At 30.5% G+C, this 57,671-nt stretch carries 5 protein-coding genes (2 of these 5 cut by a window edge); 1 reads left to right on the top strand and 4 read right to left on the bottom strand.

Going from position 1 to position 57,671, the window contains the following annotated elements; genetic code table 11:
- On the bottom strand, window positions 1–92 hold the beginning of the coding sequence (locus AAGD29_RS00300; protein WP_341757405.1) for an IS4 family transposase. The gene continues 1,009 nt to the left of window position 1, outside the view; the window shows 92 of its 1,101 coding nt (coding positions 1–92); it begins with the start codon at window positions 90–92; the stop codon falls past the left edge of the window.
- A gap of 86 nt (window positions 93–178) precedes the next feature.
- Between AAGD29_RS00300 and AAGD29_RS00295 the strand changes: the two genes are divergently transcribed.
- The gene (locus tag AAGD29_RS00295; RefSeq protein ID WP_341758084.1) at window positions 179–1,120 is read left to right on the top strand and encodes a hypothetical protein; all 942 of its coding nucleotides are present in this window, start codon (window positions 179–181) and stop codon (window positions 1,118–1,120) included.
- A gap of 596 nt (window positions 1,121–1,716) precedes the next feature.
- Here the strand turns inward: AAGD29_RS00295 and AAGD29_RS00290 are convergent.
- From AAGD29_RS00290 to AAGD29_RS00280, 3 genes are all read right to left on the bottom strand, one after another.
- Window positions 1,717–1,944 (bottom strand): MbtH family protein, encoded by a 228-nt coding sequence (locus AAGD29_RS00290; RefSeq protein WP_341758083.1) that lies wholly within the window; start codon window positions 1,942–1,944, stop codon window positions 1,717–1,719.
- Between the two features lie 554 nt (window positions 1,945–2,498).
- Window positions 2,499–24,635 (bottom strand): non-ribosomal peptide synthase/polyketide synthase, encoded by a 22,137-nt coding sequence (locus AAGD29_RS00285; RefSeq protein ID WP_341758082.1) that lies wholly within the window; start codon window positions 24,633–24,635, stop codon window positions 2,499–2,501.
- A protein-coding gene (locus AAGD29_RS00280) for a non-ribosomal peptide synthase/polyketide synthase (protein ID WP_341758081.1) crosses the window boundary here: on the bottom strand, window positions 24,625–57,671 show its 3' portion. 6,949 nt of this gene lie beyond the right edge of the window; the window shows 33,047 of its 39,996 coding nt (coding positions 6,950–39,996); its start codon lies off the right edge, out of view — the gene reads right to left on this strand; the stop codon is at window positions 24,625–24,627. Before AAGD29_RS00280 ends, AAGD29_RS00285 begins: the two co-directional genes overlap by 11 nt.

The raw sequence follows: 57,671 nt of genomic DNA, 5'->3' as shown, positions 1-57,671 counted from the left end.
AATAATCCTAATATTATTTGTTCTATTAATTTTATGCTTGCAAAACTATTAAAAAAGTAGTCTCCTATTAATTGTGATAACGCTGTAATCATTCTCTTGCCTCTTAAGTCTTCAATAACCTAAGTAATAGAGCTTTGGCTACGCGTTATCTACTTATTTTCTTCTCTCCTTAATCTCTTTGTCCTGTACTGAGCAAATATACAATACGTGTAATGCCATAAAGGAAAAGTTTTTAAGTGCTTATCAAACCATAATTGATATATGTCACTATCATCTGTTATCAAAAGATCCTGCAACAACTTCAACCTCAAACTCAGAAGATGAAATTAAAAACGTTATTAATAAAATCGCTGAAGATGATGAAGTTACTTTTTCTTTAGAAATTATAAATCAAACTATTAGTGAAGAACAACAGATGTTGATTCCTGCGAACAGTCATATTGATAGCTCTAATCGTGATTTAGAAAAATATAGCTCTGAAGGTAAGTCTCAAGAAGATTCCTTATACAAAGAAAATTTTGTTACAAAATGTTTAAACCACTGGGCAATTATACATCAATATTATCAAAATCTTAAAAAAAGTACTCGATTTTCTCATGATAAGACTTCTGATCATCCTCAAGAAAATCATCAAGTTTGGCACATTTCTAATGATGTATCATATACAACAAAGAATGAAAATATTGTCAATATTGGTAAGGAACACCATAATATTTATGCTATTATTGCCCCTGATCTGTTCAATTCATTAGAGAAGTCTGAGCAAAAGGCGTTTAGCACTGCTTTAGAGAAAGGTATAGTAAAAAATTATAATGGGGTTAAAAGGGTAGGCAAATCTTTTGAACTTAAAATAGATGGAGATGCTAGGTTATGGCCAAGCACAATTTATAAAAACGATAATGGTGCTGTTTTAATAGACTTTAATCACAAAACTAATCATGCTGGTATAAGAAAGGCACTTAAGAATAAGATTAATGTTATAAAAGTTTTTGGTGCTACAGAACATCATCCACAGGAAGAAGATTATACTTTAAAGTACAATGTTGCTCAAGTATATGATCTTAACATATATCATGAAGTAGATTGCTTGGGGGAAGAAATCATAACTGTCGAAAGTTAGAAGAGGAAGAGGCTTTAAAGATAATCATGGCAGTTTAAAGGTTGTGGAAAAATAACCGACGTCATTGCGAGAAGGCGTGAAGCCCGAACGAAGCAATCCACTTATGGTTACTTTTATGGATTGCTTCGTCGACCTTCGGTCTTCCCAACTTCCGCAGTTTTTGATAAGGTCAAAGGTTGGAAGAGGCATGGATATAAGGGTTACAGATTTTTAGGCACAACATTGGTTAGATTTTTTTAGGATAACTATAGTAATTACTTCACTCAAGTCCCTTGACTTTTCCTGTTTTTTTTCAATAAAAGCTTAAGGCTAATTGTTAGATTTGCTTTCGGCTCGGATGTTTCGCTGTCTACGCTTTACTACTGTCGTTACCTTCAGCCGCACAAGACTCGGTATATGGTGGAGCTAGTTACTCCTTCCATAACAGGACTTTCACCCGTAAGATTAATGCACCTTATCTTGACGCACACACAATCAATTGGACAGAGCCATTAAATCTCGACTACTTCAACTGAACCATACAGCATATGCTTCTCATTCTATATAGGAAGTCCATTGTATAATAATAAATGAACTCAATTGATGCCACACCCTAGTTAGTTTAAAGCTTTAATACTCTTTGCTGCTAACTTATCCATTTGTTCACGAAGACTTTTTGGTCTCATATCTATCCATACTTCTTTTACATATTTTAAAACTTCTTCCTTATTGCCTCTAGGTCCAACCTGTTTCCAACCTGACGGTATCTCCTTCCAAACAAACCATATCGAATATTGCTCTTCCTCATTAATTAAACATATATATTCTTCATTATCTTCTGACATATATTTCCTCTTCTCCTATTGTTATTTCTAATATCTTAGTTATCATTATTTCTTCTTTTATAACTTGTAAATAATCCTCTCCTTTTTTGTAGCAAGGTCAATATCAGTTATACATCTAACTAAATTATAATTTAATTTTGTAGTGTCTTCAACATGAAGTAGCCCTTCTTCCTTATTAAAATCTAGTTCTTTTACATTCGTATTATTTAAATCAACATTAATACCTAAATCTGTATCAGTACCTCTAGTTTAGGTTTTAATATGAAGTAGCCATTCTTAATCATCTGCTTTATTTCCTCGTGTGGTTCATTTCTATAACCTATCATCACCTTATGTTTACCTTCACTTAACCTTTTCACTAACTCATTATATCATATTCACCTACACAGTTTTTATTAACTATTTTTACTAAAGTTTACATTAAAAATATAATCAATATTTAAAATTTTCATTATAATAACTTAAGTATTAATATTTTTATTAATACTTGTGGTATTTTTGCCATTTATTCTTTAATCTCCTATAATTTCTTGATATTTTGTCTAATAAAAGTATTATAGTCCAGCAGCCCACTCACCTAAAACTAGATTATACTTACTAATTTCAAAGGCTAGAAACTCCTTTTGATTTAATATATTTCCATGATGAGCATTATTTATTTTAATCAATTTAATATTAGATTTTTTTTCAACAATTGTATCTATATTATTATATTCAAGAGTAAGTGAGTATTCTTTAGAGTTCTCCGACACATCGTCTACTTGAAGTCTTGTATCTTTAAGCATTGCTTTAAATAGAAGTATACGAGTATCAATCAATGTTGAAGATATTTTTTGCATTCCAAGTTTCATTTCAATCTCCATATTAGATACAGTTTTTTCTATATAGACTTTATCATATCCTTGAGAAAGCATATAATTCTCATATTCGCTCTTTAGTTTTTCAATATTCATTTGAGTAGTTAAAGATAATAGATAATCATCGTTAAGCATAGTGTCTAATAAATACACTCTACTATTACTCATACCCCTTTGTTCTAAAATACTAGCTATCTCTAATGATATTTTTCCACCAAGTGACCAACCAAGTAAGTGAAATGTTTTTTGCTGAGTTTTTAACATTACGTTATCAATGTACGATAAATAATATTGGGCTAATTTATATAAATTATCTATCTTATTCTTCTGATACAGATTATAGTGATCTATCCCATAACAACTGAAATTATTAGCTAATGTATTAGCTAATGAAATATAAACTTCGCATCCTCCTATTCCTGGATGTATCATAAAGATATTTGGTTTATCAGAAGTCTTGTTTAATTTAATAATAGTTTGATAACTATTTTTAGTTTGCATTATTCTAGGTAAAAGTAATTCAATATTTTTATATATAAATATATCAGAAATCTTTAAATGTGATTGATAATAGTTATTTAGTCTACTTACCAACCTTATTGCTAAAATGCTATTACCTCCCAATCTAAAAAAATCATCATGGATACTTACTTTTTCTTCAGGTAATCCTAACACTTCTGCCCAAATTTTACAAACTTGACTCTCCAATTCATTTCTAGGGGCTACATATGTTTCAATATTAGTAAACTCAGGATCAGGCAATGATTTTCTATCCAACTTACCATTAATGGTTAATGGCAATCTCTCCAAATGCACTAATGCAGGTATCATATATTCCGGTAATCTTGCCCGTAGATAATTTAATATAGCCTCTTCATTTAACTTAGATTCTGATACATAATAACCTGCTAAATATTTACTGCCTAATTCTCCTGCTTCTTGTTGTTCTTTAGCTAGTACTACACTTTGTGTTATTCCTTCATAACTTGATAAAACACTCTCTATCTCTTCTAGTTCTATCCTGTAGCCTCTGATCTTAACCTGCAAATCATTACGTCCTATATATTCTACATATCCATTCCGATGCCATTTCCCTAAATCTCCTGTTTTATATAATCGACCAAACTTACTATGTTCTATAAAGCTAGCATTAGTTTTTTCTGGATCTCTCCAGTAATTTAATGCAACCCCTATACCACCAATATGAATTTCACCAATCACACCTACTGGACAATGCTCATAATTATAATTCAATACATATATCTTTTGATTTGGCATAGCTGTACCATAGGGGATACTGTGCCACTCTTGCTTAATTTCTGTTATCTCATACCATATAGACCAAATACTACCTTCTGTTGCCCCTCCTAAACTCATGATAATTGATTGATTACAATGTTTTTTGATTCTGTTTGGTAAACTAATAGGTATCCAATCACCACTTAATAAAAATAATTTTAAAGAAGCAATAGATAAATAACTATTCTCAACTGCATCTATTAGTAAGCTAGCTAACTGTGGTACTGTATTCCATATTGTAATTTGATATTTATTAATTAATTCCATCCAGTGATTAGGATCTTGTGTTTTCTCTTGTTTTGGAAGCACTATCTCACCACCTACAGTTAAGATACCAAATATATCATATACAGATAAATCAAAACTTAATTCTGATAATGATAATACTTTGTCTTTTGAAGAGATATTAAACCTCGAATTTATTGCAGCAATTGTATTTAATACTCCTCTATGAGTTATGGTAACTCCTTTAGGTTCTCCTGTTGAACCAGAAGTAAATATCACATATGCTATATCTTCTAGCATTACTATTGGTAAATTAATATTAGTCAGCTGTAATTCTAATTTCTTATTATTCTTGATTTTTGATAAAACATCTTCTATTACTAATAATTGATATTTTGTTGATAAAATTTCTCTAATTTCTTTTTTATTGTATTGTACTCTAGAAATTAGCAATATAGATACATTACCATGTGCTAATACTTTTTCCAGTCTTTCCACCGGCCAGTCTATATTCAGAGGTAAATAACCATGACTAGATGCCATTATAGACAGTGTTGATACTACTTGGTTATAACTTTTTTCGCTTAAAATCCCTATTAGTTTGTTATACGGCTGTACAATAGGATTAATATTATTTAAATGTAATATATATCTTGATAATAAATTACTCTCTTGTAATAATTGTTTGTATTTATACTCTTTTTCTATATCTATTACTGCTATATTATTTGGAGTTTTTTTTGCTTGTTCTTCAAACAATTCATGGATTGTTTTAGTATCTTGATACTCTCTATCAGTTCGATTCCATATATCTATTATTTGTTGGTATTGTTCTTGATCTAAATAGCTTAAATCAGCTATTTTAGTATGTTCTTGTCTTTGGCTATTATTAAGCAATGTCGCCAATTGTTTTAATATCTCAGTATATGTTTTTATAAAGCCATTAACTGTTTCTTTGCTATATAAACTTGTTGCATAATTAAAACTTCCTTTTAAACAAACTTCACTATCATCTATAACAGTACTAATATCAAACTTAGCTACATTATATAAACTAGCTCCTATTGTATGTGTTTGTAATATATTAGCTAAATAAGTTTCTTGTTGTTCCCCTACTTGATTATACAATTCACTCCCAAAATTTTGTACTGCAAACATTACTTGGAATATTGCATGCCTACTAGTATCTTTGAGTACATTTAGTTCCTCTACTAATTTTTCAAATGGTAAATCCTGATGTAGTTGTGCTTGTACTATTTCATCTCCTACTTGCTTAATAAATTCTTTAATTGAAACTTTTGCATCTATTTGCATTCTCAGGGCTAACGAATTGACAAAGAAACCAATTAAATTTTCTATCTGATTATATTGCCTATTAGCTATTGGAGTTCCTACCACTATATCATCTTGATTACTATAACTTCTCAACATTAAATAATAACCACTAAGTAATACGCTGTATAAGCTTACCTTTAATTTCTTAGCTAATTCCCTTAAAGATCTTGAGGTATCTTTATCTAACTCAAAATAGATATTGCTACCTTCATAATCTATCTGACTTGCTCTTGGTTTATCGGTTATTAAGTTTAATGTCTCATAACCACTTAGTTTATTTTTCCAGTAATTTAATTGTTTATCTAATCTTTCCCCACTTAAATAGTTTCTTTGCCATAATGCAAAATCTTTATATTGAATAGTTAATTTTGGTAAGTTTAGTTTACTTACTAAACCTTGTGATTGTTTTAGATAGTAACTATAATATGCTTGTAGTTCTTTCAAAAATATATCAGTAGACCAACCATCAAAGGCTATGTGATGAATTACTATGCTTAGGTAATATTTTGGAGTATCTTTTGCATTGCTACTAATTAATTCATACAAGCAAATTCTTATCGGATATTCATTACCTAAATCATAAATATGATTTACTGACTTTTCTAGTTCCTCCTCTAATTGTAATTGATCAATGATGTTTATCTTTATAATCTCTAAGGGAAACTCTTTATCATCTAGTATTAATTGATAACCGTTACCTCTATTATCTTCTTTGATTAAGGTCCGTAGTATCTCGTGTCTAGCTACTATACTTTTTATACTACTTTCTAATATATCTATACTAGCATTACTAGATATACTAAATACCATCGGTATATTATAAGCATTAGTTCCTTCTTCATATTTCTCAATAAACCATAACCTCTCTTGAGCAAAAGATAACGATTGTTCTTCTACTTTAGTAAAGGCAGCTTTATCTATTACTATGTTATTTTCGTTATTATGTTCTATATATTGAACCAACCTTTTTACTGTATTGTGCTTAAAGATAGCTGGTATACTAATTGCATTATTTAATTCTTTACTTAATTTACTTACCAACCTTATTGCTAAAATGCTATTACCTCCCAATCTAAAAAAATCATCATGGATACTTACTTTTTCTTCAGGTAATCCTAACACTTCTGCCCAAATCTTACAAACTTGACTTTCCAATTCATTTCTAGGAGCGACATAGGTTTCAATATTAGTAAACTCAGGATCAGGTAATGATTTTCTATCCAACTTACCATTAATGGTTAATGGCAATCTCTCCAAATGCACTAATGCAGGTATCATATATTCCGGTAATCTTGCCCGTAGATAATTTAATATAGCCTCTTCATCTAACTTAGATTCTGATACATAATAACCTGCTAAATATTTACTGCCTAATTCTCCTGCTTCTTGTTGTTCTTTAGCTAGTACTACACTTTGTGTTATTCCTTCATAACTTGATAAAACACTCTCTATCTCTTCTAGTTCTATCCTGTAGCCTCTGATCTTAACTTGAAAGTCATTACGTCCTATATATTCTAAGTTACCATTTGCTAACCATCTTACCAAGTCTCCAGTCTTATATAACCTTGCATTCTTTGCTAATTTCTTTTCCTTTATACTTTGAAATGGATTAACTATAAACTTCTCTGCTGTTAAGTCAGGGCGATTTAAATAACCTCTAGCTAATCCTGCTCCCCCTATATATAATTCTCCTATCGCTCCTATTGGTAGCGGGGTTAAGTTTATATCTAGTACATAAGCCTTTCTATTTGTAAAAGCTATACCAATTGGTATAGTCTTTACGCTTGTTATGTTATTTTTACTAATATTTAATGTACAACTAAATGTAGTATTCTCCGTAGGACCATAACCATTAATAATATTCTGAGGTGCATCATGTGAGTTTATTAATTTGGATATTAGTTTAGGATTTAATGCTTCTCCACCAACAAGTAAATATTTAATATTTTTAAAAATACTTTGATCAATTAAAAACAATTGATCAAATAAAGTCCTTGTTAACCATAATACTGAAATTTTATTTGTTATTAATGTCTTTTGCAGTAAATTAATATCAGCTAATAAATCTATTTTATTAGCTGGAATAAATAATTTAGCTCCATTTAACAACGAGGTCCAAATCTCAAAAGTTGCAGCATCAAATGTTATATCGGCAAATTGAATAAATGAATCACTAGAATTAATAGACACATAATCAACATTCTTTACAAGAGATACTACTCCTTTATGTTCAATTATTACCCCCTTAGGATTACCTGTAGTACCTGAAGTATATATAACATAAGCAAGGTTATTGCTGGTGGTAGAAGTTGCAGGATTAGATGTCGGGTAGGATGCTAGTAAAGTTTGTAGTTGCTGATCATCAATTGCTAAGATCGTTACTTGACTAATTGTGCTAATAGCTAAACTATCTAATCTTTGTTTATGTCCTTCATTAGTCAGTACTAACTTACTATTTGTATCTTCTAATATATAGCTTATTCTTTCATCAGGATAATTTGAATCGATTGGTACATATGCTCCTCCTGCTTTTAATACAGCAAGGATCGCTATTAGCATATGTTCACTCCTGTCTAAACATAAGGCTATCAACGTATCGGGGCTAATCTGATATGTCTCTCTTAAGTAATTGGCTAACTGATTCGCCCTTTCATTAAGTTGCCTGTATGTTAGCTTAGTTTCCTCATATACTATTGCTATGTTATTTGGCGTTCTTGCTACTTGTTCTTCGAATAAAGCTTGTATCGTCTTATCGCTTGGATAAGTTTTATCTGTATCATTCCAGTTATTAATAATTTGTTGGTATTGTTGTTGATCTAAATAGTTTAAATCAGCTATTTTACTATGTGCTTGTCTTTGGCTATTATTAAGCAATGTCGCCAATTGTTTTAATATCTCAGTATATGTTTTTATAAAACCATTAATTGTTTCTTCGCTATATAAACTTGTTGCATAATTAAAACTTCCTTTTAAACAAACTTCACTATCATCTATAAAAGTACTAATATCAAACTTAGCTACATTATATAAACTAGTTCCTGTTGTATGTGTTTGTAATATATTAGCTAAATAAGTTTCTTGTTGTTCGTCCTCTTGACTATATAGCTCATTCCCAAAACTCTGCACTACAAACATTACTTGGAATATTGCATGCCTACTAGTATCTTTGATTACATTTAGTTCCTCTACTAATTTTTCAAATGGTAAATCCTGATGTAGTTGTGCTTGTACTATTTCATCTCCTACTTGCTTAATAAATTCTTTAATTGAAACTTTTGCATCTATTTGCATTCTCAGGGCTAACGAATTGACAAAGAAACCAATTAAATTTTCTATCTGATTATATTGCCTATTAGCTATTGGAGTTCCTACCACTATATCATCTTGATTACTATAACTTCTCAACATTAAATAATAACCACTAAGTAATACGCTGTATAAGCTTACCTTTAATTTCTTAGCTAATTCCCTTAAATATCTTGAGGTATCTTTATCTAACTCAAAATAGATATTGCTACCTTCATAATCTATCTGACTTGCTCTTGGTTTATCGGTTATTAAGTTTAATGTCTCATAACCACTTAGTTTATTTTTCCAGTAATTTAATTGTTTATCTAATCTTTCCCCACTTAAATAGTTTCTTTGCCATAATGCAAAATCTTTATATTGAATAGTTAATTTTGGTAAGTTTAGTTTACTTACTAAACCTTGTGATTGTTTTAGATAGTAACTATAATATGCTTGTAGTTCTTTCAAAAATATATCAGTAGACCAACCATCAAAGGCTATGTGATGAATTACTATGCTTAGGTAATATTTTGCTTTTGCATTGCTACTAATTAATTCATACAAGCAAATTCTTATCGGATATTCATTACCTAAATCATAAATATGATTTACTGACTTTTCTAGTTCCTCCTCTAATTGTAATTGATCAATGATGTTTATCTTTATAATCTCTAAGGGAAACTCTTTATCATCTAGTATTAATTGATAACCGTTACCTCTATTATCTTCTTTGATTAAGGTCCGTAGTATCTCGTGTCTAGCTACTATACTTTTTATACTACTTTCTAATATATCTATGCTAGCATTACTAGATATACTAAATACCATCGGTATATTATAAGCATTAGTTCCTTCTTCATATTTCTCAATAAACCATAACCTCTCTTGGGCAAAAGATAACGATTGTTCTTCTACTTTAGTAAAGGCAGCTTTATCTATTACTATGTTATTTTCGTTATTATGTTCTATATATTGAACCAACCTTTTTACTGTATTGTGCTTAAAGATAGCTGGTATACTAATTGCATTATTTAATTCTTTACTTAATTTACTTACCAACCTTATTGCTAAAATGCTATTACCTCCCAATCTAAAAAAATCATCATGGATACTTACTTTTTCTTCAGGTAATCCTAACACTTCTGCCCAAATCTTACAAACTTGACTCTCCAATTCATTCCTAGGGGCTACATATGTTTCAATATTAGTAAACTCAGGATCAGGTAATGATTTTCTATCCAACTTACCATTAATGGTTAATGGCAATCTCTCCAAATGCACTAATATAGCAGGTATCATATATTCCGCTAATCTTGCCCGTAGGTAATTTAATATAGCCTCTTCATCTAACTTACATTCTGATACATAATAACCTGCTAAATACTTACTGCCTGATTCTCCTAGTCCTTGTTGTTCTTTAGCTAACACTACACTCTGTGTTATTCCTTCATAACTTGATAAAACACTCTCTATTTCTTCTAACTCTATCCTGTAGCCTCTGATCTTAACCTGAAAATCATTACGTCCTATATATTCTAAGTTACCATTTGCTAACCATCTTACCAAGTCTCCAGTCTTATATAACCTTGCATTCTTTGCTAATTTCTTTTCCTTTATACTTTGAAATGGATTAACTATAAACTTCTCTGCTGTTAAGTTAGGGCGATTTAAATAACCTCTAGCTAATCCTGCTCCCCCTATATATAATTCTCCTATCGCTCCTATTGGTAACGGAGTTAAGTTAGTGTCTAATACATAAGCTTTTAAATCAGCTATTACCTTACCTATATATTCTCCTAAATCTTCTTCTGTTATTGCTTTATATGTAACATGTACTGTAGTTTCTGTAATACCATACATATTTATTAGTTTAGGTTGATTATAACCATAATAATTAAACCAAGGTTTTAATTGAGATAAATTTAATGCTTCTCCACCAAATATAACTAATCTCAGATTAGTTAGTTTATCTTGTATGTCCTTATTAATAGCTATATCCGTAAACTGATAGAAAATACTAGGGGTTTGATTTAGTATTGTTATTTGCTCTTGTTTACACAATTCATAAAATATATTTAAATCTCTAATGTATTCATACGATGGTATTACTAACTTGCCACCATACATTAATGCTCCCCATATCTCCCATATACTAAAATCAAACACATACGAATGAAATAGTGTCCAAACATCATTATTATTAAACTTATACCAACAATCTGTTGCTATAAATAATCTCATTACATTACTATGAAGTTGTAATATTCCCTTAGGATTACCTGTAGTACCTGAGGTATATATAACATAAGCAAGGTTATTGCTGGTGGTAGAAGTTGCAGGATTAGATGTCGGGTAGGATGCTAGTAAAGTTTGTAGTTGCTGATCATCAATTGCTAAGATCGTTACTTGACTAATTGTGCTAATAGCTAAACTATCTAATCTTTGTTTATGTCCTTCATTAGTCAGTACTAACTTACTATTTGTATCTTCTAATATATAACTTATTCTTTCATCAGGATAATTTGAATCCATTGGTACATATGCTCCTCCTGCCTTTAATACAGCAAGTATCGCTATTAGCATATGTTCACTCCTGTCTAAACATAAGGCTATCAACGTATCGGGGCTAATCTGATATGTCTCTCTTAAGTAATTGGCTAACTGATTGGCTCTCTCATTAAGTTGCCTGTATGTTAGCTTAGTTTCCTCATAGACTATTGCTATGTTATTTGGTGTCCTTGCTGCTTGTTCTTCGAATAAAGCTTGTATTGTCTTATCGCTTGGATAAGTTTTATCTGTATCATTCCAATTATTAATGATTTGTTGGTATTGTTTTTGATCTAAATAGCTTAAATTCTGTACTTCCTGGTAAGGATTGCTTACTATTTGTTCAAGTAAGCTTTTAGCTATCAATAATAATTGCTCTATACTATCATTACTGAATAACTCCCCAGCATATTTGATCATAAATGTTAATTGATTATTTACTTCATATGCTATTACTGCTAATGGATAATCTAGTTTCTCTACTGATCCTGTAAACCTTATCTTAATTCTACTTTGCTGTTCTTCATTGGCTGGATTAGGATAGTTCTCATAAACAAATAAACTATCAAATAACCGCTCACCTCCTTTTTGTAATTTAACTAAGCTGATATCACTTCTACTATTGATCTCATTAATATCACTTTGAATAGCCTTTATTGACTCTATTACACTTGTTATTGTTTTATTTTGATGCTCTACTATCAATGGTAAAGTATTTATATACAACCCTACTGAACTCTCTATGTCATCTATTGGAAGATTCCTACCTGATACGGTAGTTCCTACTACCGTTTGATTACTATTACCATAAATACTTAATACTTTGTGCCATACATATTGTAATATTGCATTTAATGTTACACCTTCTTCTTGACTGAACTTTTTTAAATTGTCATATAAGTTGCCTGTAATTGTTAATACTTGTTCTGCTGGATTTGTTATATGTTTATGTTCACTTATTCTTAACTGTTTCTGTTTATTGTTACTTAATAACAAGCCACTGAAGTCACTTCGCTCTTCTATTTGAGATATATATTTATTCCAATATTCCTTGTTATCTTCTTGATGCTTTTGTATATATTTCTGTGCTTCTTTATAACTTTGATCTTCCTTTAACAATATTATTTCTTTATCTTGCAATTTTAAGTAAGTATCATGAATATATTCTAATAATATTGGATTACTCCAACCATCTAATATTGCATGGTGATTACTAAAAATACATGTATATAAATCTTCCCTCTGTTTAATTAAATATACTCTAAATAAGTTACCTTGTTGTAAGTCATATATTTCCAGCCGATCTTCTTCTTGAATTTGTTTAATCTCGAATTCTTGAATTGTAAAATCTTGTTCTTTACTTAAGTCAATATATCTCCAATCTAAATTACCTTCTTTATCTATTACTTGGATTAATTCTTCCTCCCAGTTTAACCTCAGCCTTAGGCTACTGAATCTTGCTTGAGCATAACCCCAAGCTTCTTTTAATTTATTAAGTGCTAACTGATTATTATATTGCCAAATAATTTGTACTCTGTATGCATCATCAATATCACCTTGATTTAAAGTATGATAAATAAAACCTTGTTGTAAGCTATTTGCTAAATATACTCCTTCTATCTCTCGATGTTCTTGTAACCTATCTAAGTATTCCTGACTTATTACATTATCTATATCGCTCACTGTTAAGTAGCTTCTAGTCTGCTTGACTGTGTAGCTGATTATATCTTCTAACTTCTGTTGAAATAAATCAGCTAGTTTATTGGTTATATTTGCACCTAACTTACTTGCTATACTAAATTTAAGTTTACCATCTACAACTAAACCATTGATATTAACTATATTGTTGTCTTGGTTAGCGGGATGCATTGATATACCGCTATTCTCACTAATAATATTCCATAAATCTTTATCTGTTGTCGCACCTTGCTTGTCAAACTGTCCTAGATAGTTAAAGCTTATTCTTGGTAAATCACTCTGATATCCTATTACTGTCCCGTAACCTATTCCTTTATTTGGTACTTGTCTTAAATTCTCTTTGACAGTCTTAAGACTATTACCTAACTCCTCACTTATCTCTAATCGTATTGGATAGATAGTAGTAAACCAACCAACTGTTCTTGTTATATCAATATTACTATCTATCTCCTCTCTACCGTGACCTTCTAATACTATATAGTTAATTTTATTGTCTGTTATCTCAGCTAAACTATAACCAAGAGCAGTAAGCAAGATATCATTCACTTGCGTATTATAAGCTCTATTACTGTCTTGTAATAACTTACCAGTCTGTTCTTTGTTTAATTGTAAGCTAGCATAACTATAAGTATCTTCACTTGCTATTAACTTATTTAGATGATTATTATTACTATCATAGTCAGATAAGATATTTGACCAGTAAGTTTTTTCACTCTCATGAGTAGTTGCATATTCTCTTACTGCATTTACCCATTGTCTGTAACTACCTCCTTTACTACCTAAATCTTTAGCATGGTAAAGATTTCTTAAATCTTCAGCAATTATCCTCCAACTTACCGCATCTACTATTAAATGATGCAGAGCAAAATAGATCCTACTACTCCCATCTTCATAACCAAAAATATAGCCAATACTATAGGTTGGTCCATGCTCTAAATCAAAATTACTCTGCCAACTAGTTAATATCTCCTGTAGTTTAAACTCAAATTCTTTACTACCTTTTTTAACATCCAATTTGTTTATGTCTAATATCTTTAATTCTTCTACCTTGGCATCATTATTATAATATTGGCAATAACTCTGTACCAAATCTGTAGCTTTCCTGTATCTTAGTCTAAAACTATCATGATGTTGAACTAATTTAGTTATGCTTAGCTGTAGCCTATTTATATCTAAGGTCTCGGTTCTTAACAGAAATGACTGATTCCAATGATTAGGAATTATAAAATTATGCTTAAAGAACCACTGTTGCACTGGTAATAATGGTACTTCTCCACTTAATATACCTTGTTCACTTCTTAAATCTCCTTGAGTACTGCCTTGTCCTTTGCTTAAAACATTATCATAGAGTCTTTCAATAGTTTTATAACCAAAGATATCCTTAACAGTAACATTTAACCCTAGCCTTTGTCTTAACCTACTTACCAACTGGATACTTATTATACTATCCCCTCCTAGTCTAAAGAAATCATCATGGATACTTACTTTATCTTCAGGCAATCCTAACACTTCTGCCCAAATCCTACAAACTTGACTTTCCAATTCATTTCTAGGAGCGACATAGGTTTCAATATTAGTAAACTCAGGATCAGGTAATGATTTTCTATCCAACTTACCATTAATGGTTAATGGCAAACTCTCCAAATGCATTAACACAGCAGGTATCATATATTCCGGTAATCTTGCCTGTAGGTAATTTAATATGCCTTCTTCATCTAACTTAGATTCTGATACATAATAACCTACTAAGTATTTACTAGCATTAGAGTCTATATGATCTCTTGCTACTACAACTGATTGTTTCACAGCTAGATACTGACTAAGTGCATTCTCTATCTCACCAAGTTCTATCCTATATCCTCTAATCTTAACCTGAAAATCATTACGTCCTATATATTCTAGATTACCATCAGGCAACCAACGTACTAGATCACCCGTTTTATAAACCCTTGCATTCTTTCCATTTGTTCCATAACTTTTATCAGCTTTCTCTTCCTTAGTTTGAAATGGATTTGAAATAAACTTTTCAGCAGTTAACTCAGGTCTATTTAAATATCCCCTAGCAAGACCCACCCCTCCTACATACAACTCTCCAATAGCACCAATTGGTACAGGGTTAAATGCTGTATCCAATACATATACAGTAGTATTATCTATGGGCTTTCCTATATAAACTTCTTTTATATCTTTATCACTACAATCATAATATAAAACATCTACAGTAGTCTCAGTTGGTCCATATAGATTATGTAGCTTTATATTAGCTAATAACTGATGGTACTGACTTACTTGATTTATACCAAGAGGTTCTCCACTACAAAAGATATACCTTAAACTTGCTACAAAATTATCTTTCTTATAATCTACACCTTTATTTTCCTTATTTAGGTTAGTATCTACACTTAATTGTTCCATATTAACTAGGGTATCTTCAAATACACTAAGCATTGAAGGTACAAAATGAGCAATCGTTATAGATTCTTGCCTCATTAGTTCTATAAGATAATTCGGATATTTATGACCTGTGGGGTTAGCAAATACAACACTTGCCCCATACCAATTAGCCCATAATAATTCCCATACTGATACATCAAATATATAAGGTGTTTTTTGTAATATCTTATCTATTTCATTGAGGGGATATTTATCATTCATCCACTTAATTCTATTCACTACACTCTTATGCTCAATCATAACCCCTTTATGATTACCAGTAGTACCTGAAGTATAAATTACGTAAGCTAGATTATTGCTTTGTGTCTCTGTTCGTGGGTTCTGCATAGATTGAGATGATAGTTGCTTTTCGAATAAAACATTATCTATCGTTACTACTTGTAAAGTTAAGTCGGACTTATTAGCTAAACTCTTTAACCTATTCTCATAAATTTCATTAGTCAATACTATATGAGAATTTGTATCTTCTAATATATAGCTTATTCTTTCATCAGGATAATTTGAATCGATTGGTACATATGCTCCTCCTGCCTTTAATACAGCAAGTATCGCTATTAGCATATGTTCACTCCTGTCTAAACATAAGGCTATCAACGTATCGGGGCTAATCTGATATGTCTCTCTTAAGTAATTGGCTAACTGATTCGCCCTTTCATTAAGTTGCCTGTATGTTAGCTTAGTTTCCTCATATACTATTGCTATGTTATTTGGCGTTCTTGCTACTTGTTCTTCGAATAAAGCTTGTATCGTCTTATCGCTTGGATAAGTTTTATCTGTATCATTCCAGTTATTAATAATTTGTTGGTATTGTTGTTGATCTAAATAGTTTAAATCAGCTATTTTACTATATGCTTGTTTTTGGCTATTATTAAGCAATGTCACCAATTGTTTTAATATCTCAGTATATGTTTTTATAAAACCATTAATTGTTTCTTCGCTATATAAACTTGTTGCATAATTAAAACTTCCTTTTAAACAAACTTCACTATCATCTATAAAAGTACTAATATCAAACTTAGCTACATTATATAAACTAGCTCCTGTTGTATGTGTTTGTAATATATTAGCTAAATAAGTTTCTTGTTGTTCGTCCTCTTGACTATATAGCTCATTCCCAAAACTCTGCACTGCAAACATTACTTGGAATATTGCATGCCTACTAGTATCTTTGATTACATTTAGTTCCTCTACTAATTTTTCAAATGGTAAATCCTGATGTAGTTGTGCTTGTACTATTTCATCTCCTACTTGCTTGATAAATTCGTTAATTGAAACTTTTGCATCTATTTGCATTCTCAGGGCTAACGAATTGACAAAGAAACCAATTAAATTTTCTATCTGATCATATTGCCTATTAGCTATTGGAGTTCCTACCACTATATCATCTTGATTACTATAACTTCTCAACATTAAATAATAACCACTAAGTAATACGCTGTATAAGCTTACCTTTAATTTCTTAGCTAATTCCCTTAAATATCTTGAGGTATCTTTATCTAACTCAAAATAGATATTGCTACCTTCATAATCTATCTGACTTGCTCTTGGTTTATCGGTTATTAAGTTTAATGTCTCATAACCACTTAGTTTATTTTTCCAGTAATTTAATTGTTTATCTAACCTTTCCCCACTTAAATAGTTTCTTTGCCATAATGCAAAATCTTTATATTGAATAGTTAATTTTGGTAAGTTTAGTTTACTTACTAAACCTTGTGATTGTTTTAGATAGTAACTATAATATGCTTGTAGTTCTCTCAACAATATATCGGTAGACCAACCATCAAAGGCTATGTGATGAATTACTATGCTTAGGTAGTATTTTGGAGTATCTTTTGCATTGCTACTAATTAATTCATATAAGCAAACTCTTATCGGATATTCATTACTTAAATCATAAATATGATTTACTGCCTTTTCTAACTCTTCTTCTAATTGTAATTGATCAATGATGTTTATCTTTATAATCTCTAAGGGAAACTCTTTATCATCTAGTATTAATTGATAACCATTACCTCTATTATCTTCTTTGATTAAGGTCCGTAGTATCTCGTGTCTAGCTACTATACTTTTTATACTACTTTCTAATATATCTATACTAGCATTACTAGATATACTAAATACCATCGGTATATTATAAGCATTAGTTCCTTCTTCATATTTCTCAATAAACCATAACCTCTCTTGAGCAAAAGATAACGATTGTTCTTCTACTTTAGTAAAGGCAGCTTTATCTATTACTATGTTATTTTCGTTATTATGTTCTATATATTGAACCAACCTTTTTACTGTATTGTGCTTAAAGATAGCTGGTATACTAATTGCATTATTTAATTCTTTACTTAATTTACTTACCAACCTTATTGCTAAAATGCTATTACCTCCCAATCTAAAAAAATCATCATGGATACTTACTTTTTCTTCAGGTAATCCTAACACTTCTGCCCAAATCTTACAAACTTGACTCTCCAATTCATTTCTAGGGGCTACATATGTTTCAATATTAGTAAACTCAGGATCAGGCAATGATTTTCTATCCAACTTACCACTAATGGTTAATGGCAATCTCTCCAAATGCACTAATGCAGGTATCATATATTCCGGTAATCTTGCCCGTAGATAATTTAATATAGCCTCTTCATCTAACTTAGATTCTGATACATAATAACCTGCTAAATATTTACTACCTAATTCTCCTGCTTCTTGTTGTTCTTTAGCTAGTACTACACTTTGTGTTATTCCTTCATAACTTGATAAAACACTCTCTATCTCTTCTAACTCTATTCTGTAGCCTCTGATCTTAACTTGAAAGTCATTACGTCCTATATATTCTAAGTTACCATTTGCTAACCATCTTACCAAGTCTCCAGTCTTATATAACCTTGCATTCTTTGCTAATTTCTTTTCCTTTATACTTTGAAATGGATTAACTATAAACTTCTCTGCTGTTAAGTCAGGGCGATTTAAATAACCTCTAGCTAATCCTGCTCCCCCTATATATAATTCTCCTATCGCTCCTATTGGTAGCGGAGTTAAGTTAGTGTCTAATACATAACACCTTACGTTAGAAATTGCAGATCCTATATTTGTAGCACCATTATTATTATAGTGATTTAAGCTTGCACATACTGTTACCTCACTTGGACCATATGCATTTATTACTTTTACGTTACTATTTTGATAGTAATTTAATACTTCCTTATTTGCCTTCTCACCTGCTACTATTAATGTTTTTAATTCAAGTAGATTTTTACTATTTAATAAGGCTGGAGGTATTGTAGCTATAACTATATCGTTTTTTTGTATGTAAAGGCTTAGTAGCCTTATATCTTGCCTTATATCATTATCTATGATATATATAGCACGACCATTTAAGATAGTTGTATAAATTTCCCATACATGTGCGTCAAATACATAATTACCATACCATAAGCAATTTTTAATGTTTTTTTCTTTAGGTAATTCAAACTCTTTTTCTTGTATTTTTGCTAAATTTATAATTCCTCTATGCTCAATCATTACTCCCTTAGGATTACCTGTAGTACCTGAAGTATATATAACATAAGCAAGGTTATTGCTGGTGGTAAAAGTTGTAGGGTTAGATATTAGATGGGATGCTAGTAAAGTTTGTACTTGCTGATCATCAATTGCTAAGATTGTTGCTTGACTGGTTGTGCTAATAGCTAAGCTATCTAATCTTTTTTTATGTTCTTTATTAGTCAGTACTAACTTACTACTTGTATCTTCTAATATATAGCTTATTCTTTCATCAGGATAACTTGAATCCATTGGCACATATGCTCCTCCTGCTTTTAATACACCAAGTATCGCTATTAGCATATGTTCACTCCTGTCTAAACATAAGGCTATCAAGGTATCTGGCTTAATCTCATACGTCTCTCTTAAGTAATTGCCTAACTGATTGCCTCTTTTATTAAGTTGTCTGTATGTTAGCTTAGTTTCTTCATATACTATTGCTATGTTATTTGGTGTCCTTACTACTTGTTCTTCGAATAAAGCTTGTATCGTCTTATCACTTGGATAAGTTTTATCTGTATCATTCCAATTATTAATGATTTGTTGGTATTGTTGTTGATCTAAATAGTTTAAATCAGCTATTTTACTATGTGCTTGTCTTTGGCTATTATTAAGCAATGTAGCCAATTGTTTTAATATCTCAGTATATGTTTTTATAAAGCCATTAATTGTTTCTTCGCTATATAAACTTATGGCGTAATTAAAACTTCCTTTTAAGCAAACTTCACTATCATCTATAACAGTACTAATATCAAACTTAGCTACATTATATAAACTAGCTCCTGTTGTATGTGTTTGTAATATATTAGCTAAATAAGTTTCTTGTTGTTCCCCCACTTGATTATACAATTCACTCCCAAAATTTTGCACTGCAAACATTACTTGAAATATTGCATGCCTACTAGTATCTTTGAGTACATTTAGTTCCTCTACTAATTTCTCAAATGGTAAATCCTGATGAAGTTGTGCTTGTACTACTTCATCTCCTACTTGCTTAATAAATTCTTTAATTGAGATTTTTGCATCTATTTGTATCCTCAGGGCTAACGAATTGACAAAAAAACCAATTAAATTTTCTATCTGATTATATTGCCTATTAGCTATTGGAGTTCCTACCACTATATCATCTTGATTACTATAACTTCTCAACATTAAATAATAACCACTAAGTAATACGCTGTATAAGCTTACCTTTAATTTCTTAGCTAATTCCCTTAAAGATCTTGAGGTATCTTTATCTAACTCAAAATAGATATTGCTACCTTCATAATCTATCTGACTTGCTCTTGGTTTATCGGTTATTAAGTTTAATGTCTCATAACCACTTAGTTTATTCTTCCAGTAATTTAATTGTTTATCTAATCTTTCCCCACTTAAATAGTTTCTTTGCCATAATGCAAAATCTTTATATTGAATAGTTAATTTTGGTAAGTTTAGTTTACTTACTAAACCTTGTGATTGTTTTAGATAATAACTATAATATGCTTGTAGTTCTTTCAAAAATATATCGGTAGACCAACCATCAAAGGCTATGTGATGAATTACTATGCTTAGGTAGTATTTTGGAGTATCTTTTGCATTGCTACTAATTAATTCATATAAGCAAACTCTTATCGGATATTCATTACTTAAATCATAAATATGATTTACTGCCTTTTCTAACTCTTCTTCTAATTGTAATTGATCAATGATGTTTATCTTTATAATCTCTAAGGGAAACTCTTTATCATCTAGTATTAATTGATAACCATTGCCTCTATTGTCTTCTTTGATTAAGGTCCTTAGTATAGCGTGTCTAGCTACTATACTTTTTATACTACTTTCTAATATATCTATACTAGCATTACTAGATATACTAAATACCATCGGTATATTATATGCATTAGTTCCTTCCTCATATTTCTCAATAAACCATAACCTCTCTTGGGCAAAAGATAATGATTGTTCTTCTACTTTAGTAATGCTAGCTTTATCTATTACTATGCTATTTTCGTTATTATGTTCTATGTATTGAACCAACCTTTTTACTGTATTGTGCTTAAAGATAGCTGGTATACTAATTGCACTATTTAATTCTTTACTTAATTTACTTACCAACCTTATTGCTAAAATGCTATTACCTCCCAATCTAAAAAAATCATCATGGATACTTACTTTTTCTTCAGGTAATCCTAACACTTCTGCCCAAATTTTACAAACTTGACTCTCCAATTCATTTCTAGGGGCTACATATGTTTCAATATTAGTAAACTCAGGATCAGGCAATGATTTTCTATCCAACTTACCATTAATCGTTAATGGCAATCTTTCCAAATGCATTAATACAGCAGGTATCATATATTCCGGTAATCTTGCCTGTAGGTAATTTAGTATAGCTTCTTCATCTAACTTATATTCTGATACATAATAACCCGCTAAATACTTACTTCCTGATTCTCCTAGTCCTTGTTGTTCTTGAGCTAACACTACACTCTGTGTTATTCCTTTATAACTTGATAAAACACTCTCTATTTCTTCTAACTCTATCCTGTATCCTCTGATCTTAACCTGAAAATCATTACGTCCTATATATTCTAAATTACCATCTGCTAACCATCTTACCAAGTCTCCAGTCTTATATAATCTTGTATTCTTTACTAACTTCTTTTCCTCTGTACTTTGAAATGGATTAACTATGAACTTCTCTGCTGTTAACTCAGGTCTATTTAAATACCCTCTAGCTAATCCCACTCCCCCTATATATAATTCTCCTATCGCTCTTATTGGTAGCGGAGTTAAGTTAGTGTCTAATACATAACACCTTGCATTAGAAATTGCAGATCCTATATTTGTAGCACCATTATTATTATAGTGATTTAAGCTTGCACATACTGTTACCTCACTTGGTCCATATGAATTTATTACTTTTACGTTACTATTCTGATAGTAATTTAGTACTTCTTTATTTGCTTTATCTCCTCCTACCACTAAGATATTTAATTTCAGTATATATTCATTATTTAATAATGTAGGTGGTAGTAACGCTATATCTATATTGTTTTTTTGTATGTAAATACTTAGTTGCCTTATATCTTGCCTTATATCATTATCTATGATATATATAGTATGACCATTTAAGATAGTTGTATAAGCTTCCCATACATGTGCATCAAATACATAATTAGCATACCATAAGCAATTTTTGATATTTTTTTCTTTAGGTAATTCAAACTCTTTTTCTTGTACTATTGCTAAATTTATAATTCCTCGATGTTCAATCATTACCCCCTTAGGATTACCTGTAGTACCTGAGGTATATATAACATAAGCAAGGTTATTGCTGGTGGTAGAAGTTGCAGGATTAGATGTCGGGTAGGATGCTAGTAAAGTTTGTAGTTGCTGATCATCAATTGCTAAGATCGTTACTTGACTAATTATGCTAATAGCTAAGCTATCTAATCTTTGTTTATGTCCTTCATTAGTCAGTACTAACTTACTATTTGTATCTTCTAATATATAACTTATTCTTTCATCAGGATAATTTGAATCGATTGGTACATATGCTCCTCCTGCCTTTAATACAGCAAGGATCGCTATTAGCATATGTTCACTCCTGTCTAAACATAAGGCTATCAACGTATCGGGGCTAATCTGATATGTCTCTCTTAAGTAATTGGCTAACTGATTGGCTCTCTCATTAAGTTGCCTGTATGTTAGCTTAGTTTCTTCATATACTATTGCTATGTTATTTGGTGTCCTTGCTGCTTGTTCTTCGAATAAAGCTTGTATTGTCTTATCGCTTGGATAAGTTTTATCTGTATCATTCCAGTTATTAATAATTTGTTGGTATTGTTGTTGATCTAAATAGTTTAAATCAGCTATTTTACTATGTGCTTGTTTTTGGCTATTATTAAGCAATGTCGCCAATTGTTTTAATATCTCAGTATATGTTTTTATAAAACCATTAATTGTTTCTTCGCTATATAAACTTGTTGCATAATTAAAACTTCCTTTTAAACAAACTTCACTATCATCTATAAAAGTACTAATATCAAACTTAGCTACATTATATAAACTAGCTCCTGTTGTATGTGTTTGTAATATATTAGCTAAATAAGTTTCTTGTTGTTCGTCCTCTTGACTATATAGCTCATTCCCAAAACTCTGCACTGCAAACATTACTTGGAATATTGCATGCCTACTAGTATCTTTGATTACATTTAGTTCCTCTACTAATTTTTCAAATGGTAAATCCTGATGTAGTTGTGCTTGTACTATTTCATCTCCTACTTGCTTGATAAATTCGTTAATTGAAACTTTTGCATCTATTTGCATTCTCAGGGCTAACGAATTGACAAAGAAACCAATTAAATTTTCTATCTGATCATATTGCCTATTAGCTATTGGAGTTCCTACCACTATATCATCTTGATTACTATAACTTCTCAACATTAAATAATAACCACTAAGTAATACGCTGTATAAGCTTACCTTTAATTTCTTAGCTAATTCCCTTAAATATCTTGAGGTATCTTTATCTAACTCAAAATAGATATTGCTACCTTCATAATCTATCTGACTTGCTCTTGGTTTATCGGTTATTAAGTTTAATGTCTCATAACCACTTAGTTTATTTTTCCAGTAATTTAATTGTTTATCTAACCTTTCCCCACTTAAATAGTTTCTTTGCCATAATGCAAAATCTTTATATTGAATAGTTAATTTTGGTAAGTTTAGTTTACTTACTAAACCTTGTGATTGTTTTAGATAGTAACTATAATATACTTGTAGTTCTTTCAAAAATATATCGGTAGACCAACCATCAAAGGCTATGTGATGAATTACTATGCTTAGGTAATATTTTGGAGTATCTTTTGCATTGCTACTAATTAATTCATACAAGCAAACTCTTATCGGATATTCATTACCTAAATCATAAATATGATTTACTGACTTTTCTAGTTCCTCCTCTAATTGTAATTGATCAATGATGTTTATCTTTATAATCTCTAAGGGAAACTCTTTATCATCTAGTATTAATTGATAACCGTTACCTCTATTATCTTCTTTGATTAAGGTCCGTAGTATTTCGTGTCTAGCTACTATACTTTTTATACTACTTTCTAATATATCTATACTAGCATTACTAGATATACTAAATACCATCGGTATATTATAAGCATTAGTTCCTTCTTCATATTTCTCAATAAACCATAACCTCTCTTGGGCAAAAGATAATACTGACTTATTTAATTTATCTTTAAGTATAAGTAGGTTATATTTACTTGAATAAATCTGATTATTTTGTAGTAAATAAAGAATCTTAGCTTTATTATGCTTAATAAAACTCTTTTGGGAATTTGTAAAAAGTATTCCCTCAGGAATAAATAACTGTATTTTGTTATTTTGAACCCAAATTTTTATTCCGTTATTAATTAATTTATAAATAAATAACATAATTGTATCATAATTCATACTTTTTACCTTTCTTATTATTTTTAGCTTTATCCCCTAGATAATAAACTAGTTTCTCTACACTATTATGTTTAAAGATAGCTGGTATACTAATTGCATTATTTAATTCTTTACTTAATTTACTTACCAACCTTATTGCTAAAATGCTATTACCTCCTAATCTAAAAAAATCATCATGGATACTTACTTTTTCTTCAGGTAATCCTAACACTTCTGCCCAAATCTTACAAACTTGACTCTCCAATTCATTCCTAGGGGCTACATATGTTTCAATATTAGTAAACTCAGGATCAGGCAATGATTTTCTATCCAACTTACCATTAATCGTTAATGGCAATCTTTCCAAATGCATTAATACAGCAGGTATCATATATTCCGGTAATCTTGCCTGTAGATAATTTAATATGCCTTCTTCATCTAACTTAGATTCCGATACATAATAACCTGCTAAATACTTACTACCTAATTCTCCTGCTTCTTGTTGTTCTTTAGCTAGTACTACACTTTGTGTTATTCCTTCATAACTTGATAAAACACTCTCTATCTCTTCTAACTCTATTCTGTAGCCTCTGATCTTAACTTGAAAGTCATTACGTCCTATATATTCTAAGTTACCATTTGCTAACCATCTTACCAAGTCTCCAGTCTTATATAACCTTGCATTCTTTGCTAATTTCTTTTCCTTTATACTTTGAAATGGATTAACTATAAACTTCTCTGCTGTTAAGTCAGGGCGATTTAAATAACCTCTAGCTAATCCTGCTCCCCCTATATATAATTCTCCTATCGCTCCTATTGGTAGCGGAGTTAAGTTAGTATCTAATACATAACACCTTACGTTAGAAATTGCAGAACCTATATTTGTAGCACCATTATTATTATAGTGATTTAAGCTTGCATATACAGTCACCTCACTTGGTCCATATGCATTTATCACTTTTACGTTACTATTTTGATAGTAATCTAATACTTCTTTGTTAGCTTTATCCCCCCCTAGCACTAAGATATTTAATCTAAGTATATATTCATTATTTAATAATGTAGGTGGTAGTAACGCTATATCTATATTGTTTTTTTGTATGTAAATACTTAGTTGCCTTATATCTTGCCTTATATCATTATCTATGATATATATAGTATGACCATTTAAGATAGTTGTATAAGCTTCCCATACATGTGCATCAAATACATAATTAGCATACCATAAGCAATTTTTGATATTTTTTTCTTTAGGTAATTCAAACTCTTTTTCTTGTACTATTGCTAAATTTATAATTCCTCGATGTTCAATCATTACCCCCTTAGGATTACCTGTAGTACCTGAAGTATATATAACATAAGCAAGGTTATTGCTGGTGGTAGAAATTGTAGGATTAGATGTCAGGTAGGATGCTAGTAAAGTTTGTATTTGCTGATCATCAATTACTAAGATCGTTGCTTGACTAATTGTGCTAATAGCTAAACTATCTAATCTTTGTTTATGTCCTTCATTAGTCAGTACTAACTTACTATTTGTATCTTCTAATATATAACTTATTCTTTCATCAGGATAATTTGAATCGATTGGTACATATGCTCCTCCTGCTTTTAATACAGCAAGGATCGCTATTAGCATATGTTCACTCCTGTCTAAACATAAGGCTATCAACGTATCGGGGCTAATCTGATATGTCTCTCTTAAGTAATTGGCTAACTGATTCGCCCTTTCATTAAGTTGCCTGTATGTTAGCTTAGTTTCCTCATATACTATTGCTATGTTATTTGGCGTTCTTGCTACTTGTTCTTCGAATAAAGCTTGTATCGTCTTATCGCTTGGATAAGTTTTATCTGTATCATTCCAGTTATTAATAATTTGTTGGTATTGTTGTTGATCTAAATAGTTTAAATCAGCTATTTTACTATGTGCTTGTCTTTGGCTATTATTAAGCAATGTCGCTAATTGTTTTAATATCTCAGTATATGTTTTTATAAAACCATTAATTGTTTCTTCGCTATATAAACTTGTTGCATAATTAAAACTTCCTTTTAAACAAACTTCACTATCATCTATAAAAGTACTAATATCAAACTTAGCTACATTATATAAACTAGCTCCTATTGTATGTGTTTGTAATATATTAGCTAAATAAGTTTCTTGTTGTTCCCCTACTTGATTATATAATTCACTCCCAAAATTTTGTACTGCAAACATTACTTGGAATATTGCATGCCTACTAGTATCTTTGATTACATTTAGTTCCTCTACTAATTTTTCAAATGGTAAATCCTGATGTAGTTGTGCTTGTACTATTTCATCTCCTACTTGCTTGATAAATTCTTTAATTGAAACTTTTGCATCTATTTGCATTCTCAGGGCTAACGAATTGACAAAGAAACCAATTAAATTTTCTATCTGATCATATTGCCTATTAGCTATTGGAGTTCCTACCACTATATCATCTTGATTACTATAACTTCTCAACATTAAATAATAACCACTAAGTAATACGCTGTATAAGCTTACCTTTAATTTCTTAGCTAATTCCCTTAAAGATCTTGAGGTATCTTTATCTAACTCAAAATAGATATTGCTACCTTCATAATCTATCTGACTTGCTCTTGGTTTATCGGTTATTAAGTTTAATGTCTCATAACCACTTAGTTTATTTTTCCAGTAATTTAATTGTTTATCTAACCTTTCCCCACTTAAATAGTTTCTTTGCCATAATGCAAAATCTTTATATTGAATAGTTAATTTTGGTAAGTTTAGTTTACTTACTAAACCTTGTGATTGTTTTAGATAGTAACTATAATATACTTGTAGTTCTTTCAAAAATATATCAGTAGACCAACCATCAAAGGCTATGTGATGAATTACTATGCTTAGGTAATATTTTGGAGTATCTTTTGCATTGCTACTAATTAATTCATACAAGCAAACTCTTATCGGATATTCATTACCTAAATCATAAATATGATGTACTGACTTTTCTAGTTCCTCCTCTAATTGTAATTGATCAATGATGTTTATCTTTATAATCTCTAAGGGAAACTCTTTATCATCTAGTATTAATTGATAACCGTTACCTCTATTATCTTCTTTGATTAAGGTCCGTAGTATCTCGTGTCTAGCTACTATACTTTTTATACTACTTTCTAATATATCTATGCTAGCATTACTAGATATACTAAATACCATCGGTATATTATAAGCATTAGTTCCTTCTTCATATTTCTCAATAAACCATAACCTCTCTTGGGCAAAAGATAACGATTGTTCTTCTACTTTAGTAAAGGCAGCTTTATCTATTACTATGTTATTTTCGTTATTATGTTCTATATATTGAACCAACCTTTTTACTGTATTGTGCTTAAAGATAGCTGGTATACTAATTGCATTATTTAATTCTTTACTTAATTTACTTACCAACCTTATTGCTAAAATGCTATTACCTCCCAATCTAAAAAAATCATCATGGATACTTACTTTTTCTTCAGGTAATCCTAACACTTCTGCCCAAATCTTACAAACTTGACTCTCCAATTCATTCCTAGGGGCTACATATGTTTCAATATTAGTAAACTCAGGATCAGGTAATGATTTTCTATCCAACTTACCATTAATGGTTAATGGCAATCTCTCCAAATGCACTAATATAGCAGGTATCATATATTCCGCTAATCTTGCCCGTAGGTAATTTAATATAGCCTCTTCATCTAACTTACATTCTGATACATAATAACCTGCTAAATACTTACTGCCTGATTCTCCTAGTCCTTGTTGTTCTTTAGCTAACACTACACTCTGTGTTATTCCTTCATAACTTGATAAAACACTCTCTATTTCTTCTAACTCTATCCTGTAGCCTCTGATCTTAACCTGAAAATCATTACGTCCTATATATTCTAAGTTACCATTTGCTAACCATCTTACCAAGTCTCCAGTCTTATATAACCTTGCATTCTTTGCTAATTTCTTTTCCTTTATACTTTGAAATGGATTAACTATAAACTTCTCTGCTGTTAAGTTAGGGCGATTTAAATAACCTCTAGCTAATCCTGCTCCCCCTATATATAATTCTCCTATCGCTCCTATTGGTAACGGAGTTAAGTTAGTGTCTAATACATAAGCTTTTAAATCAGCTATTACCTTACCTATATATTCTCCTAAATCTTCTTCTGTTATTGCTTTATATGTAACATGTACTGTAGTTTCTGTAATACCATACATATTTATTAGTTTAGGTTGATTATAACCATAATAATTAAACCAAGGTTTTAATTGAGATAAATTTAATGCTTCTCCACCAAATATAACTAATCTCAGATTAGTTAGTTTATCTTGTATGTCCTTATTAATAGCTATATCCGTAAACTGATAGAAAATACTAGGGGTTTGATTTAGTATTGTTATTTGCTCTTGTTTACACAATTCATAAAATATATTTAAATCTCTAATGTATTCATACGATGGTATTACTAACTTGCCACCATACATTAATGCTCCCCATATCTCCCATATACTAAAATCAAACACATACGAATGAAATAGTGTCCAAACATCATTATTATTAAACTTATACCAACAATCTGTTGCTATAAATAATCTCATTACATTACTATGAAGTTGTAATATTCCCTTAGGATTACCTGTAGTACCTGAGGTATATATAACATAAGCAAGGTTATTGCTGGTGGTAGAAGTTGCAGGATTAGATGTCGGGTAGGATGCTAGTAAAGTTTGTAGTTGCTGATCATCAATTGCTAAGATCGTTACTTGACTAATTATGCTAATAGCTAAGCTATCTAATCTTTGTTTATGTCCTTCATTAGTCAGTACTAACTTACTATTTGTATCTTCTAATATATAACTTATTCTTTCATCAGGATAATTTGAATCGATTGGTACATATGCTCCTCCTGCCTTTAATACAGCAAGGATCGCTATTAGCATATGTTCACTCCTGTCTAAACATAAGGCTATCAACGTATCGGGGCTAATCTGATATGTCTCTCTTAAGTAATTGGCTAACTGATTGGCTCTCTCATTAAGTTGCCTGTATGTTAGCTTAGTTTCTTCATATACTATTGCTATGTTATTTGGTGTCCTTGCTGCTTGTTCTTCGAATAAAGCTTGTATTGTCTTATCGCTTGGATAAGTTTTATCTGTATCATTCCAGTTATTAATAATTTGTTGGTATTGTTGTTGATCTAAATAGTTTAAATCAGCTATTTTACTATGTGCTTGTTTTTGGCTATTATTAAGCAATGTCGCCAATTGTTTTAATATCTCAGTATATGTTTTTATAAAACCATTAATTGTTTCTTCGCTATATAAACTTGTTGCATAATTAAAACTTCCTTTTAAACAAACTTCACTATCATCTATAAAAGTACTAATATCAAACTTAGCTACATTATATAAACTAGCTCCTGTTGTATGTGTTTGTAATATATTAGCTAAATAAGTTTCTTGTTGTTCGTCCTCTTGACTATATAGCTCATTCCCAAAACTCTGCACTGCAAACATTACTTGGAATATTGCATGCCTACTAGTATCTTTGATTACATTTAGTTCCTCTACTAATTTTTCAAATGGTAAATCCTGATGTAGTTGTGCTTGTACTATTTCATCTCCTACTTGCTTGATAAATTCTTTAATTGAAACTTTTGCATCTATTTGCATTCTCAGGGCTAACGAATTGACAAAGAAACCAATTAAATTTTCTATCTGATCATATTGCCTATTAGCTATTGGAGTTCCTACCACTATATCATCTTGATTACTATAACTTCTCAACATTAAATAATAACCACTAAGTAATATGCTGTATAAGCTTACCTTTAATTTCTTAGCTAATTCCCTTAAAGATCTTGAGGTATCTTTATCTAACTCAAAATAGATATTGCTACCTTCATAATCTATCTGACTTGCTCTTGGTTTATCGGTTATTAAGTTTAATGTCTCATAACCACTTAGTTTATTCTTCCAGTAATTTAATTGTTTATCTAATCTTTCCCCACTTAAATAGTTTCTTTGCCATAATGCAAAATCTTTATATTGAATAGTTAATTTTGGTAAGTTTAGTTTACTTACTAAACCTTGTGATTGTTTTAGATAATAACTATAATATGCTTGTAGTTCTTTCAAAAATATATCGGTAGACCAACCATCAAAGGCTATGTGATGAATTACTATGCTTAGGTAGTATTTTGGAGTATCTTTTGCATTGCTACTAATTAATTCATACAAGCAAACTCTTATCGGATATTCATTACCTAAATCATAAATATGATGTACTGACTTTTCTAGTTCCTCCTCTAATTGTAATTGATCAATGATGTTTATCTTTATAATCTCTAAGGGAAACTCTTTATCATCTAGTATTAATTGATAACCGTTACCTCTATTATCTTCTTTGATTAAGGTCCGTAGTATCTCGTGTCTAGCTACTATACTTTTTATACTACTTTCTAATATATCTATACTAGCATTACTAGATATACTAAATACCATCGGTATATTATAAGCATTAGTTCCTTCTTCATATTTCTCAATAAACCATAACCTCTCTTGAGCAAAAGATAACGATTGTTCTTCTACTTTAGTAAAGGCAGCTTTATCTATTACTATGTTATTTTCGTTATTATGTTCTATATATTGAACCAACCTTTTTACTGTATTGTGCTTAAAGATAGCTGGTATACTAATTGCATTATTTAATTCTTTACTTAATTTACTTACCAACCTTATTGCTAAAATGCTATTACCTCCCAATCTAAAAAAATCATCATGGATACTTACTTTTTCTTCAGGTAATCCTAACACTTCTGCCCAAATCTTACAAACTTGACTCTCTAATTCATTCCTAGGGGCTACATATGTTTCAATATTAGTAAACTCAGGATCAGGTAATGATTTTCTATCCAACTTACCATTAATGGTTAATGGCAATCTCTCCAAATGCACTAATATAGCAGGTATCATATATTCCGCTAATCTTGCCCGTAGGTAATTTAATATAGCCTCTTCATCTAACTTACATTCTGATACATAATAACCTGCTAAATATTTACTACCTGATTCTCCTAGTCCTTGTTGTTCTTTAGCTAGTACTACACTTTGTGTTATTCCTTCATAACTTGATAAAACACTCTCTATCTCTTCTAACTCTATTCTGTAGCCTCTGATCTTAACTTGAAAGTCATTACGTCCTATATATTCTAAGTTACCATTTGCTAACCATCTTACCAAGTCTCCAGTCTTATATAACCTTGCATTCTTCTCTAACTTCTTTTCTGCTGTACTTTGAAATGGATTAACTATAAACTTCTCTGCTGTTAAGTCAGGGCGATTTAAATAACCTCTAGCTAATCCTGTTCCTCCTATATATAATTCTCCTATCGCTCCTACTGGTAACGGTCTTAAATTAGTGTCTAATACGTAAGCTTTTTCATTATCAAGTGGACTACCTAAACTCACATGTAAAAGATTTACATTCTCTTGATAATTATATGATTTTGAGCTAGACCATATAGTGGTTTCCGTAGGTCCATATACATTTATTATCTTAATAGATTTAGCTAGTATTTTACTAAGTAAACTATAACTTAAACTTTCACCACCAATCAATAATTTAAGTTTTGAGGTATTTTCTAAACAATCTAATTTTAAATCACACAATTTTGGTGTTAGTTGTATAAAATCATAAGATAAACAATCTAAAGAGTAAAAATCACTAATGCCCATAGTAATGACACCTCCAGTTAGTAAAGGTAATCCATACTCTAGACCAAAGATATCGAATACATAATTAGTTGCACTATATGTATTAATCTTAAGTTTATCTTTAAAATAAAGCTTCTTTATACAGTTTATAGTAAAAACATATGCTTTATGCTCAATCATTACCCCCTTAGGATTACCTGTAGTACCTGAAGTATATATAACATAAGCAAGGTTATTGCTGGTAGTAGAAGTTGCAGGATTAGATGTCGGGTAGGATGCTAGTAAAGTTTGTAGTTGCTGATCATCAATTGCTAAGATCGTTACTTGACTAATTGTGCTAATAGCTAAACTATCTAATCTTTGTTTATGTCCTTCATTAGTCAGTACTAACTTACTATTTGTATCTTCTAATATATAACTTATTCTTTCATCAGGATAATTTGAATCCATTGGTACATATGCTCCTCCTGCCTTTAATACAGCAAGTATCGCTATTAGCATATGTTCACTCCTGTCTAAACATAAGGCTATCAACGTATCGGGGCTAATCTGATATGTCTCTCTTAAGTAATTGGCTAACTGATTGGCTCTCTCATTAAGTTGCCTGTATGTTAGCTTAGTTTCCTCATAGACTATTGCTATGTTATTTGGTGTCCTTGCTGCTTGTTCTTCGAATAAAGCTTGTATTGTCTTATCGCTTGGATAAGTTTTATCTGTATCATTCCAATTATTAATGATTTGTTGGTATTGTTTTTGATCTAAATAGCTTAAATTCTGTACTTCCTGGTAAGGATTGCTTACTATTTGTTCAAGTAAGCTTTTAGCTATCAATAATAATTGCTCTATACTATCATTACTGAATAACTCCCCAGCATATTTGATCATAAATGTTAATTGATTATTTACTTCATATGCTATTACTGCTAATGGATAATCTAGTTTCTCTACTGATCCTGTAAACCTTATCTTAATTCTACTTTGCTGTTCTTCATTGGCTGGATTAGGATAGTTCTCATAAACAAATAAACTATCAAATAACCGCTCACCTCCTTTTTGTAATTTAACTAAGCTGATATCACTTCTACTATTGATCTCATTAATATCACTTTGAATAGCCTTTATTGACTCTATTACACTTGTTATTGTTTTATTTTGATGCTCTACTATCAATGGTAAAGTATTTATATACAACCCTACTGAACTCTCTATGTCATCTATTGGAAGATTCCTACCTGATACGGTAGTTCCTACTACCGTTTGATTACTATTACCATAAATACTTAATACTTTGTGCCATACATATTGTAATATTGCATTTAATGTTACACCTTCTTCTTGACTGAACTTTTTTAAATTGTCATATAAGTTGCCTGTAATTGTTAATACTTGTTCTGCTGGATTTGTTATATGTTTATGTTCACTTATTCTTAACTGTTTCTGTTTATTGTTACTTAATAACAAGCCACTGAAGTCACTTCGCTCTTCTATTTGAGATATATATTTATTCCAATATTCCTTGTTATCTTCTTGATGCTTTTGTATATATTTCTGTGCTTCTTTATAACTTTGATCTTCCTTTAACAATATTATTTCTTTATCTTGCAATTTTAAGTAAGTATCATGAATATATTCTAATAATATTGAATTACTCCAACCATCTAATATTGCATGGTGATTACTAAAAATACATGTATATAAATCTTCCCTCTGCTTAATTAAATACACCCTAAATAAATTACCTTGTTGTAAGTCATATACTTCAAGCCGATCTTCTTCTTGAATTTGTTTAATGGTAAATTCTTGAATTGTAAAATCTTGTTCTTCACTTAAGTCAATATATCTCCAATCTAAATTACCTTCTTTATCTATTACTTGGATTAATTCTTCCTCCCAGTTTAACCTCAGCCTTAGGCTACTGAATCTTGCTTGAGCATAACCCCAAGCTTCTTTTAATTTATTAAGTGCTAACTGATTATTATATTGCCAAATAATCTGTACTCTGTACGCATCATCAACATCACCTTGATTTAAGGTATGATAAATAAAACCTTGTTGTAAGCTATTTGCTAAATATACTCCTTCTATCTCTCGATGTTCTTGTAACCTATCTAAGTATTCCTGACTTATTACATTATCTATATCGCTCACTGTTAAGTAGCTTCTAGTCTGCTTGACTGTGTAGCTGATTATATCTTCTAACTTCTGTTGAAATAAATCAGCTAGTTTATTGGTTATATTTGCACCTAACTTACTTGCTATACTAAATTTAAGTTTACCATCTACAACTAAACCATTGATATTAACTATATTGTTGTCTTGGTTAGCGGGATGCATTGATATACCGCTATTCTCACTAATAATATTCCATAAATCTTTATCTGTTGTCGCACCTTGCTTGTCAAACTGTCCTAGATAGTTAAAGCTTATTCTTGGTAAATCACTCTGATATCCTATTACTGTCCCGTAACCTATTCCTTTATTTGGTACTTGTCTTAAATTCTCTTTGACAGTCTTAAGACTATTACCTAACTCCTCACTTATCTCTAATCGTATTGGATAGATAGTAGTAAACCAACCAACTGTTCTTGTTATATCAATATTACTATCTATCTCCTCTCTACCGTGACCTTCTAATACTATATAGTTAATTTTATTGTCTGTTATCTCAGCTAAACTATAACCAAGAGCAGTAAGCAAGATATCATTCACTTGCGTATTATAAGCTCTATTACTGTCTTGTAATAACTTACCAGTCTGTTCTTTGTTTAATTGTAAGCTAGCATAACTATAAGTATCTTCACTTGCTATTAACTTATTTAGATGATTATTATTACTATCATAGTCAGATAAGATATTTGACCAGTAAGTTTTTTCACTCTCATGAGTAGTTGCATATTCTCTTACTGCATTTACCCATTGTCTGTAACTACCTCCTTTACTACCTAAATCTTTAGCATGGTAAAGATTTCTTAAATCTTCAGCAATTATCCTCCAACTTACCGCATCTACTATTAAATGATGCAGAGCAAAATAGATCCTACTACTCCCATCTTCATAACCAAAAATATAGCCAATACTATAGGTTGGTCCATGCTCTAAATCAAAATTACTCTGCCAACTAGTTAATATCTCCTGTAGTTTAAACTCAAATTCTTTACTACCTTTTTTAACATCCAATTTGTTTATGTCTAATATCTTTAATTCTTCTACCTTGGCATCATTATTATAATATTGGCAATAACTCTGTACCAAATCTGTAGCTTTCCTGTATCTTAGTCTAAAACTATCATGATGTTGAACTAATTTAGTTATGCTTAGCTGTAGCCTATTTATATCTAAGGTCTCGGTTCTTAACAGAAATGACTGATTCCAATGATTAGGAATTATAAAATTATGCTTAAAGAACCACTGTTGCACTGGTAATAATGGTACTTCTCCACTTAATATACCTTGTTCACTTCTTAAATCTCCTTGAGTACTGCCTTGTCCTTTGCTTAAAACATTATCATAGAGTCTTTCAATAGTTTTATAACCAAAGATATCCTTAACAGTAACATTTAACCCTAGCCTTTGTCTTAACCTACTTACCAACTGGATACTTATTATACTATCCCCTCCTAGTCTAAAGAAATCATCATGGATACTTACTTTATCTTCAGGCAATCCTAACACTTCTGCCCAAATCCTACAAACTTGACTTTCCAATTCATTTCTAGGAGCGACATAGGTTTCAATATTAGTAAACTCAGGATCAGGTAATGATTTTCTATCCAACTTACCATTAATGGTTAATGGCAAACTCTCCAAATGCATTAACACAGCAGGTATCATATATTCCGGTAATCTTGCCTGTAGGTAATTTAATATGCCTTCTTCATCTAACTTAGATTCTGATACATAATAACCTGCTAAATACTTACTGCCTAATTCTCCTGCTTCTTGTTGTTCTTTAGCTAGTACTACACTTTGTGTTATTCCTTCATAACTTGATAAAACACTCTCTATCTCTTCTAGTTCTATTCTGTAGCCTCTGTTCTTAACTTGAAAGTCATTACGTCCTATATATTCTAAGTTACCATTTGCTAACCATCTTACCAAGTCTCCAGTCTTATATAACCTTGCATTCTTTGCTAATTTCTTTTCCTTTATACTTTGAAATGGATTAACTATAAACTTCTCTGCTGTTAAGTCAGGGCGATTTAAATAACCTCTAGCTAATCCTGCTCCCCCTATATATAATTCTCCTATCGCTCCTATTGGTAGCGGGGTTAAGTTTATATCTAGTACATAAGCCTTTCTATTTGTAAAAGCTATACCAATTGGTATAGTCTTTACGCTTGTTATGTTATTTTTACTAATATTTAATGTACAACTAAATGTAGTATTCTCCGTAGGACCATAACCATTAATAATATTCTGAGGTGCATCATGTGAGTTTATTAATTTGGATATTAGTTTAGGATTTAATGCTTCTCCACCAACAAGTAAATATTTAATATTTTTAAAAATACTTTGATCAATTAAAAACAATTGATCAAATAAAGTCCTTGTTAACCATAATACTGAAATTTTATTTGTTATTAATGTCTTTTGCAGTAAATTAATATCAGCTAATAAATCTATTTTATTAGCTGGAATAAATAATTTAGCTCCATTTAACAACGAGGTCCAAATCTCAAAAGTTGCAGCATCAAATGTTATATCGGCAAATTGAATAAATGAATCACTAGAATTAATAGACACATAATCAACATTCTTTACAAGAGATACCACTCCTTTATGTTCAATTATTACCCCCTTAGGATTACCTGTAGTACCTGAAGTATATATAACATAAGCAAGGTTATTGCTGGTGGTAGAAGTTACAGGATTAGATGTCGGGTAGGATGCTAGTAAAGTTTGTAGTTGCTGATCATCAATTGCTAAGATCGTTACTTGACTAATTGTGCTAATAGCTAAACTATCTAATCTTTGTTTATGTCCTTCATTAGTCAGTACTAACTTACTATTTGTATCTTCTAATATATAGCTTATTCTTTCATTAGGATAATTTGAATCGATTGGTACATATGCTCCTCCTGTTTTTAATACAGCAAGGATCGCTATTAGCATATGTTCACTCCTGTCTAAACATAAGGCTATCAACGTATCGGGGCTAATCTGATATGTCTCTCTTAAGTAATTGGCTAACTGATTCGCCCTTTCATTAAGTTGCCTGTATGTTAGCTTAGTTTCCTCATATACTATTGCTATGTTATTTGGCGTTCTTGCTACTTGTTCTTCGAATAAAGCTTGTATCGTCTTATCGCTTGGATAAGTTTTATCTGTATCATTCCAGTTATTAATAATTTGTTGGTATTGTTGTTGATCTAAATAGTTTAAATCAGCTATTTTACTATGTGCTTGTCTTTGGCTATTATTAAGCAATGTCGCTAATTGTTTTAATATCTCAGTATATGTTTTTATAAAACCATTAATTGTTTCTTCGCTATATAAACTTGTTGCATAATTAAAACTTCCTTTTAAACAAACTTCACTATCATCTATAAAAGTACTAATATCAAACTTAGCTACATTATATAAACTAGCTCCTATTGTATGTGTTTGTAATATATTAGCTAAATAAGTTTCTTGTTGTTCCCCTACTTGATTATATAATTCACTCCCAAAATTTTGTACTGCAAACATTACTTGGAATATTGCATGCCTACTAGTATCTTTGATTACATTTAGTTCCTCTACTAATTTTTCAAATGGTAAATCCTGATGTAGTTGTGCTTGTACTATTTCATCTCCTACTTGCTTGATAAATTCTTTAATTGAAACTTTTGCATCTATTTGCATTCTCAGGGCTAACGAATTGACAAAGAAACCAATTAAATTTTCTATCTGATCATATTGCCTATTAGCTATTGGAGTTCCTACCACTATATCATCTTGATTACTATAACTTCTCAACATTAAATAATAACCACTAAGTAATACGCTGTATAAGCTTACCTTTAATTTCTTAGCTAATTCCCTTAAAGATCTTGAGGTATCTTTATCTAACTCAAAATAGATATTGCTACCTTCATAATCTATCTGACTTGCTCTTGGTTTATCGGTTATTAAGTTTAATGTCTCATAACCACTTAGTTTATTTTTCCAGTAATTTAATTGTTTATCTAACCTTTCCCCACTTAAATAGTTTCTTTGCCATAATGCAAAATCTTTATATTGAATAGTTAATTTTGGTAAGTTTAGTTTACTTACTAAACCTTGTGATTGTTTTAGATAGTAACTATAATATACTTGTAGTTCTTTCAAAAATATATCAGTAGACCAACCATCAAAGGCTATGTGATGAATTACTATGCTTAGGTAATATTTTGGAGTATCTTTTGCATTGCTACTAATTAATTCATACAAGCAAATTCTTATCGGATATTCATTACCTAAATCATAAATATGATTTACTGACTTTTCTAGTTCCTTCTCTAATTGTAATTGATCAATGATGTTTATCTTTATAATCTCTAAGGGAAACTCTTTATCATCTAGTATTAATTGATAACCGTTACCTCTATTATCTTCTTTGATTAAGGTCCGTAGTATCTCGTGTCTAGCTACTATATTTTTTATACTACTTTCTAATATATCTATACTAGCATTACTAGATATACTAAATACCATCGGTATATTATAAGCATTAGTTCCTTCTTCATATTTCTCAATAAACCATAACCTCTCTTGGGCAAAAGATAACGATTGTTCTTCTACTTTAGTAAAGGCAGCTTTATCTATTACTATGTTATTTTCGTTATTATGTTCTATATATTGAACCAACCTTTTTACTGTATTGTGCTTAAAGATAGCTGGTATACTAATTGCATTATTTAATTCTTTACTTAATTTACTTACCAACCTTATTGCTAAAATGCTATTACCTCCCAATCTAAAAAAATCATCATGGATACTTACTTTTTCTTCAGGTAATCCTAACACTTCTGCCCAAATTTTACAAACTTGACTCTCCAATTCATTTCTAGGGGCTACATATGTTTCAATATTAGTAAACTCAGGATCAGGCAATGATTTTCTATCCAACTTACCATTAATGGTTAATGGCAATCTCTCCAAATGCACTAATGCAGGTATCATATATTCCGGTAATCTTGCCCGTAGATAATTTAATATAGCCTCTTCATTTAACTTAGATTCTGATACATAATAACCTGCTAAATATTTACTGCCTAATTCTCCTGCTTCTTGTTGTTCTTTAGCTAGTACTACACTTTGTGTTATTCCTTCATAACTTGATAAAACACTCTCTATCTCTTCTAGTTCTATCCTGTAGCCTCTGATCTTAACCTGCAAATCATTACGTCCTATATATTCTACATATCCATTCCGATGCCATTTCCCTAAATCTCCTGTTTTATATAATCGACCAAACTTACTATGTTCTATAAAGCTAGCATTAGTTTTTTCTGGATCTCTCCAGTAATTTAATGCAACCCCTATACCACCAATATGAATTTCACCAATCACACCTACTGGACAATGCTCATAATTATAATTCAATACATATATCTTTTGATTTGGCATAGCTGTACCATAGGGGATACTGTGCCACTCTTGCTTAATTTCTGTTATCTCATACCATATAGACCAAATACTACCTTCTGTTGCCCCTCCTAAACTCATGATAATTGATTGATTACAATGTTTTTTGATTCTGTTTGGTAAACTAATAGGTATCCAATCACCACTTAATAAAAATAATTTTAAAGAAGCAATAGATAAATAACTATTCTCAACTGCATCTATTAGTAAGCTAGCTAACTGTGGTACTGTATTCCATATTGTAATTTGATATTTATTAATTAATTCCATCCAGTGATTAGGATCTTGTGTTTTCTCTTGTTTTGGAAGCACTATCTCACCACCTACAGTTAAGATACCAAATATATCATATACAGATAAATCAAAACTTAATTCTGATAATGATAATACTTTGTCTTTTGAAGAGATATTAAACCTCGAATTTATTGCAGCAATTGTATTTAATACTCCTCTATGAGTTATGGTAACTCCTTTAGGTTCTCCTGTTGAACCAGAAGTAAATATCACATATGCTATATCTTCTAGCATTACTATTGGTAAATTAATATTAGTCAGCTGTAATTCTAATTTCTTATTATTCTTGATTTTTGATAAAACATCTTCTATTACTAATAATTGATATTTTGTTGATAAAATTTCTCTAATTTCTTTTTTATTGTATTGTACTCTAGAAATTAGCAATATAGATACATTACCATGTGCTAATACTTTTTCCAGTCTTTCCACCGGCCAGTCTATATTCAGAGGTAAATAACCATGACTAGATGCCATTATAGACAGTGTTGATACTACTTGGTTATAACTTTTTTCGCTTAAAATCCCTATTAGTTTGTTATACGGCTGTACAATAGGATTAATATTATTTAAATGTAATATATATCTTGATAATAAATTACTCTCTTGTAATAATTGTTTGTATTTATACTCTTTTTCTATATCTATTACTGCTATATTATTTGGAGTTTTTTTTGCTTGTTCTTCAAACAATTCATGGATTGTTTTAGTATCTTGATACTCTCTATCAGTTCGATTCCATATATCTATTATTTGTTGGTATTGTTCTTGATCTAAATAGCTTAAATCAGCTATTTTAGTATGTTCTTGTCTTTGGCTATTATTAAGCAATGTCGCCAATTGTTTTAATATCTCAGTATATGTTTTTATAAAGCCATTAACTGTTTCTTTGCTATATAAACTTGTTGCATAATTAAAACTTCCTTTTAAACAAACTTCACTATCATCTATAACAGTACTAATATCAAACTTAGCTACATTATATAAACTAGCTCCTATTGTATGTGTTTGTAATATATTAGCTAAATAAGTTTCTTGTTGTTCCCCTACTTGATTATACAATTCACTCCCAAAATTTTGTACTGCAAACATTACTTGGAATATTGCATGCCTACTAGTATCTTTGAGTACATTTAGTTCCTCTACTAATTTTTCAAATGGTAAATCCTGATGTAGTTGTGCTTGTACTATTTCATCTCCTACTTGCTTAATAAATTCTTTAATTGAAACTTTTGCATCTATTTGCATTCTCAGGGCTAACGAATTGACAAAGAAACCAATTAAATTTTCTATCTGATTATATTGCCTATTAGCTATTGGAGTTCCTACCACTATATCATCTTGATTACTATAACTTCTCAACATTAAATAATAACCACTAAGTAATACGCTGTATAAGCTTACCTTTAATTTCTTAGCTAATTCCCTTAAAGATCTTGAGGTATCTTTATCTAACTCAAAATAGATATTGCTACCTTCATAATCTATCTGACTTGCTCTTGGTTTATCGGTTATTAAGTTTAATGTCTCATAACCACTTAGTTTATTTTTCCAGTAATTTAATTGTTTATCTAATCTTTCCCCACTTAAATAGTTTCTTTGCCATAATGCAAAATCTTTATATTGAATAGTTAATTTTGGTAAGTTTAGTTTACTTACTAAACCTTGTGATTGTTTTAGATAGTAACTATAATATGCTTGTAGTTCTTTCAAAAATATATCAGTAGACCAACCATCAAAGGCTATGTGATGAATTACTATGCTTAGGTAATATTTTGGAGTATCTTTTGCATTGCTACTAATTAATTCATACAAGCAAATTCTTATCGGATATTCATTACCTAAATCATAAATATGATTTACTGACTTTTCTAGTTCCTCCTCTAATTGTAATTGATCAATGATGTTTATCTTTATAATCTCTAAGGGAAACTCTTTATCATCTAGTATTAATTGATAACCGTTACCTCTATTATCTTCTTTGATTAAGGTCCGTAGTATCTCGTGTCTAGCTACTATACTTTTTATACTACTTTCTAATATATCTATACTAGCATTACTAGATATACTAAATACCATCGGTATATTATAAGCATTAGTTCCTTCTTCATATTTCTCAATAAACCATAACCTCTCTTGAGCAAAAGATAACGATTGTTCTTCTACTTTAGTAAAGGCAGCTTTATCTATTACTATGTTATTTTCGTTATTATGTTCTATATATTGAACCAACCTTTTTACTGTATTGTGCTTAAAGATAGCTGGTATACTAATTGCATTATTTAATTCTTTACTTAATTTACTTACCAACCTTATTGCTAAAATGCTATTACCTCCCAATCTAAAAAAATCATCATGGATACTTACTTTTTCTTCAGGTAATCCTAACACTTCTGCCCAAATCTTACAAACTTGACTTTCCAATTCATTTCTAGGAGCGACATAGGTTTCAATATTAGTAAACTCAGGATCAGGTAATGATTTTCTATCCAACTTACCATTAATGGTTAATGGCAATCTCTCCAAATGCACTAATGCAGGTATCATATATTCCGGTAATCTTGCCCGTAGATAATTTAATATAGCCTCTTCATCTAACTTAGATTCTGATACATAATAACCTGCTAAATATTTACTGCCTAATTCTCCTGCTTCTTGTTGTTCTTTAGCTAGTACTACACTTTGTGTTATTCCTTCATAACTTGATAAAACACTCTCTATCTCTTCTAGTTCTATCCTGTAGCCTCTGATCTTAACTTGAAAGTCATTACGTCCTATATATTCTAAGTTACCATTTGCTAACCATCTTACCAAGTCTCCAGTCTTATATAACCTTGCATTCTTTGCTAATTTCTTTTCCTTTATACTTTGAAATGGATTAACTATAAACTTCTCTGCTGTTAAGTCAGGGCGATTTAAATAACCTCTAGCTAATCCTGCTCCCCCTATATATAATTCTCCTATCGCTCCTATTGGTAGCGGGGTTAAGTTTATATCTAGTACATAAGCCTTTCTATTTGTAAAAGCTATACCAATTGGTATAGTCTTTACGCTTGTTATGTTATTTTTACTAATATTTAATGTACAACTAAATGTAGTATTCTCCGTAGGACCATAACCATTAATAATATTCTGAGGTGCATCATGTGAGTTTATTAATTTGGATATTAGTTTAGGATTTAATGCTTCTCCACCAACAAGTAAATATTTAATATTTTTAAAAATACTTTGATCAATTAAAAACAATTGATCAAATAAAGTCCTTGTTAACCATAATACTGAAATTTTATTTGTTATTAATGTCTTTTGCAGTAAATTAATATCAGCTAATAAATCTATTTTATTAGCTGGAATAAATAATTTAGCTCCATTTAACAACGAGGTCCAAATCTCAAAAGTTGCAGCATCAAATGTTATATCGGCAAATTGAATAAATGAATCACTAGAATTAATAGACACATAATCAACATTCTTTACAAGAGATACTACTCCTTTATGTTCAATTATTACCCCCTTAGGATTACCTGTAGTACCTGAAGTATATATAACATAAGCAAGGTTATTGCTGGTGGTAGAAGTTGCAGGATTAGATGTCGGGTAGGATGCTAGTAAAGTTTGTAGTTGCTGATCATCAATTGCTAAGATCGTTACTTGACTAATTGTGCTAATAGCTAAACTATCTAATCTTTGTTTATGTCCTTCATTAGTCAGTACTAACTTACTATTTGTATCTTCTAATATATAGCTTATTCTTTCATCAGGATAATTTGAATCGATTGGTACATATGCTCCTCCTGCCTTTAATACAGCAAGTATCGCTATTAGCATATGTTCACTCCTGTCTAAACATAAGGCTATCAACGTATCGGGGCTAATCTGATATGTCTCTCTTAAGTAATTGGCTAACTGATTGGCTCTCTCATTAAGTTGCCTGTATGTTAGCTTAGTTTCCTCATAGACTATTGCTATGTTATTTGGTGTCCTTGCTGCTTGTTCTTCGAATAAAGCTTGTATTGTCTTATCGCTTGGATAAGTTTTATCTGTATCATTCCAATTATTAATGATTTGTTGGTATTGTTTTTGATCTAAATAGCTTAAATTCTGTACTTCCTGGTAAGGATTGCTTACTATTTGTTCAAGTAAGCTTTTAGCTATCAATAATAATTGCTCTATACTATCATTACTGAATAACTCCCCAGCATATTTGATCATAAATGTTAATTGATTATTTACTTCATATGCTATTACTGCTAATGGATAATCTAGTTTCTCTACTGATCCTGTAAACCTTATCTTAATTCTACTTTGCTGTTCTTCATTGGCTGGATTAGGATAGTTCTCATAAACAAATAAACTATCAAATAACCGCTCACCTCCTTTTTGTAATTTAACTAAGCTGATATCACTTCTACTATTGATCTCATTAATATCACTTTGAATAGCCTTTATTGACTCTATTACACTTGTTATTGTTTTATTTTGATGCTCTACTATCAATGGTAAAGTATTTATATACAACCCTACTGAACTCTCTATGTCATCTATTGGAAGATTCCTACCTGATACGGTAGTTCCTACTACCGTTTGATTACTATTACCATAAATACTTAATACTTTGTGCCATACATATTGTAATATTGCATTTAATGTTACACCTTCTTCTTGACTGAACTTTTTTAAATTGTCATATAAGTTGCCTGTAATTGTTAATACTTGTTCTGCTGGATTTGTTATATGTTTATGTTCACTTATTCTTAACTGTTTCTGTTTATTGTTACTTAATAACAAGCCACTGAAGTCACTTCGCTCTTCTATTTGAGATATATATTTATTCCAATATTCCTTGTTATCTTCTTGATGCTTTTGTATATATTTCTGTGCTTCTTTATAACTTTGATCTTCCTTTAACAATATTATTTCTTTATCTTGCAATTTTAAGTAAGTATCATGAATATATTCTAATAATATTGGATTACTCCAACCATCTAATATTGCATGGTGATTACTAAAAATACATGTATATAAATCTTCCCTCTGTTTAATTAAATATACTCTAAATAAGTTACCTTGTTGTAAGTCATATATTTCCAGCCGATCTTCTTCTTGAATTTGTTTAATCTCGAATTCTTGAATTGTAAAATCTTGTTCTTTACTTAAGTCAATATATCTCCAATCTAAATTACCTTCTTTATCTATTACTTGGATTAATTCTTCCTCCCAGTTTAACCTCAGCCTTAGGCTACTGAATCTTGCTTGAGCATAACCCCAAGCTTCTTTTAATTTATTAAGTGCTAACTGATTATTATATTGCCAAATAATTTGTACTCTGTATGCATCATCAATATCACCTTGATTTAAAGTATGATAAATAAAACCTTGTTGTAAGCTATTTGCTAAATATACTCCTTCTATCTCTCGATGTTCTTGTAACCTATCTAGATATTCCTGACTTATTACATTATCTATATCACTCACTGTTAAGTAGCTTCTAGTCTGCTTGACTGTATAGCTGATTATATCTTCTAACTTCTGTTGAAATAAATCAGCTAGTTTATTGGTTATATTTGCACCTAACTTACTTGCTATACTAAATTTAAGTTTACCATCTACAACTAAACCATTGATATTAACTATATTGTTGTCTTGGTTAGCGGGATGCATTGATATACCGCTATTCTCACTAATAATATTCCATAAATCTTTATCTGTTGTCGCACCTTGCTTGTCAAACTGTCCTAGATAGTTAAAGCTTATTCTTGGTAAATCACTCTGATATCCTATTACTATCCCGTAACCTATTCCTTTATTTGGTACTTGTCTTAAATTCTCTTTGACAGTCTTAAGACTATTACCTAACTCCTCACTTATCTCTAATCGTATTGGATAGATAGTAGTAAACCAACCAACTGTTCTTGTTATATCAATATTATTATCTATTTCCTCTCTACCGTGACCCTCTAATACTATATGGTTAATTTTATTGCCTGTTATTTCAGCTAAACTATAACCAAGGGCAGTAAGCAAAATATCATTCACTTGGGTATTATAAGCTCTATTACTGTCTCGTAATAACTGACCAGTCTGTTCTTTGCTTAATTGTAGGCTAGCATAGCTATAAGCATCTTCGCTTACTATTAACTTATTTAGTTGATTACTATCATAATCAGATAGGATATTTGACCAGTAAGTTGTTTCACTCTTATGAGTAGTTGCATATTCTCTTACTACATTTACCCATTGTCTATAACTACCTCCTTTACTACCTAAATCTTTAGCATGGTAAAGATTTCTTAAATCTTCAGCAATTATCCGCCAACTTACCGCGTCTACTATTAAATGATGCAATGCACAATATATCCTGCTACTTCCATCTTCATAACCAAAAATATAACCTATACTATAGGTTGGTCCATACTCTAAGTCAAAATCACTCTGCCAGCTAGTTAATATCTCCTGTAGTTTAAACTCAAATTCTTTACTACCTTTTTTAACATCCAATTTGTTTATGTCTAATATCTTTAATTCTTCTACCTTGGCATCATTATTATAATATTGGCAATAACTCTGTACCAAATCTGTAGCTTTCCTGTATCTTAGTCTAAAACTATCATGATGTTGAACTAATTTAGTTATGCTTAGCTGTAGCCTATTTATATCTAAGGTCTCGGTTCTTAACAGAAATGACTGATTCCAATGATTAGGAATTATAAAATTATGCTTAAAGAACCACTGTTGCACTGGTAATAATGGTACTTCTCCACTTAATATACCTTGTTCACTTCTTAAATCTCCTTGAGTACTGCCTTGTCCTTTGCTTAAAACATTATCATAGAGTCTTTCAATAGTTTTATAACCAAAGATATCCTTAACAGTAACATTTAACCCTAGCCTTTGTCTTAACCTACTTACCAACTGGATACTTATTATACTATCCCCTCCTAGTCTAAAGAAATCATCATGGATACTTACTTTATCTTCAGGCAATCCTAACACTTCTGCCCAAATCTTACAAACTTGACTCTCTAATTCATTCCTAGGGGCTACATATGTTTCAATATTAGTAAACTCAGGATCAGGTAATGATTTTCTATCCAACTTACCATTAATGGTTAATGGCAATCTCTCCAAATGCACTAATATAGCAGGTATCATATATTCCGCTAATCTTGCCCGTAGGTAATTTAATATAGCCTCTTCATCTAACTTACATTCTGATACATAATAACCTGCTAAATATTTACTACCTGATTCTCCTAGTCCTTGTTGTTCTTTAGCTAGTACTACACTTTGTGTTATTCCTTCATAACTTGATAAAACACTCTCTATCTCTTCTAACTCTATTCTGTAGCCTCTGATCTTAACTTGAAAGTCATTACGTCCTATATATTCTAAGTTACCATTTGCTAACCATCTTACCAAGTCTCCAGTCTTATATAACCTTGCATTCTTTGCTAATTTCTTTTCCTTTATACTTTGAAATGGATTAACTATAAACTTCTCTGCTGTTAAGTCAGGGCGATTTAAATAACCTCTAGCTAATCCTGCTCCCCCTATATATAATTCTCCTATCGCTCCTATTGGTAGCGGAGTTAAGTTAGTGTCTAATACATAACACCTTACGTTAGAAATTGCAGAACCTATATTTGTAGCACCATTATTATTATAGTGATTTAAGCTTGCATATACAGTCACCTCACTTGGTCCATATGCATTTATCACTTTTACGTTACTATTTTGATAGTAATCTAATACTTCTTTGTTAGCTTTATCCCCCCCTAGCACTAAGATATTTAATCTAAGTATATATTCATTATTTAATAATGTAGGTGGTAGTAACGCTATATCTATATTGTTTTTTTGTATGTAAATACTTAGTAGCCTTATATCTTGCCTTATATCATTATCTATGATATATATAGCACGACCATTTAAGATAGTTGTATAAATTTCCCATACATGTGCGTCAAATACATAATTACCATACCATAAGCAATTTTTAATGTTTTTTTCTTTAGGTAATTCAAACTCTTTTTCTTGTATTTTTGCTAAATTTATAATTCCTCTATGCTCAATCATTACTCCCTTAGGATTACCTGTAGTACCTGAAGTATATATAACATAAGCAAGGTTATTGCTGGTGGTAAAAGTTGTAGGGTTAGATATTAGATGGGATGCTAGTAAAGTTTGTACTTGCTGATCATCAATTGCTAAGATTGTTGCTTGACTGGTTGTGCTAATAGCTAAGCTATCTAATCTTTTTTTATGTTCTTTATTAGTCAGTACTAACTTACTACTTGTATCTTCTAATATATAGCTTATTCTTTCATCAGGATAACTTGAATCCATTGGCACATATGCTCCTCCTGCTTTTAATACACCAAGTATCGCTATTAGCATATGTTCACTCCTGTCTAAACATAAGGCTATCAAGGTATCTGGCTTAATCTCATACGTCTCTCTTAAGTAATTGCCTAACTGATTGCCTCTTTTATTAAGTTGTCTGTATGTTAGCTTAGTTTCTTCATATACTATTGCTATGTTATTTGGTGTCCTTACTACTTGTTCTTCGAATAAAGCTTGTATCGTCTTATCACTTGGATAAGTTTTATCTGTATCATTCCAATTATTAATGATTTGTTGGTATTGTTGTTGATCTAAATAGTTTAAATCAGCTATTTTACTATGTGCTTGTCTTTGGCTATTATTAAGCAATGTAGCCAATTGTTTTAATATCTCAGTATATGTTTTTATAAAGCCATTAATTGTTTCTTCGCTATATAAACTTATGGCGTAATTAAAACTTCCTTTTAAGCAAACTTCACTATCATCTATAACAGTACTAATATCAAACTTAGCTACATTATATAAACTAGCTCCTGTTGTATGTGTTTGTAATATATTAGCTAAATAAGTTTCTTGTTGTTCCCCCACTTGATTATACAATTCACTCCCAAAATTTTGCACTGCAAACATTACTTGAAATATTGCATGCCTACTAGTATCTTTGAGTACATTTAGTTCCTCTACTAATTTCTCAAATGGTAAATCCTGATGAAGTTGTGCTTGTACTACTTCATCTCCTACTTGCTTAATAAATTCTTTAATTGAGATTTTTGCATCTATTTGTATCCTCAGGGCTAACGAATTGACAAAAAAACCAATTAAATTTTCTATCTGATTATATTGCCTATTAGCTATTGGAGTTCCTACCACTATATCATCTTGATTACTATAACTTCTCAACATTAAATAATAACCACTAAGTAATACGCTGTATAAGCTTACCTTTAATTTCTTAGCTAATTCCCTTAAAGATCTTGAGGTATCTTTATCTAACTCAAAATAGATATTGCTACCTTCATAATCTATCTGACTTGCTCTTGGTTTATCGGTTATTAAGTTTAATGTCTCATAACCACTTAGTTTATTCTTCCAGTAATTTAATTGTTTATCTAATCTTTCCCCACTTAAATAGTTTCTTTGCCATAATGCAAAATCTTTATATTGAATAGTTAATTTTGGTAAGTTTAGTTTACTTACTAAACCTTGTGATTGTTTTAGATAATAACTATAATATGCTTGTAGTTCTTTCAAAAATATATCGGTAGACCAACCATCAAAGGCTATGTGATGAATTACTATGCTTAGGTAGTATTTTGGAGTATCTTTTGCATTGCTACTAATTAATTCATATAAGCAAACTCTTATCGGATATTCATTACTTAAATCATAAATATGATTTACTGCCTTTTCTAACTCTTCTTCTAATTGTAATTGATCAATGATGTTTATCTTTATAATCTCTAAGGGAAACTCTTTATCATCTAGTATTAATTGATAACCATTGCCTCTATTGTCTTCTTTGATTAAGGTCCTTAGTATAGCGTGTCTAGCTACTATACTTTTTATACTACTTTCTAATATATCTATACTAGCATTACTAGATATACTAAATACCATCGGTATATTATATGCATTAGTTCCTTCCTCATATTTCTCAATAAACCATAACCTCTCTTGGGCAAAAGATAATGATTGTTCTTCTACTTTAGTAATGCTAGCTTTATCTATTACTATGCTATTTTCGTTATTATGTTCTATGTATTGAACCAACCTTTTTACTGTATTGTGCTTAAAGATAGCTGGTATACTAATTGCACTATTTAATTCTTTACTTAATTTACTTACCAACCTTATTGCTAAAATGCTATTACCTCCCAATCTAAAAAAATCATCATGGATACTTACTTTTTCTTCAGGTAATCCTAACACTTCTGCCCAAATTTTACAAACTTGACTCTCCAATTCATTTCTAGGGGCTACATATGTTTCAATATTAGTAAACTCAGGATCAGGCAATGATTTTCTATCCAACTTACCATTAATCGTTAATGGCAATCTTTCCAAATGCATTAATACAGCAGGTATCATATATTCCGGTAATCTTGCCTGTAGGTAATTTAGTATAGCTTCTTCATCTAACTTATATTCTGATACATAATAACCCGCTAAATACTTACTTCCTGATTCTCCTAGTCCTTGTTGTTCTTGAGCTAACACTACACTCTGTGTTATTCCTTTATAACTTGATAAAACACTCTCTATTTCTTCTAACTCTATCCTGTATCCTCTGATCTTAACCTGAAAATCATTACGTCCTATATATTCTAAATTACCATCTGCTAACCATCTTACCAAGTCTCCAGTCTTATATAATCTTGTATTCTTTACTAACTTCTTTTCCTCTGTACTTTGAAATGGATTAACTATAAACTTCTCTGCTGTTAAGTCAGGGCGATTTAAATAACCTCTAGCTAATCCTGCTCCCCCTATATATAATTCTCCTATCGCTCCTATTGGTAGCGGAGTTAAGTTAGTGTCTAATACATAACACCTTACGTTAGAAATTGCAGAACCTATATTTGTAGCACCATTATTATTATAGTGATTTAAGCTTGCATATACAGTCACCTCACTTGGTCCATATGCATTTATCACTTTTACGTTACTATTTTGATAGTAATCTAATACTTCTTTGTTAGCTTTATCCCCCCCTAGCACTAAGATATTTAATCTAAGTATATATTCATTATTTAATAATGTAGGTGGTAGTAACGCTATATCTATATTGTTTTTTTGTATGTAAATACTTAGTTGCCTTATATCTTGCCTTATATCATTATCTATGATATATATAGTATGACCATTTAAGATAGTTGTATAAGCTTCCCATACATGTGCATCAAATACATAATTAGCATACCATAAGCAATTTTTGATATTTTTTTCTTTAGGTAATTCAAACTCTTTTTCTTGTACTATTGCTAAATTTATAATTCCTCGATGTTCAATCATTACCCCCTTAGGATTACCTGTAGTACCTGAAGTATATATAACATAAGCAAGGTTATTGCTGGTGGTAGAAATTGTAGGATTAGATGTCAGGTAGGATGCTAGTAAAGTTTGTATTTGCTGATCATCAATTACTAAGATCGTTGCTTGACTAATTGTGCTAATAGCTAAACTATCTAATCTTTGTTTATGTCCTTCATTAGTCAGTACTAACTTACTATTTGTATCTTCTAATATATAACTTATTCTTTCATCAGGATAATTTGAATCGATTGGTACATATGCTCCTCCTGCTTTTAATACAGCAAGGTTCGCTATTAGCATATGTTCACTCCTGTCTAAACATAAGGCTATCAACGTATCGGGGCTAATCTGATATGTCTCTCTTAAGTAATTGGCTAACTGATTGGCTCTCTCATTAAGTTGCCTGTATGTTAGCTTAGTTTCTTCATATACTATTGCTATGTTATTTGGTGTCCTTGCTGCTTGTTCTTCGAATAAAGCTTGTATTGTCTTATCGCTTGGATAAGTTTTATCTGTATCATTCCAGTTATTAATAATTTGTTGGTATTGTTGTTGATCTAAATAGTTTAAATCAGCTATTTTACTATGTGCTTGTTTTTGGCTATTATTAAGCAATGTCGCCAATTGTTTTAATATCTCAGTATATGTTTTTATAAAACCATTAATTGTTTCTTCGCTATATAAACTTGTTGCATAATTAAAACTTCCTTTTAAACAAACTTCACTATCATCTATAAAAGTACTAATATCAAACTTAGCTACATTATATAAACTAGCTCCTGTTGTATGTGTTTGTAATATATTAGCTAAATAAGTTTCTTGTTGTTCGTCCTCTTGACTATATAGCTCATTCCCAAAACTCTGCACTGCAAACATTACTTGGAATATTGCATGCCTACTAGTATCTTTGATTACATTTAGTTCCTCTACTAATTTTTCAAATGGTAAATCCTGATGTAGTTGTGCTTGTACTATTTCATCTCCTACTTGCTTGATAAATTCTTTAATTGAAACTTTTGCATCTATTTGCATTCTCAGGGCTAACGAATTGACAAAGAAACCAATTAAATTTTCTATCTGATCATATTGCCTATTAGCTATTGGAGTTCCTACCACTATATCATCTTGATTACTATAACTTCTCAACATTAAATAATAACCACTAAGTAATACGCTGTATAAGCTTACCTTTAATTTCTTAGCTAATTCCCTTAAAGATCTTGAGGTATCTTTATCTAACTCAAAATAGATATTGCTACCTTCATAATCTATCTGACTTGCTCTTGGTTTATCGGTTATTAAGTTTAATGTCTCATAACCACTTAGTTTATTCTTCCAGTAATTTAATTGTTTATCTAATCTTTCCCCACTTAAATAGTTTCTTTGCCATAATGCAAAATCTTTATATTGAATAGTTAATTTTGGTAAGTTTAGTTTACTTACTAAACCTTGTGATTGTTTTAGATAGTAACTATAATATGCTTGTAGTTCTTTCAAAAATATATCGGTAGACCAACCATCAAAGGCTATGTGATGAATTACTATGCTTAGGTAATATTTTGGAATATCTTTTGCATTGCTACTAATTAATTCATACAAGCAAACTCTTATCGGATATTCATTACCTAAATCATAAATATGATGTACTGACTTTTCTAGTTCCTCCTCTAATTGTAATTGATCAATGATGTTTATCTTTATAATCTCTAAGGGAAACTCTTTATCATCTAGTATTAATTGATAACCGTTACCTCTATTATCTTCTTTGATTAAGGTCCGTAGTATCTCGTGTCTAGCTACTATACTTTTTATACTACTTTCTAATATATCTATACTAGCATTACTAGATATACTAAATACCATCGGTATATTATAAGCATTAGTTCCTTCTTCATATTTCTCAATAAACCATAACCTCTCTTGAGCAAAAGATAACGATTGTTCTTCTACTTTAGTAAAGGCAGCTTTATCTATTACTATGTTATTTTCGTTATTATGTTCTATATATTGAACCAACCTTTTTACTGTATTGTGCTTAAAGATAGCTGGTATACTAATTGCATTATTTAATTCTTTACTTAATTTACTTACCAACCTTATTGCTAAAATGCTATTACCTCCCAATCTAAAAAAATCATCATGGATACTTACTTTTTCTTCAGGTAATCCTAACACTTCTGCCCAAATCTTACAAACTTGACTCTCTAATTCATTCCTAGGGGCTACATATGTTTCAATATTAGTAAACTCAGGATCAGGTAATGATTTTCTATCCAACTTACCATTAATGGTTAATGGCAATCTCTCCAAATGCACTAATATAGCAGGTATCATATATTCCGCTAATCTTGCCCGTAGGTAATTTAATATAGCCTCTTCATCTAACTTACATTCTGATACATAATAACCTGCTAAATATTTACTACCTGATTCTCCTAGTCCTTGTTGTTCTTTAGCTAGTACTACACTTTGTGTTATTCCTTCATAACTTGATAAAACACTCTCTATCTCTTCTAACTCTATTCTGTAGCCTCTGATCTTAACTTGAAAGTCATTACGTCCTATATATTCTAAGTTACCATTTGCTAACCATCTTACCAAGTCTCCAGTCTTATATAACCTTGCATTCTTTGCTAATTTCTTTTCCTTTATACTTTGAAATGGATTAACTATAAACTTCTCTGCTGTTAAGTCAGGGCGATTTAAATAACCTCTAGCTAATCCTGCTCCCCCTATATATAATTCTCCTATCGCTCCTATTGGTAGCGGAGTTAAGTTAGTGTCTAATACATAACACCTTACGTTAGAAATTGCAGAACCTATATTTGTAGCACCATTATTATTATAGTGATTTAAGCTTGCATATACAGTCACCTCACTTGGTCCATATGCATTTATCACTTTTACGTTACTATTTTGATAGTAATCTAATACTTCTTTGTTAGCTTTATCCCCCCCTAGCACTAAGATATTTAATCTAAGTATATATTCATTATTTAATAATGTAGGTGGTAGTAACGCTATATCTATATTGTTTTTTTGTATGTAAATACTTAGTTGCCTTATATCTTGCCTTATATCATTATCTATGATATATATAGTATGACCATTTAAGATAGTTGTATAAGCTTCCCATACATGTGCATCAAATACATAATTAGCATACCATAAGCAATTTTTGATATTTTTTTCTTTAGGTAATTCAAACTCTTTTTCTTGTACTATTGCTAAATTTATAATTCCTCGATGTTCAATCATTACCCCCTTAGGATTACCTGTAGTACCTGAAGTATATATAACATAAGCAAGGTTATTGCTGGTGGTAGAAATTGTAGGATTAGATGTCAGGTAGGATGCTAGTAAAGTTTGTATTTGCTGATCATCAATTACTAAGATCGTTGCTTGACTAATTGTGCTAATAGCTAAACTATCTAATCTTTGTTTATGTCCTTCATTAGTCAGTACTAACTTACTATTTGTATCTTCTAATATATAACTTATTCTTTCATCAGGATAATTTGAATCGATTGGTACATATGCTCCTCCTGCTTTTAATACAGCAAGGTTCGCTATTAGCATATGTTCACTCCTGTCTAAACATAAGGCTATCAACGTATCGGGGCTAATCTGATATGTCTCTCTTAAGTAATTGGCTAACTGATTGGCTCTCTCATTAAGTTGCCTGTATGTTAGCTTAGTTTCTTCATATACTATTGCTATGTTATTTGGTGTCCTTGCTGCTTGTTCTTCGAATAAAGCTTGTATTGTCTTATCGCTTGGATAAGTTTTATCTGTATCATTCCAGTTATTAATAATTTGTTGGTATTGTTGTTGATCTAAATAGTTTAAATCAGCTATTTTACTATGTGCTTGTTTTTGGCTATTATTAAGCAATGTCGCCAATTGTTTTAATATCTCAGTATATGTTTTTATAAAACCATTAATTGTTTCTTCGCTATATAAACTTGTTGCATAATTAAAACTTCCTTTTAAACAAACTTCACTATCATCTATAAAAGTACTAATATCAAACTTAGCTACATTATATAAACTAGCTCCTGTTGTATGTGTTTGTAATATATTAGCTAAATAAGTTTCTTGTTGTTCGTCCTCTTGACTATATAGCTCATTCCCAAAACTCTGCACTGCAAACATTACTTGGAATATTGCATGCCTACTAGTATCTTTGATTACATTTAGTTCCTCTACTAATTTTTCAAATGGTAAATCCTGATGTAGTTGTGCTTGTACTATTTCATCTCCTACTTGCTTAATAAATTCTTTAATTGAAACTTTTGCATCTATTTGCATTCTCAGGGCTAACGAATTGACAAAGAAACCAATTAAATTTTCTATCTGATTATATTGCCTATTAGCTATTGGAGTTCCTACCACTATATCATCTTGATTACTATAACTTCTCAACATTAAATAATAACCACTAAGTAATACGCTGTATAAGCTTACCTTTAATTTCTTAGCTAATTCCCTTAAAGATCTTGAGGTATCTTTATCTAACTCAAAATAGATATTGCTACCTTCATAATCTATCTGACTTGCTCTTGGTTTATCGGTTATTAAGTTTAATGTCTCATAACCACTTAGTTTATTCTTCCAGTAATTTAATTGTTTATCTAATCTTTCCCCACTTAAATAGTTTCTTTGCCATAATGCAAAATCTTTATATTGAATAGTTAATTTTGGTAAGTTTAGTTTACTTACTAAACCTTGTGATTGTTTTAGATAATAACTATAATATGCTTGTAGTTCTTTCAAAAATATATCGGTAGACCAACCATCAAAGGCTATGTGATGAATTACTATGCTTAGGTAGTATTTTGGAGTATCTTTTGCATTGCTACTAATTAATTCATACAAGCAAACTCTTATCGGATATTCATTACCTAAATCATAAATATGATGTACTGACTTTTCTAGTTCCTCCTCTAATTGTAATTGATCAATGATGTTTATCTTTATAATCTCTAAGGGAAACTCTTTATCATCTAGTATTAATTGATAACCGTTACCTCTATTATCTTCTTTGATTAAGGTCCGTAGTATCTCGTGTCTAGCTACTATACTTTTTATACTACTTTCTAATATATCTATACTAGCATTACTAGATATACTAAATACCATCGGTATATTATAAGCATTAGTTCCTTCTTCATATTTCTCAATAAACCATAACCTCTCTTGAGCAAAAGATAACGATTGTTCTTCTACTTTAGTAAAGGCAGCTTTATCTATTACTATGTTATTTTCGTTATTATGTTCTATATATTGAACCAACCTTTTTACTGTATTGTGCTTAAAGATAGCTGGTATACTAATTGCATTATTTAATTCTTTACTTAATTTACTTACCAACCTTATTGCTAAAATGCTATTACCTCCCAATCTAAAAAAATCATCATGGATACTTACTTTTTCTTCAGGTAATCCTAACACTTCTGCCCAAATCTTACAAACTTGACTCTCCAATTCATTTCTAGGGGCTACATATGTTTCAATATTAGTAAACTCAGGATCAGGCAATGATTTTCTATCCAACTTACCATTAATCGTTAATGGCAATCTTTCCAAATGCATTAATACAGCAGGTATCATATATTCCGGTAATCTTGCCTGTAGATAATTTAATATGCCTTCTTCATCTAACTTAGATTCCGATACATAATAACCTGCTAAATACTTACTGCCTAATTCTCCTGCTTCTTGTTGTTCTTTAGCTAGTACTACACTTTGTGTTATTCCTTCATAACTTGATAAAACACTCTCTATCTCTTCTAACTCTATTCTGTAGCCTCTGATCTTAACTTGAAAGTCATTACGTCCTATATATTCTAAGTTACCACTTGCTAACCATCTTACCAAGTCTCCAGTCTTATATAACCTTGCATTCTTTGCTAATTTCTTTTCCTTTATACTTTGAAATGGATTAACTATAAACTTCTCTGCCGTTAAGTCAGGGCGATTTAAATAACCTCTAGCTAATCCTGCTCCCCCTATATATAATTCTCCTATCGCTCCTATTGGTAACGGGG

The sequence above is a fragment of the Candidatus Tisiphia endosymbiont of Ditula angustiorana genome, from assembly GCF_964026425.1.
In the GTDB taxonomy this organism is placed as follows: domain Bacteria; phylum Pseudomonadota; class Alphaproteobacteria; order Rickettsiales; family Rickettsiaceae; genus Tisiphia.
Note: the sequence above shows the minus strand (reverse complement) of the source record. Positions and strands in the feature narration are given on the sequence as shown.

What these genes read in the sequence shown, in the direction of transcription:
- AAGD29_RS00290 (WP_341758083.1), bottom strand. Translation starts at nt 1,944, where the DNA reads ATGTCAGAAGATAATGAAGAATATATATGTTTAATTAATGAGGAAGAG.
- AAGD29_RS00285 (WP_341758082.1), bottom strand. Translation starts at nt 24,635, where the DNA reads ATGAATTATGATACAATTATGTTATTTATTTATAAATTAATTAATAAC.